Below are 57,671 nucleotides of genomic sequence, written 5' to 3' on the forward strand. Positions count from 1 at the left end.
GGCAGATCGCCGATCATGACCCGGGTCCGATCGTCGATGCCCTCGTAGACGAATTCGGCGAGCTGATGACTGGTCTTATCGGTTTCGCGCACGCCGAGCGCGCCGTATCGGGCGTCCACCAATTCGATGGCGGTGTGCACGATCGAGCGCAGGGTGTTGTCGAGGTCGAGCCCGGCGGTCACCACCAGCATCGCCTCTAGCAACCGGTCCATCTGATCGCGGACGCCGACGATCTGCGCGATCCGATCCTGGACCTCGCCGAGTAGCTCACGCAACCGCAGCTGCGAGAGGGTTTCGGTCACCGGTGTCCGGTCGGACAGCTCCGACTCGTCTTCCATAACCTGCATTTTCGCACGTGCGGTGGGCGGTGACGCGGTGGCGACTCGACTGAGTGTTGATCATTCCGGTTTCGTCGGCGTGTTGAGTTTCGAGGCCAGCACCGCGGCCTGGGTGCGTCGCTCGACCCCCAGTTTGGTCAGCAGTCGGGAGACGTAGTTCTTCACCGTCTTCTCGGCCAGGAACATCCGATTGGCGATCTGCCGATTCGTCAGCCCCTCTCCCAACAGATCGAGCAGCGTCCGTTCCTGGTCGCTGAGGTTCGCAAACGGCCCGTTCCTGGCTCCGGCCTCCTCGCGCAGTTTCGCCATCAGGGCGGCGGCCGCACGATTGTCGAGCAGTGATCTGCCCGCGCCGACCTCGCGAATGGCCTCGACCAGTTCCATGGTGCCGATGTCCTTGACCACATATCCGCTGGCCCCGGCGAGGATGGCGTCGAGCATGGCCTGCTCGTCGGTGAACGAGGTGAGAATCAGACAGCGCAACGTGGGGTGTTGGTCCAGCAGTTCGCGGCACAGTTCGATGCCATTGCCGTCGGGGAGCCGAACGTCGAGGACGACGACCTCGGGACGCAGCGCGGGAATGCGTGCCATGGCCTGTGCGACGGTGCCCGCCTCACCGACCACATCGAGATCGGGTTCGGCCTCGATCAGATCCTTCACACCGCGCCGCACGATCTGGTGGTCGTCGACCAAGAAGACATTGGTCATCACGGAGCACCTTCCTCCACTACTACTTCAGCGTACTGACCGGGCCGGTACGGCGTGTCGGAGTTGGTCCCCGGATCGGTGACAAAAGTCCCTTGGCTCCGGTTGGGGATCTGCGGAGTGCGGCGTGACTAACGCTCGGCCGTTTCGTCGCTCATCGTGAGGATGTCGGAGATCGGGCGGCGCGGTGTCGGCTCTGGCGGCGGTTCCTCATCGGGTGCGGTGCCGACGCGGATCACGACCTGGGGGACACCCGGGTGGGTGAGCATCCCCGCGATGGCCGTTCGGCCAGTGGGTGTCTCGGTGATGTGGGTCAATGCGCAAGTGGCCGAACCGGTCGCCGCGCATTCCAACAGCACAGCGGAGAGGGCTTCGCCGGTGTGCAGCCACGTTGTGATGGATTCGCTGGACGAGCTGAGCACCAGCAGGCGCGCTCCGTCCTCCGTCAGGTTGGCGCGGCGCGCGGAATGCGGTGCGGACGGGAAGGATCGCCCGACGCCGACGCGGGCGAATTCGGCGTCGGAGACCAGCGACTCCCGCGGAACGCCCTCCTGATCGCCGGAATGCCCACTCCACCAATGTAATTCGGTTTGGTAGGGCATATCGTAGCGGCGGGTTGCGGTGGCCTGCGCCGAGGCCGCCGCGATTTCGGTCGTCGCGTTCTCGTCGAGGACGTCGAGCTCGAGGTCGTGCGGGGTGACCAGCATCCGTGCGGTGTGCACGAGCTGAGACCAGTTGGTCGGCGGGTAGAACGGCAGCCGATCGGTGTGCCGGTGATCGATGGCGCGGGCGCGGGCCAAGACGCCGATCGGGGGATCCGGCCAGGGGCGGAACTCGATCACCGCCAGATAGTCGGAGCGTCCGGTATCGGGCAGCCGCGTCGTATCGGTGTGCCACCCCACCGCGGCGAAGGCCGTGCGGACGTGGTGCAACATCGCACCGCAGCTGATCACCAGCTGCCTGCCCATGGGGTCGGCAGAGGTCAACAGCCGGTCATTGTCGCGGTACAGGTGCAGCCGAGTGCCGTCGAATACCCAGTGCCACGGCTGTGTGTTGTGCACCGACGGCGCCCGGCTGGCCTGGCGCATGACCGCCAGCACCGTCGCGCCATTCGGCACGGAACCTACAGAGGAGGAGCCGCTCTCGGTCATACGGTCGAGTGTCGTCCGGCACTGTGGCGTTCGATATGGGCTTTGCGCCCGTTCTCGAAGGCCCATGGTCATCCCGGTCGATAAGTGACCGAGCAAAGCCGCGACGAAACCAAGGTCCTCGATTCGCGTGCCCTTCGGCCCTGTTCGGCGTGCTCGCCCCGCGGCGACACTGCCAGCGTTGGGTGCGTTGGGGCGGAAGAAGGATTACCGAGTGAGTACATCCGAACTGTGGTCGACCGGAACGACTTCGAACGGGGTCTGCACCACGCAGGGCGCGGTGGACCCCGTGCAGATCTCGCGCACGATGCGCGCGATCGACCAGGTACTGAGCTGCCACCGTGTCGATGCACCGGCACGGGTCCGGCTCATCGGCTCGCCGTATGTGGCTGGCGCGCTGCTGGCGCAGGCGAATGTGGTGTTCCGGGATCTCATTGTGCGCGCGCAGGTTCCCGGGCCCGGTGGATTCGTCGCGACCTTTCTCGCCGACCGTCTCGACCGGCAGCTCGCACGGCTGAACTCCGGTGATATCCCGAGGTACTGGCCCGATCCGGCACGCCCACCATTGGCGGTGAGCACCGAGGAACGGCCGATCGTGCGCCAAAAGTCCTGCGCTCTGCTGGTCGGGGCACCGGCCGATGCGGTGCGGGTGATGGAGGCGATGGACTACGACGCCTACCTGTACACCGATGCGGAGACCGGCGAGGATGCCGCTGTCTACTGGGCGGGCCCGCTCGGCGTGCGTATGGCGCGCCAGTATCGACGGCAGCCACCCGTGTCGACCTCGGGGCTGTCGCTCACCATGAATCCGCACCCGACGCCGCGGCTGACCCGAGCCGAGGCCGCGGCCCGGCTGTGCCGGTACGGTCTGCCGTTCCTGTTCTTCACCGATCCGCACAGCGAACGGGGACGGCTGCTGTATCGCCGCTACGATGGCGCGCTGGCACTGGTCCTACCCGAGGCGGCTGCGCGATGATGACCGAGTTCGCCGCGAGCGACGATACCGGGCGTGCCGTTGTGGAACTCGATCGCACCACGGCATTGAGCCTGCTCGCGACGGTCCAGCTCGGTCGAGTGGTGTTCAGCCGCAATGCATTACCCGCGATCCGCCCGGTCAACCACCTGGTCGAGCCGGACGGCCGGATCATCGTGCGCACCCGTGTCGCGTCCAGACTCACCTCGGCCGTGCGCGGTAACTCCGATGTGGTGGTCGCCTACGAGGCCGACGATATCGACCCGCAGCTGCACACCGGGTGGTCGGTCGTGGTGACCGGTCTCGCCCGCCCCGTCACCGATCCGATTCGCATCGCCCGCTACGAGCGCCTACTGCACTCCTGGGTCGACCGGGTCATGGACGCCGTCATCGAGATCGAACCATCCATCGTCACTGGCATCCGCCTCGTCGAACAGGTCGCCTGAGCACACTGTGACCGGCAGCTGTCGACAGCGGTGCCGATTCGGGCGGACCGGTGACTATTGGGGGCGCAGGACGACGATGCCGGGCGTCGAGCGGACGTAGTCGGTGAAGGGTGAGTCGACGACCTTGTTGTTGGCGGCCAAGGAGGAAGCGTTGCGGAAAACCGGGCCGTCGGGTGTCATGACGAAGATGCCGACATGGGTTACGTCCAGGCCCGGCTGGTCGGCGTAGGCGCCGATGTAGTCGCCGGTGCGGAGTCGGGCGATGACGGTGTCGTCGACGGCGCCGCCCGGGATATACGTGATGTCGCGATCGACCACGGGTAGGCCGGGAAGATACTGCCCGCCATCGGCTTTCGCATTGAGGTGCTTGGTGACGGTCATCGCGGCGGGGCCGAGCGACGCGGTGATATCGGTGGCGGCGATGCGCGCGGTATGCGACCAATCGCTGAAGAAGTGTTTGCGCTGCTGGAATTCGATGCGTCCGTCGGTGTAGCGGGTCTCGATCAGGTTCGCCACGAACTGATCCCGACCGGTGGACCTGCTGAGCGCTTCGACATAGTCCAGGTAGGTGAAGCAATCCACCCGCCGCATATCGATGACCAGCTGTTCGGGCCGACTCGCCGAGCCGATGAGCATATCGGCGCCGTACGGCGTGCCGAGGAACCGACTCGACAGCAGGTTGATCAATTCGCCCTTGCCCGCGCCCGGCGTGGCCGCCCGCAGTGCCAGCAGCTCATCGATCTTGCGCGCGGTCACGTCATCGATGGCTGCGCTCGGTGTACCGACCGCCGCGGGCAGCGCCGGCAAGGCGATGCCGACGAGTGCCAGCACGACGAGCAGTATGCGAGCGATGGTGCGCAAGAAGCCTCCAGCAGGGGGAACGGGTCGCGAGCACTGCTGCCACGGTAGCCGGGATGCCGCGGGCAACCGGCACTGAACTCGAAAATCCCACGGGCACTTGGTGATCCAGCCGTGGCTAGCGAAGCGAGCCGGACCTTTCGAGTCGAACAGTTCGGTCACGGACGTGTCTCGATGTTGCCATTTCGTTATCCGAGCGCGGCCTCGATCGATGGGTCACGCCTGAACGAGCGCCGTGCATGCGGTCGTACAGATGCACACGCATGACCGACGGCGATATCGGGCGCACTCGGCGCGCTGAATCCCGGCAGATGTGGCAGGCTCACTCATCGAGGCCGGGGTGCAGAGGATTCGACTCGCACAACGGTCGGCGCGACCACGGGAGACCCCAGCTCCGGCTGGGGTCTTCGTGTGTTCATGGCACCTTCGAGATCGACGCGCATGACGTGGATTACATTTCGGGTTCGCCGGCTCTGTTAAGCATCAGTTACCCGCGATGGCTATTGCGGTGAAGCCTTCGTTAAGGTTCGTTACGGCGTGCGTTCTGGATTTGTGACGCCGGAATCGGCGTGTGAGGATATTTTTCGATAGCGCACGAACAAAACATCCCGAAGCGTTTACCAAGGGCAGGATCCGGATTCCACCGTCGCACCGGATGCTGTCTCCTTCGGTGTGTTCGGATGCGGGTCGAATCGCCACTTCTGGCTGTCTTGCGCATATCCGCGCGCGAAAAAAATCTGAGGAATGGTGTACGTGAGTGGGTTTTGGAGTCTGAGCTCGACGGCGGCCTGTGTCAGCGTCGGTATCTCATTGTATGGGGTCATCGCATATCTGGCCGGAATTCTGGACGGTGGTACGCGACCACGCATGGCGTCGTGGGTGGCGTGGTGTACGGCAAATACCGTATTCACGGCGGTCGCATATCTTGCGGGTGCCTATCTCGCCGCCGGTATCAATGCCGCGTCGGCAACTATGAACGCCGCGGTCATCGCCCTCGCGCTGCGGCGTGGGGTGAGTCTGCGACCGGGGGACAACATAGATTGGGCGTGTCTGCTCTCATCCATTGCATGTGTGCTGGTCACCGTGGAGATTTCGGATAAGACGTTCGGTGCGATGCTGGCCATCTGCGCCAACCTCATCGCCACCGTTCCCACGTTGCGACACGCCTGGTCGAAACCCCAGGAAGAAACCTGGCAAATGTTCGCCGCGAATGCCTTCGCCGGGGCGCTCGGAGTGTCCGGAGTCTTGCTGGCGAGCGGATATCAATTCGCCTCCGTCGCCGGTCCATTGATCACCACCATCGGCAATATCGGCTTGGTGGCACTCACCGTCGGCCGCGGCCGATTCGCCGAAGATGCCGTCGTGCCGGTGCGAGTTGGCTAGCCGAAATGCGATCGATCATCTCCAACCTGGGCGATTGCTTTTCATACCCGGGCGAACTCACGCCCGGGCAGGCGCAGCGGGCCGTCGCCGTTCATCGATTGTGTTCGCCGAATTGTCTCATTCTTCAGCAGGCCGAACAGACGCTCGGTATCGAAGGTCGAGGCGGACCGTCGGCCGAGGTGGCACCATCGGATCGAATCGGTAAATATCCGTCCATTGAATTGATCGGATACGGTGAGGTCAGTACCGGATATCTAAGCTGATTGTTCCAGCAATAGTCCGGTTTCCGGGTCGTACCAGCGGCAGGCCAGCGGTGGCAGATGCAGCTTCAGTGCACTGCCCCGGTCGGCTCGGAAACCCGGCCGCGCCTGGACCTTCACCGCCTGACCGCTGACATCGGTGGTCAACAGGGTCGACGAGCCGAGCGGTTCCAGCACCTGGAGTTCCCCGACGAGGGCATTGTCGTCGGGGTGCTCCGCGTCGACGACAATGGCCTCCGGCCGGATGCCGAGGTTGAGCTTGTGGCCGCGCAACGATGCGAGCGCCGCGGGTACGGGCAGCGACTGCCCACCCAGGTCGATGCGGGGTCCGGCATCGTCCACCTCGACGGTCCCGGTGAGGAAGTTCATCGGCGGGCTGCCGAGGAAGCCGCCGACGAATTCGGTTGCGGGGCAGTCGTATACCGCTGTCGGCGGGCCACATTGGACGATCACGCCGTCGCGCATCACCGCGACACGGTCGCCCAGAGATAGCGCCTCCACTTGGTCATGGGTGACGTAGATCGTGGTGGTGCCCAGTTGGCCGACCAGTTTCTTCAGCTCGGCGCGGAACGAAAGCCGCAGCAGCGCATCGAGATTGGACAGTGGCTCATCCATGAGCAGCACATCGGCGTCCATCACGATCGCCCGTGCCACCGCGACGCGCTGGCGCTGGCCGCCGGACAACTTCGCCGGATACCGGTCGAGGTAGGGCGTCAGCTGCAGCAGATCCGCCGCCCACGCGACCTTGCGACGGATCTCATCGGTGGGCACGCCGTGCACACGCAGGCCGAAGCCGATATTGTCGGCGACCTTCTTATGGGGGAATACGGCATAGGACTGGAACACCATCGAGAGGTTGCGTCGCCGCGGCTCCAGGTAGGTGACGTCCTTGCCGCCGATCACGACCTGCCCCGAATCCGGCAGTTCCAACCCGGCGATCATGCGCAACAGCGTCGTCTTACCGCAGCCGGACGGTCCGAGCAGCACCATGAATTCACCGTCGGACACCTCGAGTGAGACCTGGTCGGTGGCGCGCGTCGAGCCGCCGGGATAGGTCTTCACCAGATCCCGCAGAATCACTTCCGCCATGAGCACACCTCTGTCATCTCCGAAGTCCTGTCATCCCGGAAACTTCTGTCATCGCAGCGTGGTCCCCCACATATTCACCAGGTAGCGCCGCATCACGAAGATGAACGCCAGCGCCGGAATGATCAGTGCGAAGCCGCCAGCGAACCGGTACGGGGTCGACGCCTCGCCGAGCGTGGTGAGCACCTGCGCGGGCAGCGTGCGATGGCCGAGCGTCACGATGGTCGCACCGAGAATCTCGTTCCACGACAGCACGAAGGTGAAGATCGACGATGCCGCGAGTCCGGGAAGTGCCAGCGGCACAACGACTTTGCGTGCGGCCTGCCAGCGCGTGCAGCCGAATACCCGCGCGGCCTCCTCGAGGTCGGCGGGTACCGCGACGAAGATGCTGGCCGTTATGAGCACGGTGGTCGGCAGGGCGAGGGTGGTGTGCACCAGCGTTACCGCGAAGACGGTGTCGTACATATCCAACCGCAGAAACATCGTGGCCAGCGGCACCGAGAGCACCACGATCGGCAGCGCGCGCACGAACAGGATGAATACCTGATAGGTGTCCTTACCGCGGAAGGCATTGCGGGCCAGCGCGTATCCGGCGGGTGCACCGATGAGCAGGGACCAGAACACCGTGTACAGACCGACGAGCAGTGAGTTGCCGAGCGCTGGCATGGTTCCAGTGGCCCGGAAGAACGAATGCAGTGTCTCGGTGGAGAATTCGCTGGGCAGCAATGGCTTCGGGAACTCGTTCAGCGCATCGCGCGAGGACACCGCGGCGAGTCCGATGAGCACGATCGGCAGCGCCATGAACAGCGTCACCGCAATGCACGCGACCTGTACGCCAATGGCGCGCCACCGCCGTCTGCGCAGGGGTGCGCGGTCGATCGGCGGCAGTGTGGTCGCTGTCGCGGTCGGCTCGGTCATCGCGACCCCTCCGGTGCCCGCACGGTGCGCAGATAGAACACCGCGGTGCCGAGGGAGATCGCAAGCACCACAAGGGAAACGGCGCTCGCGACGGCCGGGTTCTGCAGGTTGGAGTACCACTCGTAGGTCTCACCGACCAGCAGCGGAAAGTCGCGTCCGGTGAGCGCCTGCGCCACAGCGAACGCCTGTAGCGCCAGGATCGTGCGCAGGATCAGCGCCACCTGCAGACTCGGCCCGAGCTGCGGCAGTGTCACATGCCGCAGCCGCTGCCAGAAATTGGCGCCGAATACCTGTGCGGCCTCGTCGTAGTCGCGCGGGATCAGCTGCACCCCGGCCACCACGATGACGAATACCAGTGAGGTCGCGCGCCAGATCTCGGCGATCACGACCGCGAGCAGCATTGTGCCGGTGTGCTGATAGTTGAGCCACTGCACGCCGTCCTGCGACAGGCCGAGCCGGACCAGCAGGGAGTTCAGATAGCCGCGATTGCCGAAGATCGACAGCCACACCAGACCGGCGGCCAGTTCGGAGATCGCCAGCGGCACACACCACAGGTAGAAGTGCCCGCCAGCGAATCGTGGTCGCGCCTGCATCAGCAATGCCATACCGACCGCGAGCACCAGCTGGATCGGCACCACGATAACGATCAGCAACAGCGTATTGCGCAGTGCCGTCAGGAAATACGGGTCATCGAACAAGCGCCGCCAGTGCTCGAAAGTGAATCCGCTGTCGTCACTGAAGGCGTCGACGACGGCCCGTACCAGCGGCCAGCCGAACAGCGCGGCCAGCAACACGATCGAGGGGAGCAGCAAGATCCAGGGGGAGCCGAGTCGAGCGCGCATGCCCTACTCCACCCCGCAGCTGTCGGCGGCGGGATCGGGCGCCCAGCACGGGACCTTCAGCTCGTCGAGGATGCCCTGCAGTACCCGCGCCTGCTGGTCGAGTGTGGCTCGAATATCGGCTCCGTCCAACACAATCGAGCGGAAGCTGTCCTTGAACACCTTGCTCACCTCACCTTCGCGCTGGCCGAGGCCGACCGGCGGCAGCGACAGGATCGCGCCCGGCGCCTGCTGCTGCCGGTGCACGGCATCGGCCTCGAGTTTCACCGCCGGTGGCAGATCGTCCGGGATGGCGGTATCGACGGATGGAAAGAAGCCATTGGATCGCAATAGCTCGATCTGTGTTTCCGGCTTGGTGAGCGCGCTGATCGTGCGCTGGGCGAGTTCGGCATCGGTGCTGCCCTTGGGAATCGCGAGTCCGGCGACCACCGCCATATAGCCGAGGCCATGCGCACCGCGCGGTGCGGGCAGCATGCGCCAGTCCCGCGGATCGCGCTCGGGCGCGTGGACCAGGCGTACGACGTGATCCCATGCCATCCGTACCTCGCCGCTGGCCAGCGGTTCCTGCATGAAGTCGTAGTTCGTACTCGCTTGGGCGCAGTTGGCCCACAGTTCGCGGAAGTATCGCCACGCCGTGACGGCTGCCTCCGAACGGAAGGTGGTGATCTGGCCGCCGGTGAACGAGGGCAGCAGATAGCCCTGGGTGAACCGGTGCAGCAGACCCTTCGGACCGGCGGGCAGGCCGAGCATCGGCCGGTTGCCATTGGCGCGGCGAGCCGCGATGGCCCAGTCGAGGAACTGGTCGTAGGTCAGCGCCGTGGCATCCGCACCGGAGGGCAGGTGTTCGAGCGCGTCGGCATGCGCGGCGAGGACGTAACTGGCGGTGGCCCACGGGATATACCAGGTTCGGTCGGTACCGGCCTTCGCGAGTTGCCGATAGGCGGCGGGCCAGCCACGGTTGCCGAGGTCGGCGAGCAAGCCGGTGAGGTCCTGGAGATAGCCGCCGGCCAGCGGCGCGATATCGCCGTGCAGACCGCCGAGCAGACCGACCTGCGTCGAACCCGCGCCGACCTGACTGCGCACCTGGCTGGCGAACGGGCTTTCCTCGATGGTCACATAGCTGACGCCGGGCGCGGTCTTGCCGAGCAGGCTGCGGAACCGTTCGGCCTCATCGGCGGGCCGGAATTGCGTGGATAGGAACAGCATGCCGCCGCTGCCGGTGGTGGCGAAGCCGGTGCATGCGGCGGTGAGCGCGACCGCACCGAGACCGGTCGCGCCGAGGAACGATCGGCGCGTCAGGCCCGATGTCGGCACAGGTGGCTCCCGGCGCGGAAATGAACCCGGGTGAGCCGACACGAATCCATCATGCCCCGATACAAACAGATGTCCACGACGGCCGATTGCGCAACTTCCCGTCACTGAGAATAAAAACCCGAGTTACGTTGCGGCACAAATAAAAAGGAAGTCGCACCTCTCAAAAAGTTATGAACTTCTTTGGATAACGAATTCTTTACGCACGGCCACACCGGGCGGTCGGCACCCCTATGCTCGTAGCCCTCACGAGTGAGTAACGCTGGGATATATGAAGAAACGAGTAACCGTATGACCGCCAGGTCCGACCTCGAACACGAACTACGCGGGCCGTTGGCGGCAGCCGGGTTCCTCACCGAACAAGAGGCCGCCGAGCTGCTGGAGATGTTCCGCGCGGCCAAGCAGTTGGAGACGGCCGCACTGATCGAGTCCATCGATGAGATGGTCGGTGCCCTGCCCCGGCCGTTTCGCGCGGTGACGAAGAAGATCATGTTCGGGAGTCGGCTCGGCTGATGGGTGATCTGGTAACCGGTGCCCAGATCGTGCTGCTGTCACGAACTTTGCACACCCCGGTGGAGCGATTGGCGCATCTGGAGCGGTTGGGCAGCGAGAATCTGCACCAACTCCAGGAACGGCTGGCCGGCCTGATCTTCGATCAGCACAACGAGACCTTCGAGCGGATCAGCAAACTGGTGCCGGTCATTCCGCTGCGCATCTCGATGCCGCTGGTGCAGCGCCTCGTGCCACCGATGATGACGGGCCGGGCCGCGGGTGCGGTCGGTGTGGACCACCCGAAGAAGGCGGCCGAGACGGTTGCCATGCTCGCGCCCGGGTATGTGGCCGACTGTGCGCCGTATATGGATCCGCGTACCGTCGGCCAACTCGCCGATGTGGCGCCTCCGGAACCGATCGTGCGCATCCTCAACGAAATGCTGGCGCGCAAGGACTACATCACCGCCGGACCATTCCTCGATGCGTTCGCGACACCGGAATTGGTCCTGGCCATCGAACAGGGCGTGCTCGATGACGAGGGCCTGATCTTCTCCGCCGCCTATGCCTATTCCGTCAATGGCGTGAGCGCCATCCTGCGTCAGCTGCTGGCCGGGCCGCGGCAGCGGGCGCCGCGGATGTTGCATACCGTGCTCACCGGGTCGACGGGTCTGCAACTGGCCGCGCTGTCGGCGTTCGCGCGCTGCGACCCGGATCTGATCGCGGCGATCGGCGATGTGCTGTTCAGCATCGGATCCGTCGAATTGATCGGCAATCTCATCGCGACCTATCTGCGGGCTGGCGCGGTGCCGGAGTTGCTGACGTTCATCGGACACCTCAGCCCGTGGGGGCTGGGTAACCTGGCCGTGAATCCGATCCTGGCGAACGATGCGGCGCTGGCCGGACTCATCGGCGGCCTCGAGGGCCGGATCGAATCCGAGCTGTGGCGTGGACTGTTCAACCTGATCGAAAATGCCAACGCCGGGATACAGCACCGAGTGGTGGCCCTGCTCGCGCAGCTGAGCGACGCGATGGTCGCCGCACTGCCCGGTATTGCCACCGACGCCCACTTCTGGCACTTGCTGCTGCGCCTGATCGCGACCACCGACGTCAACGTGCGCGCCCGCTTCGAAGCGATGTGGTCCGCCTTGCCCCCGGAACGCCGCATCGATCTGGAACACCGCATCAGCGACCTCGGACTGAACATCCATCTGGCACCGATCGCCACCGCGACGACGCTATCGGTCGACGAGGTGTTCTACCGGCGACGTCAGATGCGCCGTCGGTACGATACCGCGCAAACCTGGGACTGATCGGCGCTCAGCTCTTCCTTGCCACGTAGTAGCTGTTGAGGATGTCGGCTTCGACGTGCTCGATATCGATGGATGCGAAGCCCGCTTCCCGGAGCATGCGGGTCGCGAGCTGCTCACCCCACATGGTGCCGAGGCCATCGCCGTCGAGTGCCAGCGACACCGTCATGCAGTGCATCGTGGAGATGGCGTACAGGCCGGGCCCCATCGGGTGGTCCATGTTCTCCTCCAGGTTGCTGGAGGCCTGGACGTCCACCATCAGGAAGGTGCCGTCGTCCTTCAATGCCTCGGCGATGCCGCGCAGCACCTGTTTCGGATGGGCCTGGTCATGGATTGTGTCGAAGGCGGTGATCAGGTCGAATCGGTTGGATTCGGCCAGATATGTGACATCGCGCAGTTCGAAACCGGTATTAGCCAGGCCCATCGCCTGCGCCTGCGCGCGGCCCGCCGCGATCCCTTCCTCCGAGAAGTCGTAGCCCACGAAGTGGCTGTTGGGAAATTCCCTGCCCAACAGATTGATGGCATGCCCACTGCCGCAGCCGATATCGGCGACCGCGATGCCCTGGCGTAGCCGCTCGGGCAGTCCCGGCGCCAGCGTGATGGTGACGTCGATCAGCGCGACGTCATGAACCGCGGCGCTGTGCTCCGCCGCGAGCTGCTGAAATCGGCCGTACCGGGCGTACCCGACGCCGCCGCCGTGGCGGAAGCAGTCGATGATCTCGGGCTCGACGCTCGCGGTCAGCGGCACGAACTGCGTGAAGGAAGCGAGGTTGTCCGGGCCAGCCGCCCTGGTCAGCGCGGTGGCGTGCGCCGGAGGCAGCACGTATGTGCGATCGGCGGGGAGGTAGTCGACAATCCGTCCGACGGTGAGTGCGGCGAGCCATTCGCGCACATATCGCTCGTTCAGCTTCGCGGCCTCGGCGATCTGCGCGCTCGTGGCGGGCGGCATCGTGCTCATCGTGTCGAACAGGCCGGTCTGGTGGCCGATGCTGATCATCAGGGCCAAGAATCCGTCATTGACGATGTCCAGCATCCGGGTGCCGAAGGCCTCGGCACGCGTGGCGAATTCCGGATCCGCCTCCGGGGTCCGGCCATTGGCTGCCAGCGTTCGCGCCTTGTCCGACATGGCATTTCACGGTTCGGCGTAGTCGGCGACGCCCCACCGGTCGAGCATGACGCAGGGTTGGTGCACCAGTCCGGACATGATCGTTCTCCTCGGTCCTGCGATCCGTGCCCCCACTCTCGCTGCACATCCACCCCACCCACGGTGCTGTTGGAGACCCTGCGCCAATTGATTGTGACGCGCATCACAGTCTATTCAGGGGGTTGCCCAGCTGCAAGGTAGGCCCCACGCGGCGCTGGCAGTCGATGTCGGGCGCTGGGCCGTGGCCTGGAGCGGCTGGGCGCGTCTGTGATCCTGCCGAACGATTGCATTGCGTGACGCGCTGCGGATCGGGCTACCGGGCCGACATCGGTGCAGGTGGTCCGACCCGCAGGCCGCCTCGGTTGGGGCCGATCGGGTCAGTGACTGACGAAATCCGCTGTGTCTATGACCGATCCCGCCGGGCCTACCGACAGCCGCTGATTTCCGGCGTTCAATTCGACCCATGTCGCGCACGCCGCGACCGATCGAAATCGCTTGGAAGGTAAGCAAATGACCGAGTTCGTGACTTTCGCGGAAGGGCGCCTGGCCTGTGATGTCGTCGGTGACGGGCCGCTGGTGGTGCTCTCACACGGCATCGGCACCTCGCGGCACGATTATCGTCATCTCGTACCGCCACTGGTCGCCGCGGGATACCGGGTGGTGAACGCGGACCTGCGCGGGCATGGTGAATCCAGCCTCGGCTGGCCCTCGGTCACCAGGAAGGCGGCCATCAGCCGGACCGATGTCGCCGGTGACCTGCTCAGTGTGATCCGGTACTTCGGCGGTCCCGCGGCGATCGTCGGGCACTCGCTGTCCGGCGGCGCGGCGACCATCGCGGCGGCCGAGGCGCCGGAACTGGTCGCGGCCATTATCGAGATCAACCCGTTCACCAAGACCCAGCACCTGGACATGGGTGCCCTGTTCACCGTGCCGCGGTATCGGCGTGGGCTGATGCGATTGATGGGCACGCTGCTGCTCGGGTCGCCGAGACTGTGGCGCAGATACCTCGACTTCGCCTATCCGACCAAGCCGGACGATTACACCGACTACCTCGACGGCCTGATGCGGACCCTGCGGAAACCCGGCCGGTGGGCCGAATTCATGAAGACCGGCAGGACCACTCCGGTCGATGCCGAGGCCGCGCTGTCCGGCGTCCACCGTCCTGCGCTGGTCATCATGGGCGCCGCGGATCCGGACTACCCGGATCCGAAGGCCGAAGGGATGGCGATCGTCGCGGCGATGCCCATGGGCATCGGAAAGGTTGCCATCGTCGACGGCGGCGGGCACTATCCGCACGCCCAGTTCGGCGACCGAGTCGCTGAACTGATCATTCCGTTCCTGCGCCAGCATGCCGCCGGTCTGCTCGAGCCCGTCCGGCACGCGGTGTGATCGGCTGGCACATTGCCGTGACAGCCATGGGTGCATGCGGTGATGATAGGGACGTGTCGACGTCCCGAACCGTTGTCCTCGTGGTCTACGACGGGATCCAGCTGATCGAATTGGCCGGTCCCATGGACATTTTCGGCGCCGCGAACGCCGTCTCCGGATCGCCGGTCTACCGGTTGGTGACGGCGGCGCCGCGGGCCGGCGCCATCGCGGTGGAGGGCGGTGTGACGATGAATGTCGGACATTCCCTGGCGGAGATCGCCGCGGGTGACGACGAGATCGACACGATGATCGTCATCGGCGGCAATGGCGCCTTCGCACCGGCGGTATCGGCCGAGGTGGTGCGCGACCTTCCGGCCATTGCCCGGCGGTCGCGACGGGTCGCAGCGGTGTGCGCCGGTTCGCTGCTGCTGGCTGCGGGTGGGCTGCTCGATGGCTATCACGCGACAACGCATTGGGGTGCGTGCGCCATGATGGCCGAGCGCTATCCTCGGGTGACCGTCGAGCCGGACCGCATCTATGTCAACGACGGAAACCGGTGGACCTCGGCGGGGGTCACCGCCAGTATCGATCTCGCGCTGGCGCTGGTCGAGGCAGATCACGGCACCGAGGTGGCGCAGCTGATCGCCCGGTGGTTCGTCGTCTTCGCCCGGAGGCCCGGCGGCCAAGCGCAATTCAGCGCCCAGCTGCGTGCGCAACCGGCGCGCACCCCGGCGATCCGAGCCGTACAGCAGTGGCTGCCCGACCATTTGGACGAGGACCTGAGCGTGGCCGCACTTGCAGCACGGGCGGGGCTGAGCGAGCGCGCCTTTGCCCGTGCTTTCCGCACCGAAACTGGAAGCACCCCAGCCGCTTTCGTGGAGAACCTGCGTGTGGAAGCGGCCCGCGGCCTCCTGGAGACCACCGATATGACCGTATCCGCCATCGCCAAGGCGGTCGGCTACAAACACGGTGAAACACTGCACCGGGTCTTCTCCCGGCAGTTGGCCACCACGCCGGATCGCTACCGACAGCATTTCTCGATCGCCCATTCGGCCACTCACGGTGGTAGCGCCGAGCAGGCTCCTATCGACGCTACGATTTAGAGTGTGCTCGAAGTCGAACCGCAGCCGGTATCCGAGTCCATGCGTTCCGCACCCGAGGCGGGCGTGACCATCGCCGAAGCCGCTCGTCGCACCGGGGTCAGCGCCCACACCCTGCGCTACTACGAACGCGCGGGCCTGGTCATCACCTCCGTCGAACGCACCAATGGCGGGCGCAGGCGCTATCGGCCGGTGGACCTGACCTGGATTACCGTGTGCACCAGGCTGCGGGCCACCGGCATGCCCATCAAAACCATCCGGCGCTATGCCCAACTGGTCTCCGCCGGGCACGGCAACGAACAGGAACGGCTTGCCCTCATGGTGGACCACCGTGCCGATGTGGCCGCCAAAATCGCTGAGCTGCAGGACAATCTGGAACTCATCGACCACAAGATCGACGTCTACCGCGGCCGACTCGACGCCGGTGACGCCGACGAACTGTGGGCGCCGCACAGCCTCCGGTCCGGTCCGCGATGACCGCGCGCAGGCTGCCGCGCCCGCGCGAACTCGCGCCGTTGGTCGAGTTCGAACGACCGTTCGGCGGCAAGGCGCGCAAACTCGAACGCGCCCAGACGATTTGGGATCTGCGCGCGATGGCCCGTAAGCGCACTCCCAAGGTCGCCTTCGACTACACCGACGGAGCGGCCGATGCCGAAATCAGTCTGAACCGGGCCCGAGAAGCGTTCTCCGATATCGAGTTCCGCCCCGCGATCCTGCGCGATGTGGCCGCGACCGATACCACCGCGACCGTGCTCGGCAAGTCCGTCCAACTGCCGTTCGGTATCGCGCCCACCGGATTCACCAGGATGATGCATACCGCTGGGGAGTTGGCCGGAGCTCGCGCTGCCGAACGAGCGGGCATACCGTTCACGCTCTCGACCATGGGCACCACCGCCATCGAGGATGTCGCGGCGGCCACCGGGCCCAATGCGCGCAATTGGTTTCAGCTCTACATGATGACCGATCGCGACCGATCGCTCGCCCTCGTGGACCGCGCCGCGGCAGCCGGATTCGACACCCTTGTGGTCACCGTCGACGTCCCCGTCTCGGGCGCCCGGCTGCGCGATGCCCGCAATGGCATGACCGTACCGCCCTCGATCACGTTCGGCGGCGCCATCGACGCCGTGGGCAAGCCCGCGTGGTGGTGGGACTTCCTGACCACCGAACCGCTGGCCTTCGCCTCCCTCGACCGCTGGTCCGGTACGGTGGCCGAACTGCTCGATGCCATGTTCGACCCCACCGTCGGATTCGACGATCTGGCCTTGATCCGCGAGCACTGGCCCGGTCGGATGCTGGTGAAGGGCGTGCAAACCGTCGAGGATGCGCGACGTCTGGCCGCGCTCGGCACCGATGGCATCGTGCTGTCGAATCACGGTGGACGCCAACTGGATCGAGCACCGGTGCCACTGCATCTACTGCCCTCGGTCGTGCGCGAAGTCGGAGCGGATATCGAAATCCACCTGGACACCGGCATCATGCACGGCGCCGACATAGTCGCCGCGCTGGCTATCGGCGCGCGGTTCACACTCATCGGCCGCGCCTACCTCTACGGCCTGATGGCGGGCGGCGAACCGGGTGTGGATCGCACCATCGACATCCTGCGCGCCCAGATCGTCCGCACGATGAAACTGCTCGGCGTGCGGAGCATCGACGAACTCGAACCGCGGCATGTGCAGCTACTCGGACGCTATCGACCGATCGGCTGAGCTTCTTTGGGTTGCAATCGATTTCGCAGGGCGGCGGTCTAGAGTACCCATCGAAACCAAATGTGAAACGTTGGTTGAATGTACCGTTAACTAACGGTACATTGCTTCGCGACATGATATCCCGCACTGGAAGGCTGGGTCATGATCGCAGGTCGAGGACCAGTAGAACTCTCGACGTTCGCCGATGCGCTGCATGCCGAAGATGTCGGTTATCGCAGAGCGTTGCGCGCGCGCCAAGTACAGATGATCGCGATCGGTGGGGTTATCGGCACCGGTCTATTTCTCGGAGCAGGGGGGCGCCTGGCCGGTGCCGGTCCAGGATTGTTCCTGGTGTACGCGGTATGCGGGATATTCGTATTCTTCATCTTGCGCGCGCTCGGCGAACTGGTGCTGCATCGGCCCTCCTCCGGATCGTTCGTCTCCTACGCCCGCGAGTTCTACGGGGAGAAGCTGGCATTCGCCGTCGGGTGGACCTACTTCTTCCACTGGTGCATGACCGGGATCGTCGATATCACCGCCATCGCCGCCTATGTCCGCTACTGGGGCGCGTTCGCAGTCGTCCCGCAGTGGGTGATCGCGCTCATCGCCCTGGTCGTGGTCGTCTGCACCAACCTGATCTCGGTGCGCTGGTTCGGTGAACTCGAGTTCTGGGTCGCATTGATCAAAGTCGTTGCGCTGGTTGGCTTCCTGATCGTCGGCACGGTTTTCCTCGCTGGTCGCTTCACGATTCGAGGCGCACCGACCGGTGTCGGTGTGATCGCGCACCACGGTGGACTGTTCCCGACCGGTCTACTACCGCTGGTCACCGTCCTGACCGGCGTCGTATTCGCCTATGCCGCAGTCGAACTGGTCGGTATCGCGGCCGGTGAGGCGGAGCATCCGGAGACGATCATGCCGCGGTCGATCAACTCCGTCATCTCGCGCATCGCGGTGTTCTACGTCGGCTCACTGATACTGCTCGGACTGCTACTGCCCTACACAGTCTTCCGTGCCGGTGAGAGTCCGTTCGTCACGTTCTTCGCGAGAATCGGTGTGCCAGCGGCCGGTTCGATCATGAACCTGATCGTGATCACCGCGGCCTTCTCCAGTCTCAACGCCGGGCTGTACTCGACCGGCCGGATTCTGCGCTCGATGTCGATGAACGGCAGCGCACCCGCCGCGGCCGCGCGAATGTCACCGGCGGGTGTGCCATATGTCGGCATCCTGGCCACCGGTGCCATCGCATTGGTCGGCGTCGGTCTCGATGCGGTGGTGCCGGAGAAGGCATTCGAGATCGTCTTGAACGTATCGGCGCTGGGCACCATTGCGTCGTGGACCACGGTGCTGCTCTGTCATCTGCGCCTGTGGCAGCAGTGGCGACTCGGACTGGCCTGGCGTCCGCACTCCCGGCTGCCCGGCACGCCCTATACGACGGTGGCGACGCTGCTGTTCCTGGCAACCGTGGTCGTCCTGATGGCCTGCAGCGGCGACATGGTTCAACGCGCCGCGGTGATCGCCATGCTGGTCGGACTGGCTCCGGCCCTGGTCTGCGGTTGGTTCCTGGCCCGCCGAAAAGTGCTGCGAATCGCAAAAATTCGCCAATTTCACACGGCCCAGTTCCCGGTGATGGCCGAACGTCCGCACCCGGGCCTGCCCACCGAACCGATCGTGATCGTCGAGCAGCCGACGACCCGGTACCCGGACGCGGGAAATTCGCAGAACTGATCAACGATCTGCTCAGCCATAAGGCCGTCGCGCTGGCCGCGACCATTCAACCCCTCGGGACCGGGCGCCGTGTCGCGCGATCGACGGCCGAGGCGCCGCGTACCCTGCGCGAGCTCCGCGAGGTTCGCCGCTGCCGGGACCAGCTCCGACCCGCATCCGCCGAATAGCCTTGCCCCCGGTACTAATTCAGTGCCTGGCCGACGGGATCCAGCGCCCTGGCCCAGCCGGGCCGCTGTGGGCTGTTCTGTGCCGGTGGCGTCGGTGTGTTGGTCGATGTTCGCTTGGCTCCGCTCAATGCTTGGTCGGTGATGGTCGCGTCGGAGATGTGGCCACGGGCCACGCGGAGCAACTGCTGGTCCGTTGGATTAGCCAGGGCGTCATTGACGCTGTTCAGGACAAGGTCCGCTTGCCTACTTCCGATCGCTCCCATCATGCGCCGGGCGGCGAGGTGGTCATTCTCGAAAACTGTGCCGAGCAACGGGCCCGTGGGCGCAACGCCACTGGCGACCCGTTGGAGATCGAGGATCGCTTCCGACGTAGGCGCGGCCAGGTAGGCACTGACGAATTGCTCCTCCGGCCCGTTCGCGACGCCGCCGTCGAGAGTGACGCCAGCGGGGACCGAACGCCGGTACCGGAATGCGGCCGCTTGCAAGTTAGCGAGATCTGCCGCGACCTCTCCGGGGTCACTATTGCCCGCGATGAGGCGAAGCGACGAGTCCTGGACGCGCTGGACCCCGGCGACCACGTGGCCGAGATGGGTGTTGGCGAGCGTCCAGTCCTTGGTATTGCCATCGACGATCTCCCACGAACGAATGGCGTTGTACCTTATTCGCTCGTCGCGGAATCCGATAACGTCCATCGCGACCCACGCATCAGTCGACTTTCCGCCGACATCCGCGACAGCTTGCATCGCTGCGGCCGCGCCGCGGACGGTGTTGATGCCGCCATTCGCCTCAGCGGCTTCCCGTGCGGCCATCTCGAACAACGGCCGGTGCAAATATGACTGGGCGTAGTAGCCCTTGGGGCCGCCGACTCCTCGCGAGCTCCAGAATCCCCACTGAGCCAACTGCGACTGTCGTTCCATTCTGGAGAAGGGCCGCAACGGTGATCGGGTTCTGCCCCAGAGCCATTCGGTCGCCGGTGAATTGCTGATGGTACTGACCGCGCCGAGTGCCGTCAGCAGCGGCATTTTTGACATGGAGTGCCCTGCACCCATCGTGCCCATACCCAGTGCGGTCCCGCCGCCGCTGCCCGACGCTCGCCCACCGCCGCTGCCCTGGATGGCAAGGGCGAACCTGTTCGCGACCCATTCGTTGCCCTTGTCCAGGCTTTTGCTGAGCTTCCCGAGCTGGAGGATCGCGATGATCATCACGATTGCTCCGATAACGAACACCACCATGACCTGGTCCCCGGCCAGCCGGAACAGATCTCCCAGGATCAAGACGTACACGCCCAGAAATATGGTGAACGCCGTCATCCGCGCGGCCGCGATCACGCCGTCGACCATATTGCGCACCAGGAAAGTCTGCGTCGGCCCATATACAAAGCCGCCCGCGGCGAAGCCGAAGATCGACATCAAGCCGTGGTAGATAGTGTCGAGCGCCGCCCTGATGACCTTGATCGCGAGCACGGCCCCGAAGGCGAGTAATACCGTTCCGGCCAGCAGCAATAGCAGTCCGGTCGCGATCTGCTCGAAGTTCGGATTGTCGACCGACTCCTTTGCCACGCGGTCCCCGCAACTGCTGATGCTGTTCTTCACGCGGTCTTCGTTACCTGCCGACATACCCGCCGACCATGCCGACTTGCACGCTGGCTGCTCGTCGACCACATGCCCGTAGTTCCACACCTGGAGCGGGCGTCGCGCGAAGTTGTCGGCCAGGGTGGCTTGCATGGTCGCCACCGAATGAGACGGGTCGGCATTGCCATTGCCGTTGAGCCCCGCTGCGACCGAGATGCCGAGATCGCGCCCCTCCGCGAGCAAGCCATCCGAGGACAACACATCCGCCAACGGCTCGGCCAGGAATATCGGACCCAAAATCGCGACTCCCACCATCGTCACCACCTGCATGGTCGCCTTGGCGTAGAAGCCACGGGTGACAAACCAGGCCACGAAGAACGCGCCGATCGTCGCGGCGGTCACCAACATGATCGGTGTCGCGATCTGCCCGGTCAGGCTGTGCGCCACGCCCTGCAACGGTTTCGAGACGATATTGAGCCACTGGAAGCTCAAGGCGTACCCGATGAGCCAGATCGCCGTTGTCACAAGGATTTTCCAGCCCGCGAACTCCAGGCCGAGCACGAGTGAGACGGCGGTGTTTCCCGGGTGCAGCACACTGCCGTGGTCGGTGGCGAACATATAGCTCGAAAGTTCGACCCCCGACGAATCCTTGACGTGTGTCCAGCCGAGCGCGCTGCCCACCGATGATCCGGTGGTCCTGGCACCCGTTTCAGCGCTGGCCACCGCACCCAACAGGATGGGGCAGACGAACAGCAGGAACAGACCCAGCAGGATCCGGGTCGCCCAGCGCCGGGGACATGATGCGAGTAGCCGGTCCCGAAATCGCCGCAGCATCGCGGACATTTGCCACAGGACCTGATCGCAGGGTTCTGCTTTCCAGTTATTCACCGCCACAACCTGATTCGTATGCCGTAGTGCCGCACATAGACGGCACTACGGTGAGACGAGTATCGGAGCTGGTAGATCCTCAGGGCTGCTCAACAGTCCCCGGCAACGACTTTCGACGTTAACGTCGCGGTGTGAACGACCACCGTCCGATCTGTGAACAACGCACCGCGAAACAGTAAGAACGCGTTGATAATTCGTCTCAACCGCGACTTCGGGAGTTCACTTTGCGTTCGCAACGATCTGACAGGTGACCCGACCTCGGGATGTGGCGGGTGAGTCACGTCCGCCGCCGCCGACACCGGGCAACGGGCGGACCCCTGCCGAACGTGCACCGTCGAGTGATCGAGGTGAACGTGCCCGGTCGGCTCAGCTATTGGATGTCCTGCTGCTCGATGAACCGGCTATTGGTCTCGATCCATCTGCACAGCAAGAGATTTCGCGTATCGGCGTTGAGTTCGCGTTGCGGTGCGACGGTGGTGCGGGCGACGCATGACGTGGACGAAGCCATGATCGCCGTCACTGCCCAGTCCTGCATGACGTCCATGTGATCGCCCATGGCGACCCTCGCGCCGTTCAGTGTGAAACCGGGCGTCCGTGAGTCGGGAGCTCGGCCGCAACTACGCGGACTTCCCAGTCTCGGGAGTTTTGCGACCTGAGCGAAAATTAGGTGGGCCACTGTCAGTCTTCGGTTCGGTGGCATCGAAACGTGGTTACAGGTCAGCACACCCGCCAGCACCTGACCGCGCTAGGACGAGCAGGAGAGCGCGGTGAGCCAGCGATCGCGGATCGACCTCAGCGAACTCCGCGCGATGGTCGCAAGCCTGGAACACCTCATCACCCAAGCCACCCGCGCCGTCACCGACCTGAAAACCGCCATCGCAGCCGCAGAAGCCGATTCCGCCGCCGCCACGACGCCTGTTCCCGCCGATCCTGTCACGGCCGCATCCGATATCCGCGTCTCCGCGCAGGTCGCGCAGGTCGCGCAGGTCGCGCAGGTCGCGCAGGTCGCGCAGGTCGCGCAGGTCGCGCAGGTCGCGCAACCTGCGGAGGTCGCGCAACCCGCGCAACCTCAGCCCTCTGTCTCCGCCCGCACGCCGCAGCCAACTCCATGGTCTCGTCGAAAAGCAGAGACACCCTGGACACAACGCACCGTGCGCCTACGCCCACAACCTTCCGCCGCATCCACCCGAGTGCCCACACCCGTTGCGGCCGAAGCGGACCCACTCGTGGCAGCAGGCTCGTCAGCAATCCGCCGGCCCCCACCGCCACCACCGCGCCCCACCGTGACCCGCATGGGAGGCGAAGCCAGCAGCCCAGCGGCGGCTTCGGTGGAAGATGTCAGCGGATCAGCAGCGGCTCGACCGCTGGTCGATGCGGCGGATTCCGCAGCGGTTCTTTCGCCGAGTGCGGGGTCGGCAGCGGTTCTTTCGCCGAGTGCGGGGTCGGCAGCGGTTCTTTCGCCGAGTGCGGGGTCGGCAGCGGTTCTTTCGCCGAGTGCGGGGTCGGCAGCAGCTCCTCCACCGAGCGCGGGATCAGCAGCGGCTCCTCCGCAGAACTCTGGACGAGCAGCAGTTCCACCGCTCGCCGATATTCAGGGCCCCTTGGCGAGTCGTCCGATGGACGATGTTGCAGAACCAGGGTTGGTACATCCACAGATCGATGTATCGGGCCCGAAGTCGTTCGGTCCGAACCCCGACACCGCACCGCGCCAGCCGCTGCGATCACAGTCCCCGAACCCCGCTGCCGAGCCCACGGCGGTCCCCGCGCGTAGTGACACGTCAGGACCCGCGGCATCCCGTCCGTTGGGCGATGTCGTGGGTCCGGCAGTGGTTCGCCCGGTGGGTGACGTGGCGGAATCGGCAGTGGCTCATCCGCCGGTCTCACACCCAGCAGCGGCTCGTCCGCTGGACGATATCGCAGGACCACGGTCGGTTCCCCCGCAGGTCGACTTGCCGGTCCCCGAGTCGCTCGGTCCGGACCCCCGACAGGTGCTGCGGCCAGAGTCCCGCACCCCCGCTGCCGAGCCCACTACGGTCGGTGCAGGTAGCGAAGCTCCCGAACCAGCTGTGCCGCTCGGCGATACCCCGGGACCGGCAGCAACTCGCCCGCCGGACAATGTCACCGGACCGGAATCGGTTCGTCCACAGGCTGATGTACCGGAACCCGAGGCGATCCCGCCGACCCCCGACAGCGAACCGCGAGAACCCTTCCGACCGCAGTCCCACACTCCCGCCGCGGATCCCAACGCCGTCCGCACGAGTACCGACGCCACTGAACCAGCAGCGGCACGCCCGCTCAACCATGCCACGGAATCAGAGGCGGGCCATCCGACCGGCGATGTCACGGTATCCGCAACGATGCGTCCGCTGGGCGATGTGACGGGGCCAGGTTCGGTTCGTTCACAGCTCGATGCACGAGGATCTGCCGCTGTCCGCCGGGACCCCGAGAGTGCACGGCGAGAGGCGGTCCAGTCCCAATGCCCGGCCCCCGCTATGGAACCCACTGTGGGTGGCATGGGTGGCGACGCTACTGGACCAGAGGCGATTCGTCCGCTGCTCGATGTCGCGGGACCAAGGGGAGCCCGTCGGCAGGCGGGCTCCGAGTCGTTAGGTTCAGACCCCGACAGCGCACGGCTAGCGGCCCAGCGCTCGCAGTCTCTGCCCTCCGCTGCGGAACCCACTGCGATCGACACGGGTGGCGACGCTACTGGACCGGCTGAGGTTCGTCCGCCGGGTGATGTTGCAGAACCAGAGTCGGTTCGTCCGCAGGTCGATGGACCGGGACCAAACGCGGTCCATCCGGACCCTGACAGCACGCGGCAAGGCGCGCAATCCCTCACCCCCACACCAGAACTCAGTCCGGGTGGCAATGCCGCCGGACCGGCAGCGGTCCGTCCGGTAGGCGATGCAGCGGAACCAGATGTGGCTCGCCCGCTGGTTGATGTACCGACTCCAACGGCGGTCCGGCGGGCTGCTGACGGTGGAGAGCAGGAGGCGCCGCGATCGGAGTCCCTCGCTCCCGCCGCGGAATCCACCGTGATCGGCGCAGGTGGTGCCGCTGCTGGGCCAGCCGAGGCTCCTCCACTGGGTGATGTCACAGAACCAGGCTCGGTTCGTCCGCAGGCCGATATACCAGGACCAGGGGTTGTCGGTTCGGGTCCCGGCAGCGCACGCCGAATGGCGCGGTCACTTGACCCGGAGCCCAATGCGGTCCGGACGGGCGGCGACACTACTGGACCGGCTAGTCGTGCGCCGGGCGATGTCGCGGGACAAAGGTTGGATCGTTCGCTCGTTGCTGCACCGGGGCTTGCGGCAGGCGGGCTGGACCCTGACAGTGCAGGGCTGGAGGTGCTGCCGTCGCGGTCTCGTGACGCCGCTGCCGAACCTACTGCGATCGCGGGTGGCGACGTTGCTGGACCGGGCGTGGTTCGTCCGATGGGCGATGTCGCGGGACCAGGGTTGGATCGTTCGCTCGTTGCTGCACCGGGGCTTGCGGCAGGCGGGCTGGACCTTGACAGTGCAGGGCTGGAGGCGCTGCCGTCGCGGTCTCTTGACGCCGCTGCCGAACCTACTGCGATCGCGGGTGGCGACGTTGCTGGACCGGGCGTGGTTCGTCCGATGGGCGATGTCGCGGGACCAGGGTTGGTTCGTCCGCAGGTTGAAGCGTCGGGACCGGAGGCGATCGGTCCGGACACGCACCGCACATCGCGAGAGGCGCTGCCGCCGCAGTTCTTCGAACCCGCAGCGGAAGCCAGTGTGATCGGGGCAGGTGGCGACATTGCCGGACCGGTAGGTCCGGATCCCGATAGCACGCGGCTGGCGGCGCATCGGTCGCAGTCCTTCGACTCGGCCACGGGTGTACCGCATCCGCAGGTAGACAGTCGGGAGTCTGCGGGGTGGAGGCAGGAGTCGGCGGCCGAGGTGGCGGTGCGCCCGCGGAATTATGCCGTGACCGAGCCTCCGGCGCACCAGATTGCGGTGGAGATGGCGACTCGGCATGAGTTGGAGATCACTGGATTCCATGCGGCGCGGGTCGATATCTACGCGGTGCGGGAGATCGCGGCGGCCATTGATGACATGCTCGGAAAGTATCCGATTGCATTGCGGGGCATTGCGATCACCGATCTGGACGATGGTGTGGGTGCGGTGCGCGGGGGCTCGTCGGAGACGCCGCGGTCGGCGTCCCGGGCGATCTGGATGGTTCTGCATGGACCCACTTTGGCGACGCTGGTTCCGCCGACCGGCAATGCGCCGCCGCGAAGGTGGCTGCGCAGACGGCGCAGTGCCGACCGGCCGGTGTACGCGGCGGTTGTTCGCGAATTCGGTTGTGCCCTCGAAGTCGCGGGTGACTTTCGTGCGCGTCAGGAAGCGCAGCGCAGGTTGGTCACCGAATCCCTGCGTGGTGGTGCCGATCTCGCTTACAGCCCATTGGATCCGGGACCCGCATTGGTCGATGCGTTCACCGAGGTCGCACTCTACGGCGATCGTGCGGGGAAGTTGGCGAAGGCATTGCACGACATGCTGGTGAAGATGGCGGGAGCCGAGACCACCGATCTTTCGGCATAACCGCGTCGATGCCCTGCCCCCACCGCCGCGTGAGATCCTGGTACGGCGGATTCGAGTGAAAATCGGTGAGACCTCGGCCGAACGCGATCGAGCGGTCGATGCGGTCGCCGAGATCCTGCCGGACCCCGAATCCCCGTGACAGGTGCACAGTTCCGGGAGCCAACCGCATGTACGACCCCGATGAGGACATCAATCGGTTTCTCGCCCAGCAGGTGGGCTGGTCGTGGTTCGACGACCACCTGCTGTACACGTGCGGGGTAGTGCAGCTGCTGAGAACCGGACGGTTGCAGGAGTTGCCGCCGCGGCCGACCCGAATCAGGTTGGAACGAGGTGAGTTGCCGCTGGCCGAGGGACCCGCGGTGTGGTGGGAATGGCGCGCCGTCGGCGACGGCAGCTGGGACCGCAACCGGATCGCCGCCGCCGGGTCACTGGGCTTCGTGGCCGCGGCACATCTCGGCAATGCCGCGCTCAATCATGCGCGACGACGCCGAGCCGAGCAGGCCATGCAACCGCGGTGGGTCGCGGATCCGCCCGCCACCGTGGTCATTTCCGACCAGCGGATGTATTTCATCAACCCGCAGCAGTCCTGGTCGATGTACTGGTCGGGCTTGGATCAGGTGGATCTGCTCGGACCCGACCGCGTCGGCTGCAAATATGTCCTCGATGACGGCACCCCGGCCACGGTGCAGGTGCAATGCCCGTGGGCCGCACTCGTATTCACCATTGCGGCACATGGACACTTCCCGCACCACCCGACATTGCTGTCCGGCGCCTGGCTGCCCGAGGGCTTCGAGGAGAAATGTCACCTCGCGGGCAAAACATGCCCGAAGGTGCGCCATCCACCGCGATAGCGACCGGTCGGTCGTGCGAGAGGCCCCGGCTCCGCGCCGGGGCCCCGAGGACTCCTCGTACTAGGCGCGAAGTGGTGTGAGGTCACCACCGATGTGGGCATCGGATAGGAAATCGGGGAGGGTGACCGACAGCCTCGAGCTGACTTCTCCCAATCCGGACAGCAACGCCTGCACCGGCTGGTTGCCGGTAGCTCTGATCATCATCGGTCCGGGCTGCAACCCCTCGATACGTAGTCGGCATACGTAGCTGGAATCGGTCGATGAAAATGGCTGTGGCGCACCGACAGTAACCAGCACCGATCGGCCGCGTCGCTGAATCTTCCTAGTAACCAGCACTTTCCCAACCCCAGTGGTCATAGCGAAATCGTATGGCCTGTGTTGGGTTTCGCCTTCTGCGCATCGGCGTGTTCGAGATCTCGGCGTGTCCCGGCCGCGCTATCTCGCCGCTACCCCGGCTGGTGGCAGGTCTGCGCCCAACGCCCATGTGGCTTTGCGGGGAGATTGCTCGTGCACTGCGGACGATCAAGCGGAAGGAGCTCACCGACTCCCTTCCGTTACCAACATATAGCGCACCCCGGGGCTTGCGGCAAGACCCGGGTCATGCCGCAGAATCGCTGGCCGAGTCCAGAACCGGCGGAAATGGGAGTACCGAATGCGTGTGTTGTTGTCGACGTATGGGTCGCGCGGGGACGTCGAACCGATGGTGGCACTCGCGCTGCGGTTGCGGGCACTCGGCGCGCAGGTGCTGGTGAGCGCGCCGCCGGACTTCGCGGAGCGGTTGGCCGAGGTCGGTGTGCCCATGGTGCCGAGCGGCCCGTCGATGCGCGAGGTAACGAGCGGGCCGAAGAAATGGGAACCCGCGGACCTGCCGCAGCGGGCGGCCGAATTGGTCGCCGCGCAGTTCGACGCGCTCGCCGCGGCGGCCGAGGGATGTGCTGCGGTGGTGGCGACCGGGCTGTTCCCGGCCGTGGCCGCCGCGCGGGCCGTGGCGGAGAAACTGGACATCCACTTCGTGTATGTGAGCTTCTTCGCGACCATGCTGCCCTCGCCGCACCACCCACCGCACCAATGGCCGGGTCGGCCATTGCCGCCGGATGTCACCGACAACCGGGTGCTGTGGGACCTGAACGCCCAGCACATGAACGAGCTGTTCGGCCCGGTGGTCAACGCCCAACGGGCCTCGATCGGCCTGCCACCGGTGGACAATGTTCGCGATCACGTCTGCACCGACCATCCGTGGCTGGCGACGGACCCGGTCCTCGGCCCGTGGCAGCAGACCTCGGACCTGGAGGTGGTGCAGACCGGTGCCTGGATCGTGCCGGATGAGCGCCCGCTCCCGGCCGAATTGGTGGCCTTCCTGGATGCGGGCACACCACCGGTCTACGTGGGCTTCGGCAGCATGCCCATGCAAGCCGCGAATGACATCGCCCGGGTGGTCGTCGAGGCGGTCCGCGCACAGGGCCGCCGGGTACTCATCTCCCGCGGCTGGGCCGACCTGGCCCTGATCGACGATCAGGACGACTGCTTCGTCGTCGGCGAGGTCAACCAGCAGGCGCTGTTCGGCCGGGTGGCCGCCGTCGTGCACCACGGCGGTGCGGGCACCACGACAACGGCCACCCGCGCGGGCGCGCCTCAGGTGGTGGTGCCTCAGCTGGTGGACCAGCCGTATTGGGCGCGTCGGGTGGCCGACCTCGGCATCGGTGTGGCACACGACGGTCCGACGCCGACCACCGAGTCCCTGTCGGCGGCGCTCGCGACGGCCCTCACCACCGAGACCCGCGCACGAGCGGCCACCGTGGCCGGCACGATCCGCACCGACGGCGCGACGGTGGCCGCGCAGCTGCTGGTCGACGCGACCGCCCGAGAAAGGCCGCCCGTGTCCGCATGAACCACACGCCATTGTCGAGCCGGAGAATAGGGAGGGCACGTGCCAACTCAGGGATACGAAGACGAATTGCGGTCCGAGCGCAGCTATGTGGCCGAGCTCTACACGCGGCTCGATGCCGAGCGTGCGCGGGCGAAGGGCCGGTACAGCGCGGCGTTGCGCGGAAACGGCGGGGCGCTCGTCGAACGCGATGCCGAGGTGCGCGCGCTGGCCAAGGAGGTGAAGCGGCTGGACGTGGCCGACAACGGGTTGTGTTTCGGCCGGTTGGATAGCGTGTCGGGCGAACACTCCTACATCGGCCGGATCGGGCTTTACGACGAGGAGAACGAGTACGAACCGCTGCTGCTCGATTGGCGGGCGCCAGCGTCGCGCGCGTTCTACGTTGCCACCGCCGCGAGCCCGGAGAATATGCGTCGACGCCGCCAGTTCCACACCCGCGGGCGGCGCCTGGTCGATTTCACCGACGAGGTGCTCGGCCGCCCCGGTGGTGCCGAGCGCGGGGACGCGGCCCTGCTCGCGGCGGTCAACGCACCGCGCGGTGCAGGGATGCGCGACATCGTGGCGACGATCCAGGCCGAACAGGACCGGATCATCCGGCTCGATCACCCGGGGGTGCTGGTCATCGAGGGTGGTCCGGGCACCGGGAAGACCGTGGTTGCGCTGCACCGCGTCGCGTACCTGCTCTACACCCAGCGCGAGCGGATGGAACGCCACGGTGTGCTCGTGGTCGGGCCCAATCCGGCGTTCCTGAACCACATCGGCCGCGTGCTGCCGTCGCTGGGCGAGTCCAATGTCGTGTTCATGACCACCGGCGACCTCGTGCCCGGTCTGCGTGTCACCGCCGAGGACACCGCAGAGGCCGCGCGGCTCAAGGGCTCGCTGAAGATCCTGGATGTGCTCGCGGCGGCGATCGCCGATCGGCAGCGCCTGCCGGAACATCCGCTGCCGATCAAAATGGCGGATGTCACGATGCGTATCGACGCCGAAACCGCGCAGTGGGCCAGGGAGGAGGCGCGTGCCAGCGGGCTGCCGCACAATGCGGCCCGCACGGTGTTCCGCGAGATCATCACCTACGTGCTCACCGAACGGGCGATAGCCCGGATCGGCAAGGGCTGGCTGACCCGCTCGGACCGCGAGGCATGGGAACAGCTGCGGGCGGACCTGCTCGCAGAGCTCGCCGACAACGAGATGTTCACTGCCGCGCTCGACGCACTCTGGCCGGTATTGACGCCGGAAACCCTATTGGCACAGCTGTTTTCGTCGCCCGAGCGGCTGCGAGCGGCGGGCGCCGACGGGGCGCTGTTGCGTGCCGATGGCGCCGCCTGGACGGTATCGGACGTGCCGCTGCTCGACGAACTTTTCGACCTGCTCGGCCCCGACAAACCGGCCGACCGGACCGCCGAGCGGGAACAGCAGGCCCAGGCCGAGTACGCAGCCGGGGTGCTGGACCTCATGATCAGCCGCGAGGACCACATGGACGATGAGGACCATCTGTTCGCCCAGGACCTGCTCTACGCCGAGGATCTGGCCGATCGCTTCCTCGAACGCGACACCCGTGAACTCGTCGAACGCGCTGCTGCAGACCGGGATTGGACGTATCGGCACGTGGTGGTCGACGAGGCCCAGGAACTGTCCGAAATGGACTGGCGGGTGCTGATGCGGCGCTGCCCGAACCGATCCTGCACAGTGGTCGGCGATCTCGCCCAGCGCCGGTCGGTGGCTGGCGCGACTTCGTGGGACACCATGCTCGAGCCGTACGTAGCCGGACGCTGGGTCTACCGGTCGCTGTCGGTGAACTACCGCACTCCGGCGGAGATCATGACCGTCGCCGCCGCGCTACTCACCGAGTTCGCACCCGGGGTCCAGCCACCGGAATCGGTGCGCGCCTGCGGCGTCCAGCCCTGGTCCAGGCGGGTCGCCGAGAACGAACTGTCCACTGCCATAGCAGAATTCGTACGGGACGAAGCCAGTCGCGAAGGCACCAGCGTCGTGATCGGACCACCCGGTGTGCCCGGCACGGTAACGGCATCGGAGACCAAGGGCCTCGAGTTCGATGCCGTCCTCGTCGTCGAACCGGAACGAATCCTCGCCGACGGTCCACGCGGCGCGGCCGAACTCTACGTCGCCCTCACCCGCGCCACCCAACGCCTCGGCGTCCTCCATCAGGGCCCGCTACCGCAGGCCTTGACCGGACTCGCCGAATACCGAACACCCGGTCGGGCCGTAACCCAGCGGTCGACGTAGCGATTCGCGCACGGCTGCCCCGCTGAACTGGAGAGAAAGAGGACCGCCAGCATGGCGCTCGGCGGCCCCTTTTTCTCCGGTGTTCGTGTTGACGAGTGCGGGAGCCGTGTTCGTTCCGTTGCGGGCGGTATCGGGTGTGCGTGTCGGTGCGGGGGAGTGATCGGTAGCGAGTACAGTCCCGATCCGCATGGGTTTTGCAAGCCGTCTCGTCACCACTATGGATCGTCGTGTACCAGAGGCTGTGCAGGAGGGCTCACGCAATGTCTCAGCGGGTTTTGCTGCTCAGCAGCGCCGAGAACGGGCTTACCCGGCGCGCTGCCGCCGCGCTGCGCAGAGCGGGACGGGTGGTGCGGACCGAAGTTGTCGCCGGTGCCGGTGAGATGGATGCCGCGGTCGCGCGCGCGGATTTCGATCTCATCATCTGCCCATATCTGAAATCTGCCGTCCCCGAGCACATCACCAGTCGCTGGACAACTCTGACCATCCATCCCGGTCCGGTCGGCGACCGTGGTCCGCACTCGCTGGATTGGGCGATAACGAATGCCGAACCGAGGTGGGGTGTTACGGCGCTCACCGCCGTTGCTGAGCTGGACGCGGGCCCGGTCTGGGCATTTCGCACGTTCCCGCTGCCCGGCGGCCGTACCAAGAGTGCCCTGTACAACACTGTCGTCGCCGATGCTGCGGTGGAATGCATTCTCGAAGCCGTCGATAAGGCATCCGATCCCCGATACGTGCCGGTCGATCAGGCGGACGCGCCGCGAGAAATTCGCGACGCACGCCCCAGACCGGCGATGCGGCAATCCGACCGGGCCATCGACTGGGCCGATGATGCCCACACGATCGCGCGCCGGATCAACGCCGCGGACGGCTCCCCGGGCGTGCTCACCACGCTGCACACCCATCCCGTTCACGTGTACGACGCCCATCCCGGGAAACGCCTCGGCCACATCGGCGAGCCAGGAACTATCGTCGGTCGTGCGCACCACCGCATCGAGATAGCTTGCGGCACGGACACACTCTGGATCGGCCACCTCCGCGCGAAAACCGCTTCGGACGGCTGCAAGGGCCCCGCGACCAATGTGCTGCACCGGATGGGCTACCCGATCCTGACCGTTCCGCGAAACACCGCGGCCACCGTCGGTGACATCCACTACCACCGTGAAGGTGCCAGCCCGATTGCGACTATCACCATCGATGCCTACAACGGCGCGTTCGATACCGTCTTCTGTCTGCGTCTCGCCGACGCGATCCGGCACGCGGGACGGGAAGGCACCGACGTGCTCATACTGCGCGGGACCGACAACCCGCACTGGTGCAACGGGATCCACCTGGGAGCCATCGAACATGCGGTCGAACCGGCCCGCGAGGGCTGGGCGAATATCACCGCGATCAATGCCGTATGCCGTGCGTTGCTGGAGTGCACCTCGCAGGTCACCATTGCCGCACTCACCGGCTCGGCAGGTGCCGGTGGGGTGATGCTCGCCCTGGCCGCCGATATCGTCGTGGCCCGGCAGCGCGTCTTGCTGAATCCGCATTACGCGACGCTCGGGCTCACCGGTTCCGAGCTGCATACCCTTACCCTGCCCCATCGGGTCGGGCCTGATCGTGCCCGTGAGCTGCTCACCGATTGTCCGAGCCTCGATACCGTCGAGGCGCACCGTTCGAATCTCATCGATCGTGTCGGTCCGGACCGCGAATTCGATTGCTGGCTCGACGACCTCGCCCAGGAGTACTGCCGTCCCGCCGTGCGGGCTGCCGCCATGCAGGCCAAATGGGCCAGGCTGAATATCGATCTGCCGCCCGGCCGAATCGAGGCGATCCTGACCGAGGAACTGGCGCAGATGTCGGCCGATCTCTTCGGCGACCGGTACGGATTCGCGGCACGGCGCCATGCCTTCCTCCGCAAAATCCCGCAACCTGCTCCGGTCCGGGTGCCGCGTGAGGTCTGACGCCCGGCACCGGCATTGGATGCTGCCGGGTTGCCCAAGGTCCGACAATATTGCCCTGGTCTATTGCAGTTTCGTCGATTTCCACCGCAATATCGATTTGCTTCGGAGTAGCCTCGGAAGAGTTCTTCTCGACGAGAGATGAGCCGCGATGCATGAGATGGCGATAACCCAGAGTGTCATCGATGTGGTGAGTGAGCATGCGGCGGGCCGAATGGTGCACAGTGTCACCGTCGAGGTCGGTGCATTGTGCGCCGTCGTGCCCGACGCGATGCAGTTTTGTTTCGAACTGGCAGCAGAGGGGACCCTCGCAGAGGGGGCGCGTCTCGATATCCGCACCGTTCCGGGCAGCGCACATTGCCGGGCCTGCGGTGCCGATTTCACGCTGTCGGATCTGATCTTGTGGTGCGCATGCGGCAGTTCCGATGTCGAGATCAAGTCCGGAATGGAGCTACGAATACGATCCATGGAGGTGAGTGACGCATGTGCGCAACCTGCGGATGCGACGAACATTCGGCCGGCGTGATCACTATCCCGCATGAGCATCCGCATCAGCACCCGCACGGAGACGAACACGTGCACGACATTGAACACGGCGGGGATCATGTACATCTTCCGGTCACCGACACGGTGACCCTCGAACAGAAGGTGCTCGCCAAGAACGACCAACTCGCACAGCAGAATCGAATACGCCTCCAGGAGCGCGACATCTTGGCGCTCAATATGACGAGCTCGCCAGGGGCTGGAAAGACCACGCTGTTGGTGCGCACGGTCACGGAGCTGCGCGAGCTGCCGATGGCGGTGATCGAGGGCGATCAGGAGACATTGCTGGATGCCGAGCGGATTGCCGCGGCCGGTTGCCGTGCCGTGCAGATCAACACCGGCGCCGGTTGTCATCTGGACGCGGAGATGGTGCGGCACGCGCTCGATGTCCTCGACCCGGAGCCGGGAACGGTGTTGTTCGTCGAGAATGTCGGAAATCTGGTCTGTCCGGCCTTGTTCGACCTCGGTGAGCACGGCAAAGTGGTGGTTATCTCGGTGACCGAGGGTTCCGATAAGCCGCTGAAGTATCCGCACATGTTCGCCGCCGCGAGCCTGGTGATCGTCAACAAGATCGACCTGCTGCCATTCGTCGATTTCGATCTCGACCAGTGCCGCGAATATGCGCATCGGGTCAATCCGGGGCTCGAGTTCATAACGCTCTCGGCAGCCACGGGTGAAGGCGTTTCGCGATGGTACGAATGGCTTTCCGAACGCCGCCGGACCGTGTCGAGCCCTATTGAGGGCACTCTGCGGCAAGCCTAGACTTACGTGATCAGAATCACATTAGCGGTCGGTTCTTTGTCGAGACAAAGAACGCGACCACATGTTATTCGCTTCAGAAGGGTGGCTGACAATGCCGACTCAGGAAGCAGTCAAAGCCGAAGATACGTTGATCCATGTTCTCTGGATCAACGCCGGCCTCAGTTGTGACGGTGATTCGGTGGCGCTGACTGCCGCTACCCAACCCAGCGTCGAGGAGATCGCACTCGGAGCGCTTCCGGGCCTGCCGAAGGTTGCCGTCCATTGGCCACTGATCGATTACGAATGCGGCCCGACCGGGGGCGCCGATGACTTCCTCGAGTGGTTCTTCAAGGCCGATCGCGGCGAAATCGAGCCGTTCGTCCTGGTCGTCGAGGGTTCGATCCCGAATGAGCGACTCCACACCGAGGGTTACTGGTGCGGGTTCGGCAATAACCCCGAGACCAACCAGCCGATGACGACCAGCGAATGGATCGACCGCCTGGCCCCGAAGGCCACCGCTGTCGTAGCCGCGGGGACCTGCGCCACCTACGGTGGCATCCACGCCATGGCGGGCAACCCGACCGGCGCGATGGGTGTGCCGGACTATCTCGGCTGGGAGTGGAAGAGCAAGGCCGGGATCCCGATCGTCTGTGTGCCGGGTTGCCCGATTCAACCGGACAACTTGTCGGAGACGTTGACCTATCTGCTCTATATGGCGACCGGTCAGGCGCCGATGATCCCGCTGGATGAGTCGCTGCGGCCCAAGTGGTTGTTCGGCGCGACCGTCCACGAGGGTTGCGATCGCGCGGGCTATTACGAGCAGGGCGATTTCGCCACCGAATACGGATCGCCGAAGTGCATCGTGAAATTGGGTTGCTGGGGTCCGGTAGTGAAATGCAATGTGCCCAAGCGCGGTTGGATCAACGGCGTGGGCGGCTGCCCGAATGTGGGCGGTATCTGCATCGGCTGCACAATGCCCGGATTCCCGGACAAGTTCATGCCGTTCATGGACGAACCGCCCGGTGGCAAATTGTCGTCCGCCGCTTCGGGGCTGTACGGCTCCGTCATACGCAGCCTGCGGCACATGACCGCTCGCACGGTCGACAAGGAGCCGGGCTGGCGGCACAAGGGCGACAAGCTGGTATCCGGCGCGACTCGGACCTGGTAGGAGGACCTTACGATGACCGAGATCATCCCGCAGCCCTCACATCGCAAGATTGATCCGAACGCCCTCGTCGAGATGGCGTGGGATCCGATCACCCGAATCGTGGGCAGTCTGGGTATCTACACCAAGATCGACTTCGAGAATCGCGAGGTGGTCGAGTGCCACAGCACGTCCTCGATCTTCCGTGGTTATTCGATCTTCATGCGCGGCAAGGACCCTCGCGACGCCCACTTCATCACCAGCCGAATCTGCGGCATCTGCGGTGACAATCACGCCACGTGTTCGTGCTACACGCAGAACATGGCCTACGGCGTCAAGCCACCGAACCTCGGCGAGTGGATCGTCAACCTCGGTGAGGCCGCCGAATATATGTTCGACCACAATATCTTCCAGGAGAACCTGGTCGGTGTGGATTTCTGCGAGAAGATGGTTTCCGAGACCAACCCCGGGGTGTTGACGAAGGCGGAGCGGACGGAGGCGCCGCACGCGCGGGACCACGGATATCGCACCATCGCCGACATCATGCGGGCGCTCAATCCGTTCACCGGTGAGTTCTATCGGGAGGCCCTGCAGGTCAGCCGCTATACCCGCGAGATGTTCTGCCTGATGGAGGGCAGACATGTGCACCCGTCCACGCTGTACCCCGGCGGTGTCGGGACGACGGCGACGATCCAGTTGATGACCGACTACATGTCCCGGCTGATGCGCTATGTCGAGTTCATGAAGAAGGTCGTGCCGATGCACGACGATTTGTTCGACTTCTTCTACGAGGCGCTACCCGGGTACGACCAGGTGGGGCTGCGCCGCACGCTGCTCGGCTGCTGGGGTTCGTTCCAGGATCCGGAGTTCTGCAACTTCAACTATAAAGATATGGAGCAGTGGGGCCGGAAGATGTTCGTGAGCCCGGGTGTAGTGGTCGACGGAAAACTGCTCACCACCTCCCTGCTCGATATCAATCTGGGTCTGCGAATCCTGCTGGGCAGCTCGTATTACGAGGACTGGACCGATCAGGACATGTTCGTCAAGACCGACCCGCTGGGTAATCCGGTGGACCGGCGCCATCCGTGGAATCAGCACACCAACCCGAGGCCGCAGAAGCGCGACCTGGAGGACAAGTACAGCTGGGTGATGTCGCCGCGCTGGTTCGACGGCAAGGACCATCTGGCACTCGATACCGGCGGCGGACCGCTGGCCAGGCTGTGGACCACCGCGCTGGCCGGCCTGGTCGATATCGGCTATGTGAAATCCACCGGCCACAGTGTGCAGATCAACCTGCCGAAAACGGCGCTCAAGGGTCCGGTCGAATTGGAATGGAAGATTCCTGCATTCGGCAGCAATACGATCGAACGCAACCGGGCGCGCACCTACTTCCAGGCCTATGCCGCGGCGTGCGCCGTGCATTTCGCGGAGCAGGCTCTCGCGGAGATCCGGGCGGGTCGCACCAAGACCTGGGAAACGTTCGAGGTTCCGGACGAGGGGATCGGCTGCGGGTTCACCGAGGCCGTGCGCGGTGTGCTGTCCCACCACATGGTGATCAAGGACGGCAAGATCGCCAATTACCACCCCTATCCGCCGACGCCGTGGAATGCCAGCCCGCGCGATAGTTTCGGCACGCCGGGCCCGTACGAGGATGCGGTGCAGGGTCAGCCGATCTTCGAAGAGAACGACCGGGAGAACTTCAAGGGCATCGACATCATGCGCACCGTGCGCAGTTTCGATCCGTGCCTGCCATGTGGCGTGCACATGTATCTGGGCAATGGAAAGACGTTGCAAAAGCTGCATTCCCCGACCCAGACATTCACGCCGGAGTAACCCGAGTCGAACCGGAGGCACGCACTGTGAACGACCGCTCCGAAGTCCGGGACGACCCGGCCGTCGACGAGGATCGCTGGCGCAGCGCCGGCGATCGGATCGACACGTTGCTCGACGCCACCTCGGCCGGCGGCGCTGCCGCCCGGGAACGCGCCGAGCAACTGGTCCGGGAGGTCGTCGACCTGTACGGCGCTGGGCTGCAACGGATCCTGCGGCTACTCGACGACGATGCGATCGAACGAGTGGCCGACGACGAGCTGATCGCGAGTCTGCTGCTCGTGCACGGACTCCATCCGCACGATGTCGTGACACGGGTGCAGGCCGCACTGGACAGTGTGCGGCCCTACCTGGGATCGCATGGCGGCGATGTCACCCTGCTCGGGGTCGCGGACGGTGTGGTCCAGCTGGAGCTCACCGGGAGCTGCCGCACCTGCCCATCCTCGTCGGTGACGCTCGAGCTGGCGGTCGAGGATGCGGTGCGGGCGGCGGCGCCGGAGATCGACTCCATCGAAGTGGTTGCGGCTCAGTCGGATTCAACCCAGGGCGTGTTCCCGGCCGAATCGTTGATGACGCATATACATCCGCGCGGGCAGCAGGTCGGCAGCTGGATCGGCGTGCCCGAACTCGCCACGTTGGGTCCCGGTGAGGTCGGCGGGTTCACCATCGCCGGCGTGGCGGTGCTCGCCTGTCGGATCGGTGATGGGCTGTTCGTCTATCGCGATTGCTGTGCGGCCTGCGGGAATTCGCTCGCCGGGGCGGTACTGCACCGGCGAATGGGGTTCGCATCGGATGAAGCCGTGCTGCGCTGCCCGGTATGCCGGGCACACTTCGATGTCGTGCACGCCGGTGCCCGAATCGACGGCGACGGTCATCTCGAGCCGCTTCCGGTATTGGTCCGCGACGGCGAGCCGTCGGTTGCGCTTCCGGCGGAGGTGGTCGGGTGAATCCATCGTTCCCGGTGCTGCGGCGTCTCGCGGCGGCGCGACCGGCGACCACGCCGGTCGGGGAGCGGTGCGAAATGTGCGCGGACCCGATCACAGAGACTCACCAGCACGTGGTGAATATCGAAGGCAGACAGCTGATGTGCGTATGCCGCGGCTGCTATCTGCTGTTCACCGACAGCTCGGCGGCGCTGCGCTACCGGGCGGTGCCCGATCGGTATCTGGTTTTCCCGAATGTCACTGTCGGTCAAGGGGAATGGGACGCGCTGGAGATTCCGGTCGGCTTGGCGTTCTTCTTCCGCAACTCCACACTCGGCCGCACCGTCGCGTTCTATCCCGGACCGGCCGGTGCCACCGAATCCGAACTGCCGCTCGACCTGTGGAGCGCCATCCTGGAACGGCATCCGGAGATCGATATTCTGGCCGACGATACCGAGGCACTGCTGATTCGGATGCCGGAACGCGGCGCCACGTCGGGCTGCCTATTGCTGCCCATCGATGCCTGCTACGAATTCGTCGGACGGGTGCGAATGCTGTGGCGCGGGTTCGACGGCGGACGTGATGTGCACCGGTATATCGACGAGTTCTTCTCGGCGATGTCGTCCCGCGCGCGAGTTGCCGGGGGACCGCGATGAGCCCGGCGTACTCGATCACCTTCGCCGTACTGGATATCCGGCCGGAGCTGTACGCGGCGGCGCCAGCGCTGTCCGCCAGGGTCGGCATCGCAGCGCTGGCCGAGGAGCCGATCCATGCCATCGCGCTACGGGCGCAGGTGCGCATCGAGCCGAATCGCCGCTCCTACACCGACGAGGAAGCCGCGGGTCTGGTGGATCTGTTCGGTCCCCGTGAACGGTGGCATGACACCCAGCGCTCGTTTCTGTGGATGCACTGCGCCACCATGGTTCCCGGATTCAGCGGAGGCGCCGAGGTGGATCTGCCGCTGCCGGTTACCTACGACTTCGAGGTCGCCGGATCGAAGTATCTGCATGCGCTGCGGGCGGGCACGGTACCGCTGATCTTTCTGTTCAGCGGCACCGTATTCATCAAGGGCGCCAATGGTTTCGCGATCCAGCAGGTGCCATGGGATCGCGACGACAGATTCAATATGCCGGTATCGGTATGGCATGACCTGATGGGCGCGTATTTCCCGAATTCGGGTTGGTTGCGGCTGTCGCGGGAGACTCTCGACGACCTGTCGGCCTATAAATCCGGCCGTGGCCTGCTCGGCTACGACGATGCGGTCCGTGAACTGCTGGCCACCGACGCCCGGGAGGCACGATGAAGCTGGATGAGGCAGGCCGGTCCGCGCGTGCCCGAGCGCGCGCGGTGGCCGACTCGGTGCTCTACGAGGGGTATCTGCTCTACCCCTATCGGGCCAATGCCCGAAAGAACCAGTCCCGCTGGCAATTCGGCGTGCTCGGTCCGGTCGATGCGGCGGAATCGGGGTTGGGTGAGGAAGCGGGGCTGTCGGCACAGTGTCTCGTCGAGGCCGCCGACGGCGCCACGATCGGCGTCACCGTCCGGTTCCTGCAGTTGCAGCGGCGCACCGTCGAGGATGAACTCGGCGCGTCGGTGGCCGAGCTGCGGGTCGGCTCGCGGTCGTGGCTGAGCTGGGACGAGGCCGTCGAACAGGAACTCGATTTCGGGCCGTTTCCCCTGGCCGACCGCACTTTCCGGATCGTGGTCGAGGGCGGTATCGACATCGAGGAGATCGACGACGGAGTCGGAAATATCGTCGGCCGACTGGTTCGCACCCGGTGTCCGCTCGTCGGGGAACTGACCGTGACGGTGCACCGTGCGGACGGGTACCAGGGACTGACAATCGCGGTTCGCAATCTGGGTTCGCCCGCCTCCGATAAGGACGACGCCATCGCCCGTTCGTTCATCGGCGCGCATGTCCTCGCCGAAATCGAAGGTGGCGACTTCGTATCGCTGCTGGACCCGCCTGCGGAGGCGGCGGCCGCAGTGCAGCGCTGCTCGCATCATCGGTGCTTCCCCGTGCTGGCCGGGCCTCCCAGCGATCGGAGCCTGCTGCTGATCTCACCGATCATCCTCTACGACCACCCACAGGTCGCCGAACAGAGTCCGGGTCCGCTATTCGACTCCACCGAGATCGACGAGATCCTTGCGCTGCGCGTGATGACCATGACCGATGACGAGAAGGAACAGGCCCGCGCCACCGATGCGCGGGCCGCGGAGATCATCGACCGCTGCGACAGCATGACTCCGGACCAGCTGCAAGAGCTGCACGGGGAGCTGCGCGACCTGCGACAGCCACGAGTGCTGCCCGCGATCCCCGACGGTGTCGACTGGTGGGACCCCTTGGCCGACAATGCCGTACGTCCCGAGTCCGATGCCGTTGTCGTGGCAGGCGTGCTGGTGAGCAAGGGCAGTCGGGTGGTGCTGCGTCCATCTCGCCGCGCCGACGCTCACGACCTGTTCTACGACAGCATGGTCGCGCGAGTGACGTTGGTACACGAGGACGTGGACGGCGACGTGCACATCGGGGTTGTCGTCGAAGACGATCCCGCGGCCGATCTGCACGAGTGGTACGGGCGCTACCTGTATTTCGCTCCCGACGAGATCGAGCCGCTCGAGGGCTCATAGAGATGAAAGGAAGGGTCGATATGGAAACGGTAGGGGTGATCGCGACCGTTGTCGTCGCTGTGGTCGTGGCCGGATGCGCGGTCGTCGGGCTGCGGTCCATACCGGACCTCCGGAGGTATCTGCGGATTCGCCATATGTGAGGCCGGTATCGACCGCGAGGCCGGTATCGACCGATGTGAATGCCGGCGACGCGCTGTCGTCGGCCGACGGACAGGGGTGATGGGCACGACACAAGTACTGGTCGCGGGCGTAGGCAATATCTTTCTCGGCGACGACGGATTCGGGCCCACCGTGGTTCGACAGCTGTCGTCCGGCGGTGAGAACGGTGTGCATTTCGTCGATTACGGCATCCGAGGCATGCATCTGGCCTACGACCTGCTCAACGAATGGGACGCGTTGGTGCTCGTGGACGCGATCCCGGATCGGGGTGCGCCCGGCCGGATCGAGGTATTCCGCATCGAGCTGGCCGAGGGCGCGAGCACGTACTTCGACGGGCACGCGATGAATCCCGAAGCCGTCTTCGAGACGGTCCTGGCGCTCGGCGGCACCGTGCCGCCCACGGTCGTGGTGGGCTGTCAGGTCGAATCCGTTGCCGAGGGGATCGGATTGACCGCCTCGGTCGAGGCGGCGGTACCCCACGCGATCACCGCGATCGACACCGTGGTGGCGGACCTGCTCGATCGACAGGAGGTATGAACTGTGTGCCTCGGGATCCCCGGCCGGGTAATCGAGATCGTCGACGGCTACCACGATCAGATCGCGCTCGTGGATGTGTCGGGTGCGCGCAGAAAGGTGAATGTCGGCATACTGCAGGACGATCCGGCGCGCCCCGGCGACTGGGTGATCATCCATATGGGCTTCGCGGTGGAGAAGACCGACGAAGCGGGGGCGGCCGCGGCGCTGGACGGGCTGCGACTGCTCGGGCACGGGGACCTGCCGTGAACCGACGTATTCGGTGGCGGGTGGAAGTCCGAGGTGTGGTCCAGGGCGTCGGATTCCGGCCCTTCGTGTACACCACCGCCGCCGAATTGTCCTTGACCGGCCGGGTGTCCAACGACAGCCGCGGGGTGATCATCGAAATCGAGGGCGGACCGGCGGATCTGGACGAATTCGTGAGCCGAATTCGGCTCCGGCCGCCACCGCTCGCGGTCATCGAATCCGTCGAGCACACCGAGATCCCGGTGCGCGGCGGGACCGGTTTCCATATCGCCGACACCACCATTCGCGGCGGCAGCCGGACATTGGCCTCGCCCGATGTTGCGATCTGCGCGGACTGTGCGGCCGAGCTGCGCGATCCGGGCAATCGGCGGTACCGCCATCCGTTTGTCAACTGCACCAACTGCGGTCCGCGGTTCACCATCATCGCCAGCCTGCCCTACGACCGCGAGCGCACCTCCATGGCCGAGTTCGCGATGTGCGAGCGCTGCGCCAGCGAATACCGTGATCCCGGTGACCGGCGCTTCCACGCGCAGCCGATCGCCTGTCCGGATTGCGGTCCGACCCTGTCCTATACCGGTCCAGGTGCTGGTGATCCCCTGGCAGCGGCGCGTGATCTATTGCGCTCCGGCGGAATTCTCGCGGTCAAGGGTGTCGGTGGCTACCACCTCGCGTGCGATGCGGCGAACGAGGCCGCCGTCGCCGAGTTGCGTCGCCGAAAGCGGCGTGGGGACAAGCCTTTTGCCGTCATGGTGTCCGATCTGCTGACCGCGCGGTCGATCGTGGAGGTACACGAGACGGCCGCCGCACTGTTGACCGGTCCCGCCCGCCCGATTGTGCTGTTGCCGCGTCACCGTGTTCTATCGGGCGAGATGCCCTGTGCGCCTAGTGAATTCGTGACTGTCGCGGAATCGGTGGCACCGCGTAACCCGGACCTCGGCGTCATGATCGCCTACACGCCACTGCATCTGCTGCTCTTCGGACTGTCCGGCGACGCGCCCGGCCCCCGGGTGCTGGTGATGACATCGGGAAATCTGGGTGGTGAACCGATCTGCTACGACGACGGCGACGCGCTGACGCGGCTCGCGGGTCTGGCCGACGGGTGGCTCTCGCACAACCGTCGCATTCTGGTGCCCTGCGACGATTCGGTGGTGCGGCTGGTCGATGGCGATGAGCTGCCCGTCCGGCGATCCCGCGGCTACGCGCCGCTGCCGCTGGCGCTACCCATGCCGGTGCCGCCGACACTCGCGGTCGGTGCCGATCTGAAGAACACCTGTGCGGTCGGAGACGGACGTTACGCCTGGTTGAGCCAGCACATCGGCGATATGGACGACCTGGCCACCCTGCGGGCGTTCACCGATGCCGAGCGCCATCTCGAGGAACTGACCGGAGTTCGTCCCGGCCAATTGGCGGCGGACGCGCATCCGCGCTACCGGTCGACCGCCTGGGCCGAACAGCACGCTGCCGGGCGTCCGGTGCGGACGGTACAGCATCATCACGCCCATATCGCGGCGGTGATGGGGGAGCACGGGCTGGACCCGGCCGCCGTCGTCCTCGGCATAGCCTTCGACGGTACGGGATTCGGGCCGGACGGTGCGATCTGGGGAGGCGAGGTCCTCGCCGCGGGCTACAAGGGCTATCGCCGACTCGCACATCTGCGATATGTGCCGCTGGCCGGTGGCGACGCCAGTGTGCGCCGACCGTATCGCATGGCGCTTTCGCACCTGCGGGCCGCGGGTATCGAGTGGGCCGAGGACATCCCGGCCGTGCGGGCCTGCCCCGCCGCCGAACGGGCGGTGCTCACGCACCAGTTCGACACCGGATTCGGCTGTGTGCCGACTTCGAGCATGGGGCGATTGTTCGACGCGGTGTCCTCGCTGGTCGGCGTGCGCCACCAGGTGGACTACGAGGCGCAGGCCGCGATCGAACTGGAGGCGATCGCGCGTGGTGTGGATCCCGGTACGGACCGCTACCGGTTCGCGATCCCGTCTCGCGGTGCCGCGGAGCCGACCTCCGATATCGCCTCGATCGATGCGGCATCGGTGATCGCCGCGGTGATCACCGATGTGCGCCAGGGTGTTCCGGCGGGTGTGATCGCAGCGCGCTTTCATGCCGCGGTCGCCCACCTGGTGCTGGAACTGGCCACCGCATTCGCGGCGCCGTCGGCGCCGGTTGCGCTGTCCGGTGGCGTGTTCCAGAACGCCCTTTTGCTCTCTCGGACTCGGATACTGCTGCGGGAGAACGGATTTCATGTCATAAGTCATCGCAGACTGCCGCCCAACGACGGCGGTCTCGCGTTCGGTCAGCTACTCGCCATCGGCGCGGGTTGAGCGGAAGGAGAGGCGATCATGTGCTTGGCGGTCCCGGGAAAGGTGCTCAGCCTGCACGAGCGTGATGGCACGTTGATGTCGGTGGTCGACTTCGGCGGCGTCCACAAGGATGTGTGCCTGCAATACATCCCCGACGCGGCCGTGGGTGATTATGTCGTCGTCCACGTCGGATTCGCGATCCAGCGTCTCGATGAGCAGTCGGCGCTGCAGACGCTGTCCGAATTCGAACGGCTCGGAGTGCTGAAGGAGGAGTTCGGCGATGGCTTCGCCATCGCCGCGGCGCAGGCCGGTCTCGAGAATCCGGAAGCCACCGAACAGCAACCCGACCCGGAGGTGACATAGTGAAATACCTTGATGAATTCAGCAATCCAGAACTCGCGAAGATCCTGCTCGACCGCATCCGGGCGGTGACAACCAGGCGCTGGTCGATTATGGAAGTGTGTGGCGGACAGACACATTCGATCATTCGCCACGGCATCGACCAGCTTCTGCCCGATCAGATCGAGATGATCCACGGTCCCGGCTGCCCGGTGTGCGTCACACCGCTCGATGTGATCGATAAGGCACTCGAGATCGCCGCCCGGCCCGGGGTGATCTTCTGTTCCTTCGGCGATATGTTGCGTGTTCCCGGCAGTACGAAGGATCTGTTCCGCGTGAAGAGCGAGGGCGGCGACGTGCGGGTGGTCTATTCACCCCTGGACGCACTCGAATTGGCGCGGGCGAATCCCGACCGTCAGGTGGTGTTCTTCGGCATCGGTTTCGAGACCACCGCACCTGCCAATGCGATGACCGTGTATCAGGCGAAACGACTCGGCGTGCAGAATTTTTCGCTGCTGGTCTCCCATGTGCTGGTACCGCCGGCGATTGCCGCGATCATGGAATCGCCGACCTGCCGGGTGCAGGCGTTCCTCGCTGCGGGGCACGTGTGCACCGTGATGGGAACCGGCGAATACCCACCGTTGGCGGAGAAGTACCGGGTTCCGGTGGTGGTCACCGGATTCGAGCCGCTCGACATTCTCGAGGGCATCCGCCGCACCGTGATGCAGCTGGAGGCCGGGCGTCACGAGGTGGAGAACGCCTATCCCCGTGCCGTCGCCGCCGGCGGTAACCCAGCGGCCAAGGCGATGCTGGAGGACGTTTTCGAGGTCACCGACCGAGGCTGGCGAGGGATCGGCGTCATCCCGCGCAGCGGCTGGCGGCTCTCGGAGCGCTACCGCGACTACGATGCGGAGCAACGGTTCGCAGTCGGCCACATGAGTACCGCGGAATCCTCGATCTGCCGATCCGGCGAGGTGTTGCAGGGCCTCATCAAACCGCACGAATGCGCCGCATTCGGCAAGCAGTGCACGCCGCGAAACCCGCTGGGCGCCACCATGGTGTCCTCGGAGGGCGCCTGCGCGGCCTACTACCTCTACCGGCGGCTCGACCTGCCCGCGGAGGTCGCTCATGCATGAGAAGACCGAAGTGTCGGCGACACCGCCGGTCGTCGACATGGACGGCTGGGTCTGCCCGATGCCGCTGCGGGATTCACCGAATATCGTGATGGGCCACGGCGGCGGTGGGGCGATGTCGGGCGAACTCATCGAGCACCTGTTCCTGCCCGCATTCGGTGCGGCGTCCGAGACCGGGCTCGCAGATTCCGCCGTGATCACCATCGGCGGAACCAAGTTGGCCTTCACCACCGATTCATTCGTGGTGAAACCGATGGTATTTCCGGGCGGCTCGATCGGTGAGCTCGCCGTCAACGGCACGGTCAACGATCTGGCCATGGTGGGCGCTCGCCCGGCAGCGCTGTCGACCGCGTTCATTCTGGAAGAAGGCACCGCGCTGGTCGATATCGCCCGCATCGCGGCGGCGATGGGCACCGCCGCACTGGGCGCCGATGTGAAACTGGTGACCGGCGACACCAAGGTGGTCGATGCGGGCCACGGTGACGGGGTCTACATCAATACGGCCGGAATCGGCGTGGTCGACGACGGCGTGGATATCCGTCCGGAGCGGGCCCGGCCCGGTGATGTGGTGATCGTCAGCGGCGAGATCGGACTGCACGGTGTCGCCGTATTGAGCTGCCGCGAAGGACTCGAATTCGGGACCACGGTGTTCAGCGACACCGCCCCCCTCAGTGGGCTGGTCGCCGCGATGATCGCCACCGGAGCGGATGTGCACGTATTGCGCGATCCCACGCGCGGCGGCGTGGCGGCCACCCTGAACGAGATCGCGCGAGTCGCGAAAGTCGGTGTCGCACTGGATGAGCGGACGATCCCGGTACCCGCGGAGGTCCGCGACGCCTGCGCACTGCTCGGCCTCGACCCGATGTATGTCGCCAATGAGGGCAAGTTGGTCGCGTTCGTGCCGCCGCAGGATGCCGATCGGATGCTCGCCGCGATGCGCGACCATCCACTCGGCGCTCGCAGTGCCGCAATCGGAGTCTGCGTCGAAGAGCATCCCGGCATGGTGGTCGCCCGGACGGCACTGGGTGGCACCCGCGTGGTCGATTTGCCTGCGGGTGAACAGCTACCGCGAATCTGTTGAAAGACAGGCAATTTCCCCGTAGTGGAGAAGGTGGAGGTACTGGCATCGTTGGTATCGAGTCGACGTGTGTCGACGGCACCGATATGTTCGTCCGCTATGCCAACGCGCCCAACGCGCTCGGGTTCTGTGGTCCAGCGGATGCGGAGCTACGCGGCGGGGCGCGCCAGGCCGTGCGCGCGGCGGCGCAGAAGTTCTCCGGTGCGTGGCCGTATCTGCAGGTGATGTCCAAACTGACCGGAATCGACGATCCATTGGACGGTCGTCTCGTCGAATCGTATTGGCTGGGTGGCGGTGTCGGCGCCGACTTGGACGCCGCGGAGTTCGCTGCCGAACTCTTGGCCGTCATAGGCCCGGTCGCCGGGCACTACTGGGCGCACCTGACTCCCGATCTGGCTGGTGAGGCCGCAGCCAATCACTGTTTCCATGTCTTCGGTGTCTACCCGTGGAGCCGATTGCTCGGTAAGGGCAACGACGAACATCCCGTGTATGTCCTCGACAGCTGCCGCATCACGTGGGGAAGGGTGCTCGCCGCAGCGGATTCCGAGGTCGTGGTCCGCTGTCGCCATCTCACCTGGGATGGGAACCGGCTCGCGCTGTCCGCTCCGGCGCCGCGACGGGTCGACGTGTGGCACAACGGTTACTCGGCGGTGCCCGATGTGGCGGTCGGCGATATCGTTGCGCTGCATTGGGATCAGCTGTGCGGCCGCCTGTGTCTGCAACAGGTCCGGCACCTGGCCGCGACGACAATCCGCCAGTTGCGCGTCACAAATGAACGACTGGGCCGACGCTGAGACGCGACCGCGAACGCGCTCGCACCGGCAGGGTCGACACCCGGTATCGGCGCACTCGATGGCTACGAACTCGATAACTTTCCTGCCTATCGCGCCGCATACGTCGGCCACCGGGTTATCGTCGAATCCGCTGGGTTCGTCTGGGAGAGGACGGTATTCATGACGACAACTCTCTCCGATCGAGTAGCTTCGCGTTACCGTGTCGTCCGGGATGCATTGACCCCGCAAGAGTGGTTTCGCGCCGCGGCGATGATCGGCGTGATCGTGGCCCTGCATCTCGTCGGCTGGATCACCTTGGTCGTCTTCGTCGCCCCACAGCATTTCGGGGTCGGCGGGCAGACACTGGGTATCGGGGTCGGATTGACCGCATACACCCTCGGACTGCGCCATGCCTTCGACGCCGATCACATTTCCGTCATCGACAACACCACCCGGAAGTTGATGAGCGACGGGCAGCGGCCGCTGTCGGTGGGTTTCTTCTTCTCTCTCGGCCACTCCACCGTTGTTTTCGGACTCGCGCTGCTGCTATCGATCGGCGTCAAGGCGATCGTGGGTCCGGTCGAAGACGATTCCTCCGCCCTGCACCATTACACCGGGCTGATCGGAACAACGGTCTCCGGTACGTTCCTCTATCTCATCGCATTCATCAATATCGTCGTTCTCGTGGGAATTCTTCGCGTATTCCGGAGTATGCGGACCGGTCAATACGATGAGGCCGCGCTCGAGCACCAACTCGCCAATCGCGGTTTCCTGAACCGCTTCTTCGGCGGTGCGATGAAGTCCATCACCAAGCCGTGGCAGATATATCCGATCGGTGTCCTGTTCGGGCTGGGATTCGACACCGCCACCGAGGTCGCCCTGCTCGTGCTCGCGGGCACGGGTGCGGCCGCGGGGTTGCCGTGGTACGCGATCCTTTGCCTCCCGATCCTGTTCGCCGCCGGAATGAGCCTGCTCGACACGCTCGACGGATCGTTCATGAATTTCGCCTATGGATGGGCCTTCGCGAAACCGGTTCGCAAGGTGTACTACAACCTCACGGTCACCGCATTGTCGGTGGCGGTGGCGGTGATCGTCGGCACCATCGAATTGCTCGGCCTGCTGGCCGAACAGATGGACTGGAGCGGCGGCATCTGGGATGTGGTGAGCGGCGTGGACCTCAATATCGTCGGCTTCGCGATCGTTGCCCTCTTTGCGCTGACCTGGGCGGCCGCGCTGCTGGTCTGGCGGTTCGGTCGGATCGAGGAGAAGTGGGTCGCGCCACCGAGCCAGCTCTAGGAACGTCCGGCGCTCCGGCGGAGGTGCCGATTCCTTCGCCTCACATGCCCACGAATTCGCAGATCGGCGCGGGATATGTTGCGTGGTCGACGTGCTGGCGCCACGGCCGGTGAATCGACGTGCCGGGCAGCGTGGCGAGTTCGGGCACCCAACGGCGCACGTACTCGCCCTCGGGATCGAATCGGATGGCCTGCCGCAGGGGATTGAGGGTGCGGTTGGGCCGAGTGTCGGTGCCGGTCCCCGCGACCCACTGCCAGTTGAGCTGATTATTGGCGAGGTCGCCGTCGACCAGCCAGCGGAGAAAGTGCCGGGCGCCCACCCGCCAGTCGATACCCAGCGACTTCGTCAAGAAGCTCGCGGCGATCAGCCGGGTACGACCGGGCATCCACCCTTGGGCCAGCAGTTGGCGCATTCCGGCGTCGACTACCGGGATTCCGGTGCGACCCTCCTGCCATGCCGCGACCGCATCCGGATCCTCGCGCCAGACGACAGCCCGCGATCGATAGTCGTTCCAGGCGGCGCGTGGTCTGGCCGCCAGTAACTGGTGATGAAAGTCCCGCCACGCCAATTGCCTGGCGAACGCGAACCCGCCGACTGTCGACAGGTCTGTTGATTCCAGGACCTGCACCGGCGACAGACAACCGAAATGCAGATATGGCGAGAGGTGAGATGTGGCATCGGCGTCGAGCGCGTCACTGCGGCGGTCGTAGTCGCTGATCCCCGCGGAAATCCACTCGCGCAACAGCTTCCGTCCCGTCGTCGTACCACCGACCGAAAGCAGCGGGGAGGTGGGCCCGGGGCACAGGTCTTCGGCGACGGGCAGCCCATCGCTGGCCACCGGCGGTGTCCGGAGCCGCCGGGGTCGGGCCAGCGTCTCGCCGCGATATTCGAAGACCCAGCGCCGGAAATACGGTGTGAAGACGGCGAAGTGGTCGCGGCCACCGGCCGGGCGCAGTGCTGCGGGAGCGGCGGTGACCGAGGTGTCGTAGGTATGCAGAGAACGGCCGCGGCGCGTGAGCCGGTTTCGCAACTGCTCGGCGCGGCGGACACTGTAGGCGCTGACGTCGGCGGCCACATGGACGCTGTGCGCGCCCACCTCCTCGGCGACCCGATCGGTTTCGGTCACCGTATCGCCGCGCCTGATCACCAGATGGCTACCGAGAGAACGTAATTCGGTATCCAGCTCGGATAGCGCCGCGGCAAGGAATCGCGCGCGGTTCGGGGCGGCGAAGCGCGCCACGATGTGCTCGTCGACAACGAACAACGGGACCACCGCGGCACCGGCGCGCTGGGCGGCGATCAGGACCGGATTGTCGTCGACCCGCAGGTCACGGGTGAACAGCGCGATGACCGTCCCGGCCCGGGTGGACGAGGTTGCATCGACGGTGCCCCGGTGCTGGGTCATCGGGTACACAGCGGCGCGATATCGCTGAGCCCGCCCGTCGTGGGCGACGTCAGGTACAGGCACGGACTTTGCCCCACCTCCGTGATCGCGGCGCGCACGTGGTTCCACGTGTCGGGATCGAACGCGACCGCGCGGGAAAGTACGAATCCGGACGTCCGGGTCGGGTCGGTCACCAGGGCCCACGAATAGTCGGGACCCAGTGCGGTCACGATGTAGTTGGTCGGACCGTTCCGCAGGTCCTGACCGGGTACGCCGGGGAAGCTGACATGGAGCTGTGCACCGGTCTGCCGGTCGTTGACCGTTGCCGTGCCGTGGATTTCGTTCAACTCGCCGGTCCAGGTCACGCACGAGTTGTGCACGGCGACGTCCCCGCGTTCGTCCAAGCGATACTCGGCCATGGTGTCGCGAGCACAGGAGAGGTTGAACACCTGCGGGACGGCGGCCAATTGATGCCAGGTGCCCACATAGCGCCCGAGTTCCAACTGCGGCACCGGATCGGGGCCGGGACTCGCCGACGCGACACTCGACGGCGACACCGCTGCCGCCGCAGCGACCAACCCGGCCGCCACGAAGGAGGTGCGCCGAGGCCTCCTTGCCCGGGCGGTGCGTGAGGTCATACCGAACTCCTCGCATCTCGGCCCCCGAATGTCACCGTACCATCATTCGATGCATAATCGATGCATTCTGCAGCTTCTCGCAACCGGAGAGGACACGTGCCGCCGAACGACGCGCTACCCGCGCACGATGCAGTGATGCACACCGCCGTTCCGGGGCGCACGCGAGCAGCGGCGGGAAGATGTGCCCGGTTCCGGCGCCACGGGCAGGCACAATAGGCCCATGTCCGCCGGTCCCGTTCCCTTGCCCGATGCGGCCGGATATACGGTCCGTGCGGTGGCCGACCGCCTCGGAATTCCGACCGCGACGCTGCGCAGCTGGAACCGCCGCTACGAGATCGGCCCGATCCGGCATCAGGCCGGTAGGCATCGCCTTTACCGCGAATCCGATATCGCCGTACTCGAACAGATGCTCGCCCTCATCCGCACCGGCCTGAGCCCGGCCGGCGCGGCCGCAGCGGTGACCGGGCGGCAGCACGCACCCGCGCGCGGCGATTGGGAACCACTCGTCGATGCCGCGTTCACACTGGATACAACGACGCTGTCGGCCATGCTCACCGCGCATCTGAACTCCTACGGGGTCATCGACACCTGGGAACTGTTGTGCCGCCCGGCCTTCGCCGCGATCGTCGCACGCCAACTCGGCGGTGAGGGTTGTGTCGACGTAGAGCATCTGCTGTCGTGGTCGATCACGGCGGTGCTGCACCGGCACACCCCGCCCACCACCCCGGCGCACGCGCGCGCCGTGATCCTGGCCTGTACCAGCGGCGAGACCCACGCGCTTCCGCTCGAAGCCCTGCGCGCGGCCCTCGCCGAACGCGGAGTCGCCGCCTGGATGCTCGGCGCCAACGTGCCCGCCGACGCCATTGCCGACACACTCGCCCGCACCGCTCTCCCCACCGACGTGGTGCTGTGGTCCCAACAGGAATCCACCGCGCTGACCTCCGCGATCCGCGCCTGCGAAGCCGCCGACGCACGAGTATTCGTCGGCGGCCCCGGCTGGGACGCAGCCATCCTGCCGATCACCGCCACCCGATTGACCGGACTCGCCGAAGCCACTGACCGGATCGCCACACCGCCCGACTAACGGCTGCGTCGAGGGCGACCATCATCGCAAGGAACGATGCATAATCGGTGCACCATGCCCATCGCGCTCAGGACATGGCAGTAGTCGGTGGCGCCCGCCAGCGAATTACGGAACCATTGGTCTGATCTCGTGCACGACCCTTCAGGTGTGGCCCGTCCGCAATCAAAGGAGGAGTCATGGGCAAGGAACCGAACCACAATGGTCAACCAGACTTCGAAGCGCTGTACCGCGATGCACCGCCGGAGCAGGATGCTGCTGCGTTGATCCCCTGGGACATCGGCGGCCCACAGCCGGTAGTGCAGCAGTTGGTGGCCTACGGCGCTGTGCGGGGCGAGGTGCTCGACCCCGGAACCGGCCTGGGACATCACGCGATCCACTACGCGTCCAAGGGCTACTCGGCCACCGGGATCGATGCGTCGCCGACGGCGATCGAGCGGGCCAGGCGCAACGCGGAGCGCGCCGGGGTGCGGGTGGACTTCCAAGTGGCCGATGCCACCAGACTCGACGGCCTGGAGAATCGGTTCGACACCGTCGTCGACAGCGCGTTCTACCACGTGTTCCTCGACGATGAACAAACACAGACCCAGTACGCGCAGGCCCTGCACCGGGCCACAAAACCGGGGGCGCGACTGTACATGTTCGAAATCGGACGCCACAACGTCAACGGCCTGCAGCCCGAAGGTTTGTCAGCGGAGAATTTCGAGCGGGTCCTTCCTGCGGCCGGCTGGCGCATCGACTACCTGGGAACCACCACTTACCAAGCCACCTTCAGCCCGGAGACATTCGCCCATCTCACCAAGGAGATGGGCGATGACTCGGGATGGGCTGAGCGGATGAAGCCGATGCAAGAACAACTCCAGATCATTGCGCCATTGCTGAAAAACAACCGGGTGCACCTGCCGGTGTGGGCCGTGACCGCCACCCGCCTCGACTAGCTGTGCCCTTCCGAGCTGCCGCACCACTTACGCTGCGTAGCGGCCGACGGAGGCTGGAAGCCTGTGGGCCTCGGCAGTGCGCTGCACTGCACGGAGGCCGGCGTGTCTGCCGATGTCGCAGACAAGATCTGCCGCTGAGTGTCGGTGAGCCGCACCCGCCGACTCTCTCGCTGGTCGGTTCGGTCGGCGCGATATGGACTTCTGCCTGGGTAGTACTGAACATTGTGTCCGCGTGCCCGCTGATACCCCGAATTATTGAGCCGATCGGCGCTTCCGGTGCCAGCTTGTGCGGGGATCAGAACATCGACTGATCGGTCAGGATCGGTTCGGCTGGGCGTCGTGGCGACGGCAGTGCCATCGCGATTTCCCCCCGTCGGGCAGCCCGCCACCACCGCTGTCCGGAGTTGATGGCACGCCGGATCTTGCGCACCGTGGGCACCTGTGTGAGTAGGTGTAGCTGATATCGCCACGGCAGTTGTAGCCCGTGTCGAGCCGCCATCGCATAGGCGAACTGCACGGCGCTGCGGTCGAGATACCGGTCGGCGTGTTCGAACCAGATCATGCTGGTACGGGCGGCGGCCTGTATCGGGCGCAGCGCAGCGCGCCGCTGCGCATCGTAGTTCTCCAGCGCGTCGGCGACCTCGGCATGCTCGTACAGGTTCTGTGCGAGCACGACGGCGTCGACGATTGCCAACCGAGTGCCCGAACCGATGGTGAAGTGCGTCGTGTGCGCTGCATCGCCGAGCAGCACCACTTTGTCGTGGTACCAGGTCTTGTTGGTTACCTCGGGAAAGCGGCTCCACCTTGCGAACTCGCCTCGTGTCTTGCTGATCAACGAGTGACCGTCGAGAAGGCGCGCGAATATGTTCTCCAGAACACGCAAGTTCTCCAGGTTGTCCAGGGAGCCGAATCCCAGTCCATGCCAAGTCTGCGGCTGGCACTCAACGATGCAGGTGCTGATCTTTTCGGCAACCGACGGGTAGGCATGGAACCAGATCCAACCTGCCGAGGTGTGTTCGAAGGCGAAGGTGAATCGGGTGAATACCTTGTCCGTACCGAGCCAGATATATCGATTCTCGCCGAGTGTGACGGACGTGCCGAAACGATGATTGCCCAGCTGCCGTATCCGGCTGTTCGCGCCGTCGCAGGCGACGATGAGATCGGTGTCGTCGAAGCCGGACAGATCGTGGACCTCTCGCCCGTGCTGGACATCGACGCCCAGGTCGCTCGCCCGTCGGGAAAGTACGTCGAGCAATGCCGCGCGCCCCATGCTGAACCCGTACCCCGCGAAATGTGCGGTCTGCTCGTCGCGCACATGGATTGCCTGTTCACGCCATAGGACCGACCCCGCACGCACCGCCTGGGCGCTGTCGGGGTCGTTCCGATACAGAATGTCGAGCAGGTCGTCCCAGTACACGACGCCCCAGCCGTAGGTGGACCCAGGGGGATCGCGGTCGATCACCGTGATGTCATGGGCCGGGTCGCGCCGCTTCATCGAAATAGCGAAGTACAACCCGGCCGGCCCGCCACCGATACACACGATCTTCATCTCGTAACCAGCTCCAGCCCGGTTGGTCGCACCTGGCTTCACATGATCGGTACTCGATGCGAGCGAGCCCGGCACGCTGTGCGTGTCCGGGCTCGGTCACCGGCGCTAGAAGCTGCCCCAGCCACCCCAGCCGGGTAGGTTCCACCAGCCGGGATTCCACCATCCCCAGCCGCCACCCCAGCCGCCGCCACCCCAGCCGCCGCCGCCCCAGCCGCCCCAGCCGCCGCCGCGACCCCAGCCGCCACCGTCACCCCAACCGCCGCCGTGACCCCAGCCGCCACCGTCACCCCAGCCGCCACCCCAGCCGCCGCCGCGACCCCAACCGCCGCCGCCCCAACCGCCGCCGCCGCCGCCCCAGCCGCCGCCGCCCCAACCGCCGCCGTGACCCCCACCGGGGTTGTCGACGAGTTGGGTTGCAGACGTGGGCGTCGTTGCGTGCGCGGTAGGCGCTTCCGCCGTGGCTGCGACGACCGGAATTGCGGCAACTGCGGCTATACCAGCGGCGGCCGCCAACCGGGCGAACTTCGTGTGTGAATTCTTTCTTTCGGTCATGATAGGGCTCCAAATACTGTCCCGACCGGCTCGAATTCTACGCGGCTTCGCCGAACTCTAGAAGTCGCCGCGTTGACCCATCTACAATGCCCGCCACATTCCCCACCGTTGCCCAATCCGAAGATGCCCGCGTACTCCGTGGTGGAGGGAGCTGGACGCGAAGGTCGCAAGAATTCTGCGGCCGTGGCCGGTCAGCGACCGGCGACCGACGACCGGTGGATCATTGATGGTGCATCCTTCGGGGATACGTGAGTGGCTAGGTGCGTAAGTGGTGGCTCAGATCGCCTACCAGGTGGATGCGAACTCGGCGCTCCACGAATCGCCATTGCCCCTCGATGCGTTCGAAGCGGTCGTGGTAGCGGCCTGCCGCCACGGGTTGCAGCGGAAGGTCCGGGAGGGCCTGGAAAACGGTGAAGTAGGAACGCGCCGTAGCGGAATTCGCTTCGTCGTCGAATTCGATGGCGATGTTCGTCGTGACATGGTGGGTGCGCGGCGTGCCGTCCTCGTACCGGATCACCGTGCTGCGCAGCATTTCCTCGACGCCTTCACGGCCCCTGATCGTTGTGCCGCTGCCGATGAACGCGGCGTGGGCGAACAGCGCGCCGACACCGCCGAAATCCCCGGCGTCGACCAGTTCCGCGTACTTCGCGATCAAGTTCGTCACGGCAGTCGTATCAGCGGCTGTGCTCACAACGTGTGAGGGTAGGCGACCGCTGGTGCGCAATCGGCCCCAGCCTCGGCTCGACACTCGACCTGCACCGAAGGTTGTTGTCGACCGGTTCACATGACTCCGCAAGGGTGAGGACGGCGCACATGCGCGGTGGCCCCACCGAGCCGACAATGCTCGAGATCGAGCGCGCCGAGGCGCGGGGCTTGACCTCCAAGACGCTGCGCAAGCTCAACGTCGGACCGGACTGGACTGGGCGCCGGGGTCGGCAGAGAACATCTACTTTGCCGCGGACAATCCCACCGAGCTTCCGAACCGGACCGGGATTCTCGTCGGCCTGCTCGGGGTGTACGTCGACGTCGAAACCAGCGCAGCCCTGATCACGGTCGCCCAGGAGATCGGTGATCTCGTCGAAGCTGAGAGCCTCGCCATGCAGTCGACGAGGAACCGCTTCGAAGCCAGATTCAGGGAGGCATTCGCATGACCGTTCGATAGCACCATTTGAGTCAGCGCAGGTGTGCATTCAAGAAAGCCAACGCATCCGGCAGTGATGCCAGGAATGCACCGCTATGGTCTTTACCTGGGTAATTGTTGACCGTCACCTGTATGCCGGGATTGAGCTCTTGGAGACTTTTCCCGTAACTCTCCGTGTTTGTGGGAGGAACATCGATGTCGGCCTCGCCATAGCCGATCATGACGTCACTGGTGAAGTGATCTTCCGGGTAACCGGCGAGCGCGGTGATGTCCGCTTCGAATGTCGGCGTCGGTTCGTCCGGGTTGGCGACAAGCGCTGCGGGCCGCCGGCCCCCCGCGCGCGCAACCAGATCCGCAAGACATTCCGAAGTTGCCTTTTCCACGTATTCCTTTCCGAAGTCGGAAAGGAATGGGGTCACACTGCCGGGATTCAACTCCTGCAACGAGGCAAGGAAGTATCCGGCGTACCCGACTTGGTTCTCGGAGCCGGTCGAGGATCGCTCGAACATCTTCCGCAGGCTCGCACCCGGTTTGGTGCGCAGGCCGGTGGCCATCACCCCGCTCAACCCCGTCGCCGGACCGCCGCTGCGCTCGGCGTACAGGCTGGCCGCGCTCATCGCGGCGTGCGCCCCTTCCGACTGGCCGATGACAACCCATTTGCTCGACAACGGAATGGGGGTGGTGCGAATCGCCGCGACCGCGTCCAGTATCGACAGTCCTTCGACATTGCTGTTGTAGTAACTGAACTGTCCCGGAGTGCCCAGCCCCTGGTAGTCGGGTGCCAGGACGGCATACCCACTGTCCAGGATCTGGTTGAAATAGGTGCTGTTTCGCTCCGACTGCGGCCGATGCGATGGTGCGCAGGAATCTCCGATGCCCGCCGTGCCGTGTGCCCACACGACCAGCGGCCACCCGCCCAGCGGTGGCACACCGGACGGCAGATACAGCGCACCCGACCCCTCGGCGGGCGCGTCATGCTGATCCTTCGTCGAGTAGACGACCTCGAACGACACCGCGGCCTTGGCGAACGACCATGCGGGATCGAGTGGCCCGATCCTGCTCAGTTCTCCGGTATCCGAAGGCTTCGCCATCGCGGGCGGACTTGCGAGCGTAAGCGAGGCGCACACGATCGCGGCTACCACCAGCACCAGTCGCCGAAAGGACACTACGGACATGCCACACAACCGTACCGGCACAATCCGCACATCCTCCCCACCGCTGGCGAGGCTGTGGTCATGCCGCCGTCGTCGGTACACGGCGGGTCCAAGCCGTCACAAGTCCCTGTTATCTGACGGACCCCGGCGATGCGCAGCGAGCCATCGATACATATAGCCAGTTGGATCTGCTCCGCGCGCTCAGCGACGCCGGTGTGCGACGGATTGGACCGGTCTCGGCAGATGCCGGTGACGAGATCGGTGGGGGAGATACCAATCTGGGTCAGCAGCAGCCGTGCCGGGGCGACGGTTTCCGCGCTGGCGGCCGGTGGGGTCATCGGCGCACCGTCTCGAGCCG

At 65.5% G+C, this 57,671-nt stretch carries 53 protein-coding genes and 1 pseudogene; 34 read left to right on the forward strand and 20 right to left on the reverse strand.

Translation table 11 applies throughout. The annotated features are described in order from the left end of the window. The 3 genes and pseudogenes from ABZ293_RS14900 to ABZ293_RS14910 form a co-directional block, all read right to left on the reverse strand. Nucleotides 1-338 (reverse strand): annotated as a pseudogene (locus tag ABZ293_RS14900) (histidine kinase); the annotation flags it as partial. Nucleotides 339-398: 60 nt separating this feature from the next. Continuing rightward, nucleotides 399-1,046, reverse strand: coding sequence for a response regulator transcription factor (locus tag ABZ293_RS14905; RefSeq protein ID WP_355180801.1), 648 nt, complete (start codon nt 1,044-1,046; stop codon nt 399-401). 128 nt (nt 1,047-1,174) lie between these two features. Continuing rightward, nucleotides 1,175-2,194 (reverse strand): hypothetical protein, encoded by a 1,020-nt coding sequence (locus tag ABZ293_RS14910; RefSeq protein WP_355180803.1) that lies wholly within the window; start codon nt 2,192-2,194, stop codon nt 1,175-1,177. Between the two features lie 211 nt (nt 2,195-2,405). On the opposite strand from ABZ293_RS14910, the gene ABZ293_RS14915 reads away from it, so the two are divergent. Beyond that, nucleotides 2,406-3,167, forward strand: coding sequence for a sigma 54 modulation/S30EA ribosomal C-terminal domain-containing protein (locus ABZ293_RS14915; protein WP_355180804.1), 762 nt, complete (start codon nt 2,406-2,408; stop codon nt 3,165-3,167). Beyond that, nucleotides 3,167-3,610 (forward strand): pyridoxamine 5'-phosphate oxidase family protein, encoded by a 444-nt coding sequence (locus ABZ293_RS14920; RefSeq protein WP_354961906.1) that lies wholly within the window; start codon nt 3,167-3,169, stop codon nt 3,608-3,610. Before ABZ293_RS14915 ends, ABZ293_RS14920 begins: the two co-directional genes overlap by 1 nt. 54 nt (nt 3,611-3,664) lie before the next feature. Here ABZ293_RS14920 and ABZ293_RS14925 read toward each other — a convergent pair whose 3' ends face one another. After that, entirely contained in the window at nt 3,665-4,471 is an 807-nt protein-coding gene (locus ABZ293_RS14925) for a DUF1460 domain-containing protein (RefSeq protein WP_355180805.1), read from the reverse strand. Nucleotides 4,472-5,212: 741 nt separating this feature from the next. On the opposite strand from ABZ293_RS14925, the gene ABZ293_RS14930 reads away from it, so the two are divergent. After that, nucleotides 5,213-5,851, forward strand: a complete 639-nt coding sequence (locus ABZ293_RS14930) for a hypothetical protein (RefSeq protein ID WP_355180806.1) — start codon at nt 5,213-5,215, stop codon at nt 5,849-5,851. Nucleotides 5,852-5,856: 5 nt separating this feature from the next. Further along, entirely contained in the window at nt 5,857-6,114 is a 258-nt protein-coding gene (locus tag ABZ293_RS14935; protein ID WP_355180807.1) for a hypothetical protein, read from the forward strand. On the opposite strand, the gene ABZ293_RS14940 is transcribed toward ABZ293_RS14935, so the two are convergent. Genes ABZ293_RS14940 through ABZ293_RS14955 form a run of 4 tightly spaced genes read right to left on the reverse strand, consistent with a single transcriptional unit; the run spans nt 6,106 to nt 10,268 of the window. After that, nucleotides 6,106-7,200: an ABC transporter ATP-binding protein gene (locus ABZ293_RS14940; RefSeq protein ID WP_355180808.1), complete on the reverse strand. Its 1,095-nt coding sequence runs from the start codon at nt 7,198-7,200 to the stop codon at nt 6,106-6,108. The two genes, ABZ293_RS14935 and ABZ293_RS14940, sit on opposite strands and share 9 nt — an antisense overlap. A gap of 48 nt (nt 7,201-7,248) precedes the next feature. Further along, entirely contained in the window at nt 7,249-8,115 is an 867-nt protein-coding gene (locus ABZ293_RS14945; protein WP_355180809.1) for a carbohydrate ABC transporter permease, read from the reverse strand. Continuing rightward, a complete protein-coding gene (locus tag ABZ293_RS14950; RefSeq protein ID WP_355180810.1) occupies nt 8,112-8,957 on the reverse strand; it encodes a sugar ABC transporter permease in 846 nt (281 codons plus the stop codon). Before ABZ293_RS14950 ends, ABZ293_RS14945 begins: the two co-directional genes overlap by 4 nt. A 3-nt stretch (nt 8,958-8,960) precedes the next feature. After that, nucleotides 8,961-10,268, reverse strand: coding sequence for an ABC transporter substrate-binding protein (locus ABZ293_RS14955; RefSeq protein ID WP_355180812.1), 1,308 nt, complete (start codon nt 10,266-10,268; stop codon nt 8,961-8,963). Nucleotides 10,269-10,556: 288 nt separating this feature from the next. On the opposite strand from ABZ293_RS14955, the gene ABZ293_RS14960 reads away from it, so the two are divergent. Next, a complete protein-coding gene (locus ABZ293_RS14960; RefSeq protein WP_355180813.1) occupies nt 10,557-10,778 on the forward strand; it encodes a hypothetical protein in 222 nt (73 codons plus the stop codon). After that, nucleotides 10,778-12,067, forward strand: coding sequence for a hypothetical protein (locus ABZ293_RS14965; RefSeq protein ID WP_355180815.1), 1,290 nt, complete (start codon nt 10,778-10,780; stop codon nt 12,065-12,067). The genes ABZ293_RS14960 and ABZ293_RS14965 overlap by 1 nt, the downstream gene beginning before the upstream one ends. 7 nt (nt 12,068-12,074) lie before the next feature. On the opposite strand, the gene ABZ293_RS14970 is transcribed toward ABZ293_RS14965, so the two are convergent. Further along, nucleotides 12,075-13,190: a class I SAM-dependent methyltransferase gene (locus ABZ293_RS14970; protein ID WP_355180817.1), complete on the reverse strand. Its 1,116-nt coding sequence runs from the start codon at nt 13,188-13,190 to the stop codon at nt 12,075-12,077. A gap of 528 nt (nt 13,191-13,718) precedes the next feature. Between ABZ293_RS14970 and ABZ293_RS14975 the strand changes: the two genes are divergently transcribed. The 5 genes from ABZ293_RS14975 (at nt 13,719) to ABZ293_RS14995 (ending at nt 19,086) form a co-directional block, all read left to right on the forward strand. After that, nucleotides 13,719-14,597 carry an alpha/beta hydrolase gene (locus ABZ293_RS14975; RefSeq protein WP_355180819.1) on the forward strand — a complete coding sequence of 293 codons (879 nt, stop codon included), beginning with the start codon at nt 13,719-13,721 and terminating at the stop codon, nt 14,595-14,597. A gap of 53 nt (nt 14,598-14,650) precedes the next feature. Then, on the forward strand, nt 14,651-15,679 hold the full coding sequence (locus ABZ293_RS14980; RefSeq protein WP_355180821.1) for a helix-turn-helix domain-containing protein: 1,029 nt from the start codon (nt 14,651-14,653) through the stop codon (nt 15,677-15,679). A gap of 3 nt (nt 15,680-15,682) precedes the next feature. After that, the gene (locus ABZ293_RS14985) at nt 15,683-16,153 is read left to right on the forward strand and encodes a MerR family transcriptional regulator (protein ID WP_355180823.1); all 471 of its coding nucleotides are present in this window, start codon (nt 15,683-15,685) and stop codon (nt 16,151-16,153) included. Further along, nucleotides 16,150-17,382: an alpha-hydroxy acid oxidase gene (locus ABZ293_RS14990; RefSeq protein WP_355180825.1), complete on the forward strand. Its 1,233-nt coding sequence runs from the start codon at nt 16,150-16,152 to the stop codon at nt 17,380-17,382. Before ABZ293_RS14985 ends, ABZ293_RS14990 begins: the two co-directional genes overlap by 4 nt. A 141-nt stretch (nt 17,383-17,523) precedes the next feature. Next, nucleotides 17,524-19,086 (forward strand): amino acid permease, encoded by a 1,563-nt coding sequence (locus tag ABZ293_RS14995; RefSeq protein ID WP_355180826.1) that lies wholly within the window; start codon nt 17,524-17,526, stop codon nt 19,084-19,086. 181 nt (nt 19,087-19,267) lie between these two features. Here the strand turns inward: ABZ293_RS14995 and ABZ293_RS15000 are convergent, their stop codons facing one another. From ABZ293_RS15000 to ABZ293_RS15015, 4 genes are all read right to left on the reverse strand, one after another. Continuing rightward, nucleotides 19,268-21,667, reverse strand: a complete 2,400-nt coding sequence (locus ABZ293_RS15000; protein WP_355180828.1) for a hypothetical protein — start codon at nt 21,665-21,667, stop codon at nt 19,268-19,270. A 415-nt stretch (nt 21,668-22,082) separates the two neighbouring features. Further along, nucleotides 22,083-22,268, reverse strand: coding sequence for a hypothetical protein (locus ABZ293_RS15005; RefSeq protein WP_355180830.1), 186 nt, complete (start codon nt 22,266-22,268; stop codon nt 22,083-22,085). 154 nt (nt 22,269-22,422) lie between these two features. Then, nucleotides 22,423-22,752 carry a hypothetical protein gene (locus tag ABZ293_RS15010; protein WP_355180832.1) on the reverse strand — a complete coding sequence of 110 codons (330 nt, stop codon included), beginning with the start codon at nt 22,750-22,752 and terminating at the stop codon, nt 22,423-22,425. A gap of 298 nt (nt 22,753-23,050) precedes the next feature. Further along, complete coding sequence (locus ABZ293_RS15015) at nt 23,051-23,290, reverse strand: hypothetical protein (RefSeq protein WP_355180834.1); 240 nt, start codon at nt 23,288-23,290, stop codon at nt 23,051-23,053. A 2,369-nt stretch (nt 23,291-25,659) separates the two neighbouring features. Between ABZ293_RS15015 and ABZ293_RS15020 the strand changes: the two genes are divergently transcribed. Both ABZ293_RS15020 and ABZ293_RS15025 read left to right on the forward strand, forming a co-directional pair. Then, nucleotides 25,660-26,277 carry a hypothetical protein gene (locus tag ABZ293_RS15020; protein ID WP_355180836.1) on the forward strand — a complete coding sequence of 206 codons (618 nt, stop codon included), beginning with the start codon at nt 25,660-25,662 and terminating at the stop codon, nt 26,275-26,277. 167 nt (nt 26,278-26,444) lie between these two features. Beyond that, nucleotides 26,445-27,128 carry a hypothetical protein gene (locus ABZ293_RS15025; protein ID WP_355180838.1) on the forward strand — a complete coding sequence of 228 codons (684 nt, stop codon included), beginning with the start codon at nt 26,445-26,447 and terminating at the stop codon, nt 27,126-27,128. A 60-nt stretch (nt 27,129-27,188) separates the two neighbouring features. Here ABZ293_RS15025 and ABZ293_RS15030 read toward each other — a convergent pair whose 3' ends face one another. Continuing rightward, nucleotides 27,189-27,485, reverse strand: a complete 297-nt coding sequence (locus tag ABZ293_RS15030; RefSeq protein WP_354956080.1) for a hypothetical protein — start codon at nt 27,483-27,485, stop codon at nt 27,189-27,191. A gap of 295 nt (nt 27,486-27,780) precedes the next feature. On the opposite strand from ABZ293_RS15030, the gene ABZ293_RS15035 reads away from it, so the two are divergent. The 19 genes from ABZ293_RS15035 to ABZ293_RS15125 all read left to right on the forward strand — a co-directional run bounded on the left by ABZ293_RS15035 (nt 27,781) and on the right by ABZ293_RS15125 (nt 48,876). Next, on the forward strand, nt 27,781-29,016 hold the full coding sequence (locus ABZ293_RS15035) for a glycosyltransferase (RefSeq protein ID WP_355180840.1): 1,236 nt from the start codon (nt 27,781-27,783) through the stop codon (nt 29,014-29,016). Between the two features lie 39 nt (nt 29,017-29,055). Continuing rightward, entirely contained in the window at nt 29,056-31,257 is a 2,202-nt protein-coding gene (helR, locus tag ABZ293_RS15040; protein ID WP_355180842.1) for an RNA polymerase recycling motor ATPase HelR, read from the forward strand. A 260-nt stretch (nt 31,258-31,517) separates the two neighbouring features. Next, the gene (locus ABZ293_RS15045; protein WP_355180844.1) at nt 31,518-33,206 is read left to right on the forward strand and encodes an enoyl-CoA hydratase-related protein; all 1,689 of its coding nucleotides are present in this window, start codon (nt 31,518-31,520) and stop codon (nt 33,204-33,206) included. A 148-nt stretch (nt 33,207-33,354) separates the two neighbouring features. Next, nucleotides 33,355-33,729 carry a hydrogenase maturation nickel metallochaperone HypA gene (hypA, locus tag ABZ293_RS15050; protein WP_355180846.1) on the forward strand — a complete coding sequence of 125 codons (375 nt, stop codon included), beginning with the start codon at nt 33,355-33,357 and terminating at the stop codon, nt 33,727-33,729. After that, nucleotides 33,687-34,508, forward strand: a complete 822-nt coding sequence (gene hypB, locus ABZ293_RS15055; protein ID WP_355180848.1) for a hydrogenase nickel incorporation protein HypB — start codon at nt 33,687-33,689, stop codon at nt 34,506-34,508. The genes hypA and hypB overlap by 43 nt, the downstream gene beginning before the upstream one ends. A 91-nt stretch (nt 34,509-34,599) precedes the next feature. Beyond that, nucleotides 34,600-35,655 (forward strand): hydrogenase expression protein HypE, encoded by a 1,056-nt coding sequence (locus ABZ293_RS15060; protein WP_354956092.1) that lies wholly within the window; start codon nt 34,600-34,602, stop codon nt 35,653-35,655. Nucleotides 35,656-35,667: 12 nt separating this feature from the next. Then, complete coding sequence (locus tag ABZ293_RS15065; RefSeq protein WP_355180850.1) at nt 35,668-37,464, forward strand: nickel-dependent hydrogenase large subunit; 1,797 nt, start codon at nt 35,668-35,670, stop codon at nt 37,462-37,464. Between the two features lie 26 nt (nt 37,465-37,490). Continuing rightward, nucleotides 37,491-38,408, forward strand: a complete 918-nt coding sequence (locus ABZ293_RS15070; RefSeq protein ID WP_355180852.1) for a NifU family protein — start codon at nt 37,491-37,493, stop codon at nt 38,406-38,408. Then, nucleotides 38,405-39,040, forward strand: coding sequence for a DUF5947 family protein (locus ABZ293_RS15075; protein ID WP_355180854.1), 636 nt, complete (start codon nt 38,405-38,407; stop codon nt 39,038-39,040). The genes ABZ293_RS15070 and ABZ293_RS15075 overlap by 4 nt, the downstream gene beginning before the upstream one ends. Then, nucleotides 39,037-39,687: a DUF6084 family protein gene (locus ABZ293_RS15080; RefSeq protein ID WP_355180856.1), complete on the forward strand. Its 651-nt coding sequence runs from the start codon at nt 39,037-39,039 to the stop codon at nt 39,685-39,687. The genes ABZ293_RS15075 and ABZ293_RS15080 overlap by 4 nt, the downstream gene beginning before the upstream one ends. Then, complete coding sequence (locus ABZ293_RS15085) at nt 39,684-41,012, forward strand: hypothetical protein (RefSeq protein ID WP_355180858.1); 1,329 nt, start codon at nt 39,684-39,686, stop codon at nt 41,010-41,012. The genes ABZ293_RS15080 and ABZ293_RS15085 overlap by 4 nt, the downstream gene beginning before the upstream one ends. A 219-nt stretch (nt 41,013-41,231) precedes the next feature. After that, a complete protein-coding gene (locus ABZ293_RS15090) occupies nt 41,232-41,708 on the forward strand; it encodes a hydrogenase maturation protease (RefSeq protein WP_355180860.1) in 477 nt (158 codons plus the stop codon). Nucleotides 41,709-41,711: 3 nt separating this feature from the next. Beyond that, nucleotides 41,712-41,954: a HypC/HybG/HupF family hydrogenase formation chaperone gene (locus ABZ293_RS15095; RefSeq protein WP_355180862.1), complete on the forward strand. Its 243-nt coding sequence runs from the start codon at nt 41,712-41,714 to the stop codon at nt 41,952-41,954. Then, on the forward strand, nt 41,951-44,278 hold the full coding sequence (hypF, locus tag ABZ293_RS15100) for a carbamoyltransferase HypF (RefSeq protein ID WP_355180864.1): 2,328 nt from the start codon (nt 41,951-41,953) through the stop codon (nt 44,276-44,278). Before ABZ293_RS15095 ends, hypF begins: the two co-directional genes overlap by 4 nt. Before the next feature lie 18 nt (nt 44,279-44,296). Continuing rightward, nucleotides 44,297-44,620, forward strand: coding sequence for a HypC/HybG/HupF family hydrogenase formation chaperone (locus tag ABZ293_RS15105; protein ID WP_354956108.1), 324 nt, complete (start codon nt 44,297-44,299; stop codon nt 44,618-44,620). Beyond that, a complete protein-coding gene (gene hypD / locus ABZ293_RS15110) occupies nt 44,620-45,732 on the forward strand; it encodes a hydrogenase formation protein HypD (protein WP_355180866.1) in 1,113 nt (370 codons plus the stop codon). The genes ABZ293_RS15105 and hypD overlap by 1 nt, the downstream gene beginning before the upstream one ends. Further along, complete coding sequence (gene hypE, locus ABZ293_RS15115) at nt 45,725-46,810, forward strand: hydrogenase expression/formation protein HypE (protein ID WP_355180868.1); 1,086 nt, start codon at nt 45,725-45,727, stop codon at nt 46,808-46,810. Before hypD ends, hypE begins: the two co-directional genes overlap by 8 nt. A gap of 53 nt (nt 46,811-46,863) precedes the next feature. After that, nucleotides 46,864-47,601 (forward strand): DUF6390 family protein, encoded by a 738-nt coding sequence (locus ABZ293_RS15120; protein ID WP_355181158.1) that lies wholly within the window; start codon nt 46,864-46,866, stop codon nt 47,599-47,601. Between the two features lie 159 nt (nt 47,602-47,760). Continuing rightward, on the forward strand, nt 47,761-48,876 hold the full coding sequence (locus ABZ293_RS15125) for a HoxN/HupN/NixA family nickel/cobalt transporter (RefSeq protein WP_355180870.1): 1,116 nt from the start codon (nt 47,761-47,763) through the stop codon (nt 48,874-48,876). Nucleotides 48,877-48,916: 40 nt separating this feature from the next. Here the strand turns inward: ABZ293_RS15125 and ABZ293_RS15130 are convergent, their stop codons facing one another. Then, a complete protein-coding gene (locus ABZ293_RS15130) occupies nt 48,917-50,281 on the reverse strand; it encodes a deoxyribodipyrimidine photo-lyase (RefSeq protein WP_355180872.1) in 1,365 nt (454 codons plus the stop codon). Next, nucleotides 50,278-50,898: a lipocalin family protein gene (locus tag ABZ293_RS15135; RefSeq protein WP_355180874.1), complete on the reverse strand. Its 621-nt coding sequence runs from the start codon at nt 50,896-50,898 to the stop codon at nt 50,278-50,280. The genes ABZ293_RS15130 and ABZ293_RS15135 overlap by 4 nt, the downstream gene beginning before the upstream one ends. Nucleotides 50,899-51,118: 220 nt before the next feature. Here ABZ293_RS15135 and ABZ293_RS15140 point away from each other — a divergent pair, with 220 nt between their 5' ends. Further along, nucleotides 51,119-51,982, forward strand: a complete 864-nt coding sequence (locus ABZ293_RS15140) for a MerR family transcriptional regulator (RefSeq protein WP_355180876.1) — start codon at nt 51,119-51,121, stop codon at nt 51,980-51,982. A gap of 176 nt (nt 51,983-52,158) precedes the next feature. Beyond that, nucleotides 52,159-52,917 (forward strand): class I SAM-dependent methyltransferase, encoded by a 759-nt coding sequence (locus ABZ293_RS15145; RefSeq protein ID WP_355180878.1) that lies wholly within the window; start codon nt 52,159-52,161, stop codon nt 52,915-52,917. A gap of 295 nt (nt 52,918-53,212) precedes the next feature. Here the strand turns inward: ABZ293_RS15145 and ABZ293_RS15150 are convergent, their stop codons facing one another. The 4 genes from ABZ293_RS15150 to ABZ293_RS15165 all read right to left on the reverse strand — a co-directional run bounded on the left by ABZ293_RS15150 (nt 53,213) and on the right by ABZ293_RS15165 (nt 57,334). Next, nucleotides 53,213-54,412 (reverse strand): FAD-dependent monooxygenase, encoded by a 1,200-nt coding sequence (locus ABZ293_RS15150; RefSeq protein WP_355180880.1) that lies wholly within the window; start codon nt 54,410-54,412, stop codon nt 53,213-53,215. 159 nt (nt 54,413-54,571) lie between these two features. Further along, on the reverse strand, nt 54,572-55,018 hold the full coding sequence (locus tag ABZ293_RS15155; protein WP_355180882.1) for a hypothetical protein: 447 nt from the start codon (nt 55,016-55,018) through the stop codon (nt 54,572-54,574). 256 nt (nt 55,019-55,274) lie between these two features. After that, on the reverse strand, nt 55,275-55,709 hold the full coding sequence (locus ABZ293_RS15160) for a nuclear transport factor 2 family protein (RefSeq protein WP_355180884.1): 435 nt from the start codon (nt 55,707-55,709) through the stop codon (nt 55,275-55,277). Nucleotides 55,710-56,191: 482 nt separating this feature from the next. Further along, nucleotides 56,192-57,334, reverse strand: a complete 1,143-nt coding sequence (locus tag ABZ293_RS15165; protein WP_355180886.1) for a lipase family protein — start codon at nt 57,332-57,334, stop codon at nt 56,192-56,194. Nucleotides 57,335-57,671: the final 337 nt, after the last annotated feature.

The organism is Nocardia sp. NPDC005998, assembly GCF_040614395.1.
Classification (GTDB): Bacteria; Actinomycetota; Actinomycetes; order Mycobacteriales; family Mycobacteriaceae; genus Nocardia.

Coding starts and splice junctions, on each gene's coding strand:
- ABZ293_RS15025 (WP_355180838.1), top strand. CDS start 26,445: ATGTACGACCCCGATGAGGACATCAATCGGTTTCTCGCCCAGCAGGTG.
- ABZ293_RS14920 (WP_354961906.1), top strand. CDS start 3,167: ATGACCGAGTTCGCCGCGAGCGACGATACCGGGCGTGCCGTTGTGGAA.
- ABZ293_RS14960 (WP_355180813.1), top strand. CDS start 10,557: ATGACCGCCAGGTCCGACCTCGAACACGAACTACGCGGGCCGTTGGCG.
- ABZ293_RS14970 (WP_355180817.1), bottom strand. CDS start 13,190: ATGTCGGACAAGGCGCGAACGCTGGCAGCCAATGGCCGGACCCCGGAG.
- ABZ293_RS15145 (WP_355180878.1), top strand. CDS start 52,159: ATGGGCAAGGAACCGAACCACAATGGTCAACCAGACTTCGAAGCGCTG.
- ABZ293_RS15005 (WP_355180830.1), bottom strand. CDS start 22,268: ATGGGCGATCACATGGACGTCATGCAGGACTGGGCAGTGACGGCGATC.
- ABZ293_RS15000 (WP_355180828.1), bottom strand. CDS start 21,667: ATGTCCGCGATGCTGCGGCGATTTCGGGACCGGCTACTCGCATCATGT.
- ABZ293_RS14995 (WP_355180826.1), top strand. CDS start 17,524: ATGATCGCAGGTCGAGGACCAGTAGAACTCTCGACGTTCGCCGATGCG.
- ABZ293_RS15130 (WP_355180872.1), bottom strand. CDS start 50,281: ATGACCCAGCACCGGGGCACCGTCGATGCAACCTCGTCCACCCGGGCC.
- ABZ293_RS15080 (WP_355180856.1), top strand. CDS start 39,037: ATGAGCCCGGCGTACTCGATCACCTTCGCCGTACTGGATATCCGGCCG.
- ABZ293_RS14935 (WP_355180807.1), top strand. CDS start 5,857: ATGCGATCGATCATCTCCAACCTGGGCGATTGCTTTTCATACCCGGGC.
- ABZ293_RS15060 (WP_354956092.1), top strand. CDS start 34,600: ATGCCGACTCAGGAAGCAGTCAAAGCCGAAGATACGTTGATCCATGTT.
- hypB (WP_355180848.1), top strand. CDS start 33,687: ATGTGCGCAACCTGCGGATGCGACGAACATTCGGCCGGCGTGATCACT.
- ABZ293_RS15155 (WP_355180882.1), bottom strand. CDS start 55,018: ATGACCGAAAGAAAGAATTCACACACGAAGTTCGCCCGGTTGGCGGCC.
- ABZ293_RS14965 (WP_355180815.1), top strand. CDS start 10,778: ATGGGTGATCTGGTAACCGGTGCCCAGATCGTGCTGCTGTCACGAACT.
- ABZ293_RS15035 (WP_355180840.1), top strand. CDS start 27,781: ATGCGTGTGTTGTTGTCGACGTATGGGTCGCGCGGGGACGTCGAACCG.
- ABZ293_RS14930 (WP_355180806.1), top strand. CDS start 5,213: ATGGTGTACGTGAGTGGGTTTTGGAGTCTGAGCTCGACGGCGGCCTGT.
- ABZ293_RS14905 (WP_355180801.1), bottom strand. CDS start 1,046: ATGACCAATGTCTTCTTGGTCGACGACCACCAGATCGTGCGGCGCGGT.
- hypA (WP_355180846.1), top strand. CDS start 33,355: ATGCATGAGATGGCGATAACCCAGAGTGTCATCGATGTGGTGAGTGAG.
- ABZ293_RS15150 (WP_355180880.1), bottom strand. CDS start 54,412: ATGAAGCGGCGCGACCCGGCCCATGACATCACGGTGATCGACCGCGAT.
- ABZ293_RS14940 (WP_355180808.1), bottom strand. CDS start 7,200: ATGGCGGAAGTGATTCTGCGGGATCTGGTGAAGACCTATCCCGGCGGC.
- ABZ293_RS15090 (WP_355180860.1), top strand. CDS start 41,232: ATGGGCACGACACAAGTACTGGTCGCGGGCGTAGGCAATATCTTTCTC.
- ABZ293_RS15165 (WP_355180886.1), bottom strand. CDS start 57,334: ATGTCCGTAGTGTCCTTTCGGCGACTGGTGCTGGTGGTAGCCGCGATC.
- ABZ293_RS14950 (WP_355180810.1), bottom strand. CDS start 8,957: ATGCGCGCTCGACTCGGCTCCCCCTGGATCTTGCTGCTCCCCTCGATC.
- ABZ293_RS15125 (WP_355180870.1), top strand. CDS start 47,761: ATGACGACAACTCTCTCCGATCGAGTAGCTTCGCGTTACCGTGTCGTC.
- ABZ293_RS15140 (WP_355180876.1), top strand. CDS start 51,119: ATGTCCGCCGGTCCCGTTCCCTTGCCCGATGCGGCCGGATATACGGTC.
- ABZ293_RS15085 (WP_355180858.1), top strand. CDS start 39,684: ATGAAGCTGGATGAGGCAGGCCGGTCCGCGCGTGCCCGAGCGCGCGCG.
- ABZ293_RS15065 (WP_355180850.1), top strand. CDS start 35,668: ATGACCGAGATCATCCCGCAGCCCTCACATCGCAAGATTGATCCGAAC.
- ABZ293_RS14910 (WP_355180803.1), bottom strand. CDS start 2,194: ATGACCGAGAGCGGCTCCTCCTCTGTAGGTTCCGTGCCGAATGGCGCG.
- hypE (WP_355180868.1), top strand. CDS start 45,725: ATGCATGAGAAGACCGAAGTGTCGGCGACACCGCCGGTCGTCGACATG.
- ABZ293_RS14990 (WP_355180825.1), top strand. CDS start 16,150: ATGACCGCGCGCAGGCTGCCGCGCCCGCGCGAACTCGCGCCGTTGGTC.
- ABZ293_RS15135 (WP_355180874.1), bottom strand. CDS start 50,898: ATGACCTCACGCACCGCCCGGGCAAGGAGGCCTCGGCGCACCTCCTTC.
- ABZ293_RS15045 (WP_355180844.1), top strand. CDS start 31,518: ATGTCTCAGCGGGTTTTGCTGCTCAGCAGCGCCGAGAACGGGCTTACC.
- ABZ293_RS14945 (WP_355180809.1), bottom strand. CDS start 8,115: ATGACCGAGCCGACCGCGACAGCGACCACACTGCCGCCGATCGACCGC.
- ABZ293_RS14975 (WP_355180819.1), top strand. CDS start 13,719: ATGACCGAGTTCGTGACTTTCGCGGAAGGGCGCCTGGCCTGTGATGTC.
- ABZ293_RS15105 (WP_354956108.1), top strand. CDS start 44,297: ATGTGCTTGGCGGTCCCGGGAAAGGTGCTCAGCCTGCACGAGCGTGAT.
- ABZ293_RS15030 (WP_354956080.1), bottom strand. CDS start 27,485: ATGACCACTGGGGTTGGGAAAGTGCTGGTTACTAGGAAGATTCAGCGA.